The following is a 42650-nucleotide window of genomic DNA, read 5'->3' as shown; positions in this document are numbered from 1 at the left end:
AACTCCTCGGCCGACCTCCAGCTCTGGGAGCTCGCCCGCGCCGGTCTTCACGTGCGTCCGGTCACTGGGCGCCGGGACGCACCAGCCCGCTCTCGTACGCGTAGACGGCGGCCTGTACCCGGTCGCGCAGGCCCAGCTTCGTCAGTACATGGCCCACATGCGTCTTGACCGTCGTCTCGCTCACGAACAGGTCGGCCGCGATCTCCGCGTTGGACAGCCCGCGTGCCACCAGCTTCAGCACCTCCACCTCACGCTCGGTGAGGGTGTGCAGGGCGTCCGGAACGGGGTCCTCGCCGGACGGCAGATGGTCGGCGTACTTGTCGAGCAGCCGGCGCGTGATGCTCGGCGCCAGCATCGCCTCTCCCGCGGCCACCACCCGGATGGCCTGCACCAGCTCGTTGGCCGGCGCGTCCTTCAGCAGGAAGCCGCTGGCGCCCGCGCGCAGCGCCTCCACCACGTACTCGTCGAGGTCGAACGTGGTCAGCACCAGGACCTTTGCCGGACCGTCCCGCCCGGGGCCGGTGATCTGGCGGGTCGCCTCCACCCCGTCCATCCGCGGCATCCGGATGTCCATGAGCACGACATCGGGCTGAAGCGCCCGCACCTGCTCGATGGCCTGCAGGCCGTCACCGGCCTCACCGACCACCGCCAGATCGCCCTCCGCCTCCAGGATCATCCGGAAACCGGTGCGCAGCAGTGGTTGATCATCGACGAGCAGGACGCGGATGGCCACGTAATCTCCTTAAGGGCCTTCGAGGGCCACGGGCTGACCGGCCTCGGACCGGGCCGGCTCCATTCTGCCCTGCACAGCCTCCACCGATTCGGGCGGGCGCACGGACAGCGGATAAACCGGGGGAGTCCCGCCGAATTCCGGGCAGACCGCCCGGTGGTCGCACCAGCCGCACAGCTTCGTCGGCCGCGGCCGCCACTCGCCCGTCTCCGTGGCCAGCCGGATCGCCTCCCACAGCGCCAGCAGCTTGCGCTCCACCCGCTCGAGGTCGGCCGGAACGGGGTCGTACGTCAGGACGTCACCGCTGCCGAGATAGACCAGCTGGAGCCGGCGCGGCACCACGTTCTTCAGGCGCCACACCACCAGGGCGTAGAACTTCATCTGGAAGAGCGCGCCCTCCGCGTACTCCGGCCGCGGCGCCTTGCCCGTCTTGTAGTCCACGATGCGCACGTCACCCGTCGGGGCCACGTCGACGCGGTCGATCACGCCCCGCAGCCTCAGCCCCGACTCCAGCTCCGTCTCGACGAACACCTCCCGCTCGGCCGGCTCCAGACGGGTCGGGTCCTCCAGCGAGAACCACCGCTCCACGAGCCGCTCCGCCTCACCGAGCCACCCCGCGAGCCGCTCCCCGTCGGGATCCCCCTCGAAGAGCTCCGTCAGCTCGGGCTTGGACTCCAGCAGCCGGTCCCACTGCCCCGGGATCAGGGCCTTTGCCCTCGGCGCCGTACGGTCCGCCGCCGGGGCGTCGAACAGACGCTCAAGCACCGCATGCACCAGCGTGCCCCGGGTAGCAGACTCACTGGGCTTCTCGGGGAGCTTGTCGATGACCCGGAAGCGGTACAGCAGGGGGCACTGCATGAAATCGTTCGCGCGCGACGGCGACAGGGACGAGGGTGGCTGAGGCGGGCGCGGTACGGACGTCATGTCGCAGACCCTACGGCCCGCCACCGACATCCAGCGGCATACCATCGACGACAGAGCTCGCAACCAGCATGATCGTGGCAGAAGCCACCGACCGAAGGGACCCCGTGGACGAGAGCGGCGACAGCGGGCGCCCGCAGCCCGGCGCAGGGGGCACGGACCCCGGCACCGGACCGGACAAGGGAAAACCGCGACGCACGGCCGAGCCGGGCGGCGGCCTTCTCATGGGGCGTCCCTTCGGTGTGCCCGTGTACGTGGCCCCCAGCTGGTTCGTCGTCGCGGCCCTGATCACCTGGGTCTTCGGCGGACAGCTCGACCGCGTCCTGCCCGACCTGGGCGGGCTCCGCTACCTGGTCGCGCTCTTCTTCGCCATCGCCTTCTACGCCTCCGTGCTCGTCCACGAGCTCGCCCACACCGTCGCCGCCCTGCGCTACAAGCTGCCGGTGCGCCGCATCCAGCTCCAGTTCTTCGGCGGCGTCTCGGAGATCGAGAAGGAGTCCGAGACCCCCGGCCGCGAGTTCGTCCTCGCCTTCGTGGGCCCGCTGCTCTCCCTCGTCCTCGGCGGCCTCTTCTACATCCCGCTCCAGTTCGTCGAGGCGGGCACCGTCCCGGGCGTGCTCCTCGCCGGGCTGATGATCTCCAACCTCATCGTCGCCGCCTTCAACCTGCTGCCCGGACTGCCCCTGGACGGAGGGCGCATGCTCCGCGCCGTCGTCTGGAAGATCACGGGCAAGCCGATGAGCGGCACCGTCGCCGCCGCCTGGGTCGGCCGGGGCCTGGCGGTCACCGTCCTGATCGGGCTGCCCCTCCTCACCCACACGGGCGCGCTCGGCAACGACACCAGCGAGATCAGCGGCGTCGAGACCGTCACCGACGCACTGCTCGCCGCGATCCTCTGCGCCATCATCTGGACCGGCGCCGGCAACAGCCTGCGCATGGCCCGCCTGCGCGAACACCTCCCCGACCTGCGGGCCCGCACCCTCACCCGGCGGGCCGTGCCCGTGGAATCCGCCACCCCGCTCTCCGAGGCGCTCCGCCGCGCCAACGAGGCGGGCGCCCGCGCCCTGGTCGTCGTCGACGGACAGGGCAGCCCCAAGGGCGTCGTCCGGGAGGCCGCCATCGTCGGCGTCCCCGAGCACCGCCGGCCCTGGGTCGCCGTCAGCGGCCTCGCCCAGGACATCACCGACGGGATGAAGGTCCCCGCCGAGCTCGCGGGCGAAGCCCTCCTGGACCGGCTGAAGGCCACCCCGGCCACCGAGTACCTCGTGGTCGAGGAGACCGGCGAGATCTACGGCGTCCTGTCCACCGCCGACGTCGAGCGCGCCTTCGTCAAGGCCATGGCCCGCCCCTCCGCCTGACGCCCCGGAAAGCGGCCCCCGAAATACCGGTAGGCTGGCCACATGTCCGAACCGACCGGTGCCGCCCGCCGTCGCGGCCCATTCAAAGTCGGGGACCAGGTCCAGCTCACCGACCCCAAGGGACGCCACTACACCTTCACGCTCGAAGCCGGAAAGAACTTCCACACCCACAAGGGTTCTTTCCCGCACGACGAGCTGATCGGTGCTCCCGAGGGCAGTGTTGTCCGTACCACGGGAAACGTCGCCTACCTCGCGCTGCGCCCCCTGCTCCCCGACTACGTCCTGTCCATGCCCCGCGGTGCCGCCGTGGTCTACCCGAAGGACGCGGGCCAGATCCTCGCCTTCGGCGACATCTTCCCCGGCGCCCGCGTCGTCGAAGCCGGCGTCGGCTCGGGTGCGCTCAGCACCTTCCTGCTGCGCGCCATCGGCGAGCAGGGCATGCTGCACTCCTACGAGCGCCGCGAGGACTTCGCCGAGATCGCCCAGCAGAACGTCGAGCGCTACTTCGGCTCGCCGCACCCCGCCTGGACGCTGACCGTCGGCGACCTCCAGGACAACCTCTCGGACACCGAGGTCGACCGTGTCGTCCTCGACATGCTCGCCCCCTGGGAGTGCCTGGAGGCCGTGTCCAAGGCCCTGGTGCCCGGCGGCATCCTCTGCGCCTACGTCGCGACCACGACCCAGCTCTCGCGGACCGTCGAGTCCATCCGCGAGATCGGCTGCTTCGCGGAACCGCAGCCCTGGGAGTCCATGATCCGCAACTGGCACGTCGAGGGCCTGGCCGTCCGCCCCGACCACCGGATGATCGGCCACACCGGCTTCCTCGTCACCGCCCGCCGCCTCGCGGACGGCGTTGAACCGCCGCTGCGCCGCCGCCGCCCCTCCAAGGGCGCCTACGGCGAGGACTACGACGGACCCGGCAGCCGGAGCGGCTCCGCCACCCGCGACTGACCGAACACCACGCGCCGGCGCCGCCGCCGAGTTCCCGGACCGACCCGGGAGCCCGGCGGCGGCGCCTTTTCACAGGCCGTGACGACCCCGCCGTTCCCCTCCGGTGTGAGGTGTGGCACGATGCTGGCCACCCCCCGCCCGCCGACGACACCTCGGCACCGCCTACCCAGGCCCCCCAGGAACCACAGGAGACATACCGCGTGCAGACCTCCGCGCTCCCGGACCTCGCGCACACCGACGCCAAGCCGGTGCACTGGCTCGCCACGGCGACCGCGATGGCCGCGGTCGTCGCCCTCGCGGGTCTGCTCCAGCCCGACGCGGCCACCGCCACGGCCTCCGCGTCCGAGCACGGCGGCGTCACCACGCAGCACGGGAGCGCGTCCTCCGCGACGGCGCCCGACCCGAAGGGCGTGGCCTTCCCCCTCGACTGCGGCCCCGCGGGACACACCGTGGCCGACAGCGCCCCGGGAGACCTCGACGGCGACGGCGGTCCCGAGACGGTCGCCGTCGTGCACTGCGCCGCGGGATCGGGCACCCCGCCCAGCGGCATCTACGTCGTGACACAGCCGAGCGGGGCCGCACCCCGGGTCGTAGCGACCCTGGTGGACCCCGCTCAGAAACTGAACGTCACCGACTTCACCGTCCGTGACGGCCGGGTGTCGGCGACCCTGCTCGGCTACTCCTCCACCGACGTACCGCGCTGCTGCCCGGACGAGCTGGAGAACGCCTCCTGGCAGTGGAAGGGCAACGCGTTCATCAAGTCCACCGGCCCCGCCGGCAGCACCGCGCAGGGCGTCTGAGCCGTACGCCGCGCCGCCGGCCGCGCCCTCACTCGGCGTCGGGCCCGAAGACTTCCACGTTGTCCGAAACGCGACGTACATGAATACAGTCGCCCGGGCATTCCTTCGCCGAGTCCACGACGTCCTGGAGGAGCGGCAGCGGCACCGGTGTGGTGGCGCCCTTGTCCTGGAGGAGCTCGTCCTCGTCGCTCTTGACGTACGCCAGACCGTCGATGTCCAGCTCGAACACCTCGGGTGCGTACTGCACGCAGATGCCGTCGCCCGTACAGAGATCCTGGTCGATCCAGACCTCGAGGTCCTGCGTGTCGCTGTCGCCCGGAGCGTCCTGCTGCACGGTCATGTGTCCTGCCGTTCCCTGCGTATCTGCACCAATTGAAGCCAGCCCTGACGGGTGTTGAACGCTTCGACGATACAACCGGCTGCTTTCCGGTGCCGAAGGGTGGGTATTCCCTTGGCGTGAGGGAGAGCGCAAGGGTGAAGATCGGACAGACTCCCGGGTCTTTGTGATCTAGGGGTTTCAATCATCACCCACCCAGGTAGGGTCAGGAAGCGTCCAGCTCCCCTTGGAGGAGGTGAGGACCGTGGCAGCCCACGACGACGACATCAACCGCGGCATCCGGCCCGGGCGGGGGTCAGAAGACCCAGCCGGCCAGGTCGCCTATCTCGAGCAGGAAATCGCCGTCCTGCGACGTAAGCTCGCCGACTCTCCGCGTCATACGAGGATTCTCGAAGAGCGGATCGTCGAGTTGCAGACCAACCTGGCGGGCGTGTCCGCGCAGAACGAGCGGCTCGCCAACACGCTCCGGGAGGCCCGCGACCAGATCGTGGCCCTCAAGGAGGAGGTCGACCGGCTCGCACAGCCGCCGGCCGGTTTCGGTGTCTTCCTGCAGGCGAACGAGGACGACACCTGCGACATCTTCACCGGGGGCCGCAAGCTCCGGGTGAACGTCAGCCCCAGCGTCGAGCTCGAAGGCCTCCGTCGAGGCCAGGAAGTGATGCTCAACGAGGCGCTCAACGTGGTCGAGGCCATGGAATTCGAGCGGGCCGGGGACATCGTCACCCTCAAGGAGATCCTCGAGGACGGCGAGCGCGCCCTGGTCATCGGGCACACCGACGAGGAACGGGTGGTGAGGCTCGCCGAGCCCCTCCTGGACATCACCATCCGCCCCGGCGACGCCCTCCTGCTCGAACCCAGGTCCGGCTACGTCTACGAAGTGGTCCCCAAGAGCGAGGTCGAGGAGCTCGTTCTCGAAGAGGTCCCGGACATCGACTACAACAAGATCGGCGGTCTGGGCGACCAGATCGAACTGATCCGCGACGCGGTCGAGCTCCCGTACCTCCACCCGGACCTCTTCAAGGAGCACGAACTCCGTCCGCCGAAGGGCATCCTGCTCTACGGCCCTCCCGGCTGCGGCAAGACACTCATCGCCAAGGCCGTCGCCAACTCGCTGGCCAAGAAGGTCGCCGAGGTCACCGGTCAGCCCGCGGGGAAGAGCTACTTCCTCAATATCAAGGGCCCCGAGCTCCTCAACAAGTACGTCGGTGAGACCGAGCGGCACATCCGCCTCGTCTTCCAGCGTGCCCGGGAGAAGGCGAGCGAGGGTACCCCCGTCATCGTCTTCTTCGACGAGATGGAATCCCTCTTCCGCACCCGTGGTTCCGGTGTCAGCTCGGACGTGGAGAACACCATCGTCCCCCAGCTGCTCGCCGAGATCGACGGTGTGGAGGGCCTGGAGAACGTCATCGTCATCGGTGCCTCCAACCGTGAGGACATGATCGACCCCGCGATCCTGCGGCCCGGCCGGCTCGATGTGAAGATCAAGATCGAGCGTCCGGACGCGGAGGCCGCGAAGGACATCTTCGCGAAGTACCTCACGCCTTCGCTGCCGCTGCACTCGGACGACCTGGCCGAGCACACGGGCTCCAAGGAGGCCGCCGCCCACGCGATGATCCAGTCCGTCGTGGAGCGGATGTACACGGAATCCGAGGAGAACCGCTTCCTCGAGGTCACCTATGCGAACGGCGACAAGGAAGTCCTGTACTTCAAGGACTTCAACTCCGGAGCGATGATTCAGAACATCGTGGACCGGGCAAAGAAAATGGCCATCAAGGCATTCCTCGAGCAGGGCCAGAAGGGCCTGCGCGTCTCCCATCTCCTCCAGGCATGCGTGGACGAGTTCAAGGAGAACGAGGACCTGCCCAACACCACCAACCCGGACGACTGGGCCAGGATTTCCGGAAAGAAGGGCGAGCGGATCGTGTTCATCCGCACACTCGTCACCGGAAAGCAGGGCGCAGACACCGGTCGCTCCATCGACACGGTGGCAAATACCGGACAGTACCTGTAAAACGCAGACCGGCTGCGGATGCCCGGCAGGGTATCCGCAGCCGGGCCGTTTTCCCGGCAGCTCCGGCCACACCCGAACAATGACGCAATTGATCTCCCCACCGGCGCAGAGGCGCTCTAGGCTCTGCCGTACCGCCGAGTCGCGCAGTGCGGGGACGGGCACCGCGGACCAGCAGCGGTACTTGAGCGCCGCTCCCGGACGGGAGCGACGCCGGGCAAGGAGGGCCGCATGACCGTACGGCGAGTGATGGGCATCGAGACGGAGTACGGGATCTCCGTTCCCGGTCAACCCAACGCCAATGCCATGCTCACCTCGTCCCAGATCGTCAACGCCTACGCGGCGGCGATGCACCGGGCGCGGCGCGCCCGCTGGGACTTCGAGGAGGAGAACCCGCTGCGCGACGCGCGAGGCTTCGACCTCGCCCGTGAGACCGCCGACTCCAGCCAGCTCACCGACGAGGACATCGGCCTGGCCAATGTCATCCTCACCAACGGTGCACGGCTGTACGTCGACCACGCGCACCCCGAGTACAGCTCACCCGAGATCACCAATCCGCTGGACGCGGTGCTCTGGGACAAGGCCGGCGAGCGGGTGATGGCGGAAGCGGCCGAGCGGGCCGCCGCGATCCCCGGGGCCCAGCCGATCCACCTGTACAAGAACAACACCGACAACAAGGGCGCGTCCTACGGCACGCACGAGAACTACCTGATGAAGCGGGAGACCCCCTTCTCGGACATCGTGCGCCATCTGACCCCGTTCTTCGTCTCCCGCCAGGTGGTCACCGGCGCCGGCCGCGTCGGCATCGGCCAGGACGGCCACGAGCACGGATTCCAGATCAGTCAGCGCGCGGACTACTTCGAGGTCGAGGTCGGTCTGGAGACCACCCTCAAGCGCCCCATCATCAACACCCGCGACGAACCGCACTCCGACGCCGAGAAGTACCGCAGGCTGCACGTCATCATCGGCGACGCGAACCTCTCCGAGATCTCGACCTATCTGAAGCTCGGCACCACCTCACTGGTCCTGGCCATGATCGAGGACGGCTTCATCAACGTCGACCTGGCCGTCGACCAGCCGGTCCGTACGCTCCACCAGGTCTCGCACGACCCGACCCTGAAGCAGCTGGTCACCCTCCGTAGCGGCCGGACACTCACCGCGGTACAGCTCCAGATGGAGTACTTCGAGCTGGGCCGCAAGTACGTCGAGGAGCGGTACGGCGCGGACGCGGACGAGCAGACCAAGGATGTCCTGGCCCGCTGGGAGGACACCCTGAACCGCCTGGAGAACGACCCCATGAGCCTCTCGGGCGAGCTGGACTGGATCGCCAAGCGGGAGCTCATGGAGGGCTACCGGCGCCGTGACGGCCTGGACTGGGACGCCCCGCGCCTGCACCTGGTGGACCTCCAGTACGCCGACGTACGGGCCGACAAGGGCCTGTACAACCGTCTGGCGGCCCGCGGGAAGATCAAGCGCCTGCTCGACGAGAGCGACGTCGAGCGGGCCCGTACGAAGCCGCCCGAGGACACCAGGGCCTATTTCCGGGGCCGCTGCCTGGAGCAGTACGCGGACGACGTCGCCGCGGCCTCCTGGGACTCGGTCATCTTCGACCTGCCCGACCGTGACTCGCTGCAACGGGTCCCCACGATGGAACCGCTGCGGGGTACACGCGCCCACGTCAAGGACCTCCTGGACCGCTGCCGCACCGCGGATGAGCTGGTCCGGACGCTGACGGGGGGCTGAAAGGCGTCCCGGCTGGGAATCAATCAGATGACCTCCGGACGTTGAGGAAAGTACCGGGCCAATGTCGGACCCCGTAGGTAGGGTCTGATCAAGTGCTTCGAACCGAGCGGGGTGAGCTAGATGGCGACCAAGGACACCGGCGGCGGACAGCAGAAGGCGACACGTTCCACCGAGGAGACCGAGGAGCAGACTCAGGACGCACAGGCGTCCGAGGACCTCAAGGAACGGCAGGAGAAGCTGGGCGAGGACGTCGACGACGTCCTGGACGAGATCGACGACGTACTTGAGTCCAATGCCGAGGATTTCGTCAGGTCATTTGTTCAAAAAGGCGGGGAATAGGGCTTAATGTCCGACGTCTCTGCCGGTAGGAAATGCTCTCGTTGCCGAAGGACTCTGCCGACGGAGTCCTTCGCGAGTAACAGGGCGATGCGTGACGGCCTCCAGGCGTACTGCCGGGAATGCTCTGCTGAGTACTACCGGCAACGCCAGGAGGCCAAGGGCAGGTCCGTCCGGGCCAAGGTGCCGGTGCCACGCGGACACAAACGGTGCCCTCGGTGCGGCGAGGTGAAACCGCACGATCAGTGGGAGCGCAACAGATCGGCATACGACGGCTGGTCAAGTTACTGCCGCCCCTGCCGGGCCGAGCGGAATCGGATCAGCTACTTCCAGCGGAAGTACGGTCTCAGCCCGGTGGAGTTGGACGAGTTGATCGCCGCTCAGCAGGGTGTTTGCTGTATCTGTCTGACTGCTCCGGCGGAGCATGTGGATCACTGTCATGGGACGGGTAGGGTCCGTGGCGTACTGTGCTTCAGCTGCAACGCAGCCCTGGGGCAGCTCAAAGATCGGCCGGATGCCGTAAGGCGTGCAGCCGCATACCTGGAGGGAAACGCGTGGAAGCCAACACTCGTAGCACCGGGCGTCTACCAGCTGCCTTCCTGACGCCGGGTTCGTCCTCGTTCATGGACTTCCTGTCCGACCACTCACCCGAGATCCTTCCCGGCAACCGCAGCCTGCCGCCGTTGCAGGGCGCCGTCGAGGCGCCGCACGGCACCACGATCGTCGCGGCCTCGTTCCCCGGCGGAGTGGTCCTCGCCGGTGACCGGCGGGCGACCATGGGGAACATGATCGCGCAGCGCGACATCGAGAAGGTGTTCCCGGCCGACGAGTACTCCGCGGTGGGGATCGCCGGCACGGCCGGTCTCGCCGTGGAGATGGTCAAGCTGTTCCAGCTGGAGCTGGAGCACTTCGAGAAGGTCGAGGGTGCCACGCTCTCGCTGGAGGGCAAGGCCAACCGGCTCTCCACCATGATCCGCAGCAATCTGGCGATGGCCATGCAGGGCCTGGCGGTCGTCCCGCTGTTCGCCGGGTACGACGTCGACCGCGAGAAGGGCCGGATCTTCTCGTACGACGTGACCGGCGGGCGTTCCGAGGAGCGGGGTTACGCGGCCACCGGCTCCGGCTCCGTCTTCGCACGCGGGTCGATGAAGAAGCTGTACCGCGACGACCTGACGGAGGAGCAGACGCTCACCCTGGTCGTGCAGGCGCTGTACGACGCGGCCGACGACGACTCGGCGACCGGTGGCCCGGACGTGGCCCGCCGGATCTATCCGATCGTCACCGTCATCACCGACGAGGGCTTCCGCAGGCTGGACGACACGGAATCCTCGGAGATCGCGCGCGCGATCCTGGAGCGCCGGCTCGAGCAGCCCGATGGCCCCCGCGCCGCGCTGCTCTGACCGGCCCGATGCTTCTCCGATGCACTCGTCACTGACAGAAAGGGACGGATAGCCGGTGTCGACGCCGTTCTATGTCTCACCTCAGCAGGCCATGGCCGACCGGGCGGAATACGCCCGGAAGGGCATCGCCCGTGGTCGCAGCCTGGTTGTGCTGCAGTACGCCGACGGCATTGTGTTCGTCGGCGAGAACCCGTCCCGCGCGCTGCACAAGTTCAGCGAGATCTACGACCGGATCGGCTTCGCCGCCGCCGGCAAGTACAACGAGTACGAGAACCTCCGCATCGGCGGCGTCCGCTACGCCGATCTGCGGGGATACACCTACGACCGCGACGACGTGACGGCCCGTGGGCTGGCCAACGTCTACGCGCAGACGCTCGGCACCATCTTCTCCAGCGCGGCCGAGAAGCCGTACGAGGTGGAGCTGGTGGTCGCCGAGGTCGGCGCCGGGCCCGAGGGCGACCAGATCTACCGGCTGCCGCACGACGGTTCGATCGTGGACGAGCACGGCTCGGTCGCGGTCGGCGGGAACGCCGAGCAGATCAGCAGCTTCCTCGACCAGCGCCACCGCGACGGGATGTCGCTCGCCGAGGCGCTGAAGCTGGCCGTGCAGGCGTTGTCCCGCGAGGCCAACGGCAACGAGCGGGAGATCCCCGCCGAGCGGCTGGAGGTCGCGGTCCTGGACCGCACGAGGCCGCAGCAGCGCAAGTTCAAGCGGATCGTCGGCCGGCAGCTGACCAGGCTGCTGGACGCGGACGGCGCCGGGGCCACCCCAACGGATGCCCCGTCCGACACGGAGGAGCCCGAAGGCGGCAGCACCCCGGCCGCCGGCACCCCGCCGAAGGACACCGGCACGCCCGCGAAGGGCACCGGCGCCCAGGCCGACTCGACGGATGAGGACCCGAAGGAGTAGCCGGCTCCAGGAATTCCGGACGGAGCCCTCCGGCCACCGCACGCGCGGCGGCCGGAGGGCTCCGTCATGCGGTGGGCGGGGGCGCGGTCGAGCCCCGGACCACCAGGTGGACGGGGAGGTCGTGGTGGACCGCGGGGCGGCCCTCCAGGACGGCCAGCAGCGCGCCCATGCCCCGCTCGCCCACCTGCTCGGCCGGCAGGCGCACGGTGGTGAGCTCCGGCTCCACCGCGGTGGCGAGCGCCAGGTCGTCGTACCCGGTCACCGAGATGTCGTCGGGCACCCGGAGACCCCGTCTGCGCACCGCCTTGCAGGCGCCGGCGGCCAGGATGTCGTCGTCGCAGACGATGGCCGTGGGCAGGGGGCCGGGGGAGGCCAGGACGGCCTCGGCGGCCTCACGTCCGGCCCGTACGTCCAGGGGGGCCGTCACCGTGCGCAGGGCGGCGCCCGGAACCTGGCGTACGGCTTTCTCCAGTGCCCGGGCGCGCACCGCGAAGGTCCAGGTGTCCACGGCCGAGGCCAGGTGCACGATCCGGCGGTGGCCGAGGCCCAGCAGGTGGTCCGTCACCTGGCGCATGCCGTCCGCGATGGCGAGGTTCACGTGCGCCGCGGCGCCCTGGTCCCCGGGGTCGCTGTCCAGCATCACCAGTGGCAGGTCGGCGCCCCGCAGCGCCCCCAGCGCGTCCGCCGCCATCGAGGAGGCGATCACCCCGTCCAGCGCCGCGCGTGCCGGGTCGAACGGGTCCCGGGCGGGGCCGGTGCCGTCGGGGGACGGGTAGAGGACCACCCCGAAGTCGTGCTCGGCGGCGACGGCCGCGGCGCCCGTGTAGACGCGGGCGAAGAACTCGTTGGTGAGCGCGGGGACGACGAGGAGGGCGGTGCGGGTGTGGCCCAGCCGGAGGCTGCGGGCCGCGAGATTCGGCCGGTAGCCCAGGTCCCGGGCGCTGTCGCGGACCCGCTCGGCGGTCGCCGCCGACACCCGGCCCCGCCATTTGTCACCGAGCACGAGCGAGACCGTCGCCTGCGAGACACCCGCGGCCCGCGCCACGTCACGGCTGGTGGGCCGGGGTGGGGCGGGCTGCCGCGTGCTGCTCACTCGTGCCTCCGTGCTCGGCCCGTCACCGGGTGCCGTGGGGTCGCGGCGGGATGGACTCCCGGGCTGCCCACATGGTACGTATGAGCGTCGACGTTATACGTAAAACCCCGAGGTGTGGCACCGCCGGGGGAGAGGGGCGGACATGGCCGCGGGCTATCTGGACATCCTCCGGACGCGGCACGCCGCCCGGCTGCTGGCGGGGACCCTGGTGGGGCGGCTGCCGAACGGCACCGCCCACATCGCGATCGTCCTGTTCACCCGCGCGGAGGGCGGCAGCTACACGCTGGCCGGCGCCCTCGCCGCGGCGTACGGACTGGCCACGGCGGTGGGACAGCCCCTGCTCGGCCGTGCCGTGGACCTGTACGGCCAGCCGCGCGTCCAGCTCCCGGCGGCGGTCGTCTCCGCGCTCGGCATGGCCGTGCTCGCCCTGATCGGCCTCGGCTCGCTCCCGGCGGCGTACGCGGCGGTCGTCGTGGCCGGGGTGTCCACGCCCCCGCTGGAAGGCGGCCTGAGGGCGCTGTGGCCGTCGGTCCTGGGCCGGGAGGACCGGGTGCACCGCGCGTACGCCATGGACGCGGTGGCCCAGGAGGTCATGTTCACCGTGGGGCCGCTCCTCGTGACGGTCCTGGTGTCCCTCTGGTCGCCGGCCGCCGCACTCCTGGTCATCAACGCCATCGGCGTCCTGGGCGCACTGTCCGTCGTCCTGTCCGAGCCCTCCAGGCTGTGGCGCTCCGCGCCCCGCGAGGCGCACTGGCTCGGTGCCCTGCGCTCACCGGGGCTGCTCGCCCTGCTGGGCGCCTTCTTCTTCGTGGGGCTCGCGCTGGGCTCGATCACGGTGGCCGGGGTCGCGTACGCCGACGACCACGGCCGGGAGTCCGTGTACGGCTGGCTGATGGCCGCGCTCGGCCTGGGCGCGCTGATCGGCGGCGCGGCGTACGGGGCACGGCAGTGGGCCGGGGCGCCCGAACGGCGGCTGCGGGTCATCGTGGCCCTGCTCGCGCTGGGCTATCTGCCGCTGATGCTGACGCCCGGGGTGCCCGCCATGACCGCGCTGGCGGCGGTCGCCGGCGTCTTCCTCGCCCCGGCCATCGCCTGCTCGTTCATCGTCGTCGACCGGCACGCGCCGCAGGGCACCGTGACCGAGGCGTTCTCCTGGCTGGTGACGACCTTCGGGGTGGGCGCGGCGGCCGGAACGGCGGTCGCGGGACCGGCCGTCGAGCTCGGCGGGACGGCCTGGAGTTTCGCCGTCGCCGGGGCCGGTGGAGTGGCGGCGCTGCTGGTGCTGCTGGCCACCGGAAAGGTCCTCGCAGCTCCCGGGCGTACGCCCGCAGTTGTGGCCGGTTCGGAAAATGATCGAAACGGTGCTGCCGAACCCGGTTTCAGCTCAGGCCGTAAGGCGTAATGTTCAGTCATGGACCGCCGCATTTTCGGGCTGGAGAACGAGTACGGCGTCACGTGCACGTTCAGGGGACAGCGCCGACTGTCACCTGACGAAGTGGCGCGCTACCTCTTCCGCCGTGTTGTGTCATGGGGCCGCAGCAGCAATGTCTTCCTGCGGAACGGCGCCCGCCTCTACCTCGACGTGGGATCGCATCCGGAATACGCGACACCCGAATGCGACAACGTGACCGAACTGGTCACGCACGACAAGGCGGGCGAGCGCATTCTCGAAGGACTGCTCGTCGACGCCGAACGCCGCCTGCACGAGGAGGGAATCGCGGGCGACGTCTATCTCTTCAAGAACAACACCGACTCGGCTGGAAACTCCTACGGCTGCCACGAGAACTACCTCGTGGCCCGGCACGGAGAATTCTCCCGGCTCGCGGACATCCTCATTCCGTTCCTCGTCACCCGTCAGCTGATCTGCGGTGCCGGCAAGGTGCTGCAGACGCCGCGCGGCGCCGTCTACTGCGTGAGCCAGCGGGCCGAGCACATCTGGGAGGGCGTCAGCTCCGCGACGACGCGCTCCCGCCCGATCATCAACACCCGGGACGAACCGCACGCCGACGCCGAGCGGTACCGCCGCCTCCACGTCATCGTCGGTGACTCCAACATGTCCGAGACGACCATGCTGCTCAAGGTCGGTGCCACCGACCTCGTGCTGCGCATGATCGAGGCGGGCACCGTGATGCGCGACCTGACCCTGGAGAACCCGATCCGGGCCATCCGCGAGGTCAGCCACGACATCACGGGACAGCGCAAGGTGCGCCTGGCCAGCGGCCGCGAGGCATCCGCCATCGAGGTCCAGCGCGAGTACTACGAGAAGGCCGTGGACTTCGTCGAGCGCCGGGGCATCCGCACCGGCACGGTCGACCAGGTCCTCGAGCTGTGGGGCCGCACCCTGGACGCCATCGAGGCCGAGGACCTCGACCGGATCGGCACCGAGATCGACTGGGTCATGAAGTACAAGCTCATCGAGCGGTACCGGGCCAAGAACAACATGACCATGTCGAATCCGCGGGTCGCCCAGATAGACCTCGCCTACCACGACATCCACCGGCGGCGCGGGCTCTACTACCTCCTGGAGCGCAAGGGCCAGGCCGCCCGCATCTGCAACGACCTGAAGATCTTCGAGGGCAAGTCGGTGCCCCCGCAGACCACCAGGGCGCGGCTGCGCGGTGACTTCATCCGCCGGGCCCAGGAACAGCGGCGGGACTTCACCGTCGACTGGGTCCACCTCAAGCTCAACGACCAGGCGCAGCGCACCGTGCTGTGCAAGGACCCCTTCCGTTCCGTCGACGACCGGGTGGAGAAGCTGATCGCGGGCATGTGACCCGGGACAGGAATGTCCCGCCCCGTAGGCGACCGGGCCCCGTACGTTCCTCGTACGGGGCCCTTCCGTGCCCTTCCGTCCGCCTAGAGTGTCGGGGGACCATTCACGTGCCGTCTGAGATCTGAGGAACCAGTGCGCCGACTTGCCGGCCTTCTCGTCGTCCCCCTACTGCTGCTGTCCACCGCGGCATGCGGCGACGACAAGGCCTCCGACTCCGTCTCCAAGAGCGGATTTCCCGCGATCACCGCGGGATCGAAGTTCGGGGAGAAGCCCACTCTGGCGAAGGGTGAGGGCGATCCACCCAAGGAGCTGAAGACCGACGTCATCAGTGAGGGTGACGGCGCGACGCTCAAGAACGGCGACGCGATCCAGGTCAACTACCTGGGACAGGCCTGGGACTCGACCAAGCCGTTCGACAACAGCTTCGACCGCAAGCAGCCCTTCGACCTGACGCTCGGTGCGGGCATGGTCATCCAGGGCTGGGACAAGGGGCTCGTCGGCAAGAAGGTCGGCAGCCGCGTCGAGCTGGTCATCCCGCCGGACCTCGGGTACGGGGCGCAGGGCCAGGGCGACATCAAGCCCAACGCCACCCTCGTCTTCGTCGTCGACATCGTGAAGGCGACCAAGATCCCGGCCTCCGCCGAGGGCACCGCGGTCGCCCAGGACAACATCGACCTGCCGAAGGTCGGTACGAAGACCGACGGCAAGGCGCCGACCGTCACGATCCCCAAGAGCGACCCGCCGAAGAAGCTGGTCTCCAACTACGTGCTGGAGTCCAAGGGTGACGTCGTCAAGGAGACCGACAGCGTCGTCGTGAACTACGTGGGTCTGCTCTGGAAGGGCAGCAAGGCCTTCGACAGCACTTACCAGACCGGCAAGACCCAGACGTTCCCGCTGGCCCAGGTCACCCTCAAGGGTCTCAAGAACGGCCTCGTCGGCAAGAAGGTCGGCAGCCGTGTGCTGCTCGTCATCCCGCCGGACCAGGGCTTCGGCGACGAGGCCCAGCAGTCCATCCCCGCGAAGTCCACGCTCGTGTTCGCCGTGGACATCCTGGCGAAGATGTAAGACTGTCCCGGTTGACCAGTTCATCAGTAAGAGGAGCAGTTCAGTGAGCATCGACAAGCCCGAGATCGACTTCCCGGGTGGCGAGCCGCCGGCCGACCTGGAGATCAAGGAAATCTGGGAAGGCGACGGACCGGTGGCCCAGGCGGGCCAGACCGTCTCCGTGCACTACGTCGGTGTGGCCTTCTCCACCGGCGAGGAGTTCGACGCCTCCTGGAACCGCGGCACCCCGTTGCAGTTCCAGCTCGGTGCCGGCCAGGTCATCGCGGGCTGGGACCAGGGTGTCCAGGGCATGAAGGTCGGCGGCCGTCGTCAGCTGACCATCCCCGCGCACCTCGCCTACGGCGACCGTGGCGCGGGCGGCGGCGCCATCGCCCCCGGCGAGACGCTGATCTTCGTCTGCGACCTCGTCGGCGTCTGATCCGTCCGTCTACAGCAGTGAGGGCCCGTGCCGCAAGGCACGGGCCCTCACTTTGGTCCGGACACCCCGGGGCGGTACGGTCGACGGTCGGAGAGCACGTCGAGAAAGGGCGTCGATGGCGATTGCCAAGGCCGAACGGCTGATGAACCTGGCGCTGTGTCTGCTGGGTACCCGGCGCCCGCTCAGCAAGCGTGAGCTCCGCGGGTCCATCGAGGCCTACCTGGAGGCGGGCTCCGACGAGTCCTTCAACCGGATGTTCGAGCGCGACAAGGACGATCTGCGTGAACTCGGCCTGATCATCGAGACCGTGGAGAACCTGGACGGCGACACCGGATACCTGGCGCGCCGCGACAGCAACCGGCTGCCCCCCATCACCCTGGACGCCGAGGAGGCCGCGGCCCTCGGGCTCGCCGCCAAGGTCTGGCAGCAGGCGCGGCTCGCCGGCGCCGCCAGCGGCGCCCTGCAGAAGCTGCGGGCCGCCGGCATGCCGGAGGCCGAGGACGCCTACGAGGTGCACAGTGCCCTCGAACCCCGTATCCCGGTCCACGAGGCCGCCTTCGAGCCGCTGATGCTCGCCTGCCGGGACCGCCGCCCGGTCACCTTCGACTACCGCAAGGGCAATGCCGCCCGCCCCGAGCAGCGCCAGGTCGAGCCGTGGACGCTGGAGTGCTGGCGCGGCCACTGGTACCTCGCCGGCTGGGACCGCGACCGGGGGGCCGAGCGGGTCTTCCGGCTGTCCCGGATCTCGGGCCGGGTCCGCTCCCGCGCCGGTGCCTTCACGGCCCCGGTCCCCGACGCCGTGACCGTCCGGGAGACCGTGGAGAGCTGGGCGGGGGAGACCGCCACCAGGACCGCCCGCATCAGGCTGCGCGCCGGCGCCGGCTACCCGCTGCGCTCCCGCGCGATATCCGTACGGGAACGGGGCGACGGCTGGGACGAGTTGGAGATCCCGTACGGGCACGGGCTGGACGCCTGGCTCGTGGAGTTCGGGCCCGACGTGATCGTGAGCGAACCCGCCGATCTGCGGGCCGACGTGATGGACCGGCTGCGCGCCGTGGCCAAGGACTGAGGGGGACCCGTACTCGTGGCCACGAACGCGATCGACCAGACCCGGCGGATGCTCTCCCTCGTGACGTACCTGCGGGAGCGCCCCGGCGCGCACGTCCAGGACGTCGCCCGTGCCTTCGGGATCACCGAGGACGAGCTGATCTCCGACCTCGATGTGCTCCCCATGTGCGGGACCAGCTTCCGCGGCGGTGACCTGCTCGACATCGACACCGACGGCGACCGGATCTGGTGGCACAACCCGGACGACGTCGCGGAGCCGCTGCGGCTCGCCGCCGACGAGGCGACCGCGCTGCTCGTCGCGGCCCGCGCCGTCGCCACGCTGCCGGGCCTGCGGGAGAGCGACCGGCAGGCGCTGGTGCGGGCCACCGCGAAGCTGGAGACCGCGGCCGGTGAGGTGGGCGCCGCCAGCTCGCGGCTCTCGGTCACCTTCGAGGCCGAGGGCGGTGTCTTCGCCGACGTCGACCGGGCGATCTCCGAGCGGCGCCGTCTCTGGCTGCGCTACTACTCGCCCGCGCGCGACGAGCTGACCGAGCGCGAGGTGGACCCGATCCGGCTGTTCGCCGTCGGCCACACCTATATGGAGGGCTGGTGCCGGCTCACCGAGGCGCGGCGGACGTTCCGGCTCGACCGGGTCGCCGAGATCCGTATCCTCGACGCCCCGTCCGCCCCGCCGGAGCTGGAGCTGCGTGATCTCTCGGAGGGGCTGGTCCAGCCCGCGGCCGAGGACCCGGAGGTCGTGATCGAGGTCGGACCCGGCGGCCGCTGGGTCGCCGAGTACTACCCGCACGACAGCGCGGAGGAACTGCCCGACGGCGGCCTGCGGATCACGCTGCGCACCCCCGATCCGGCCTCCCTGCGCCGGCTCGCCCTGCGGCTGGGCGGTGAGGGACGCATCACCTCGCCCCCCGACCTGGCCGAGAGCGCCCGGCTGGCGGCGCGTGACGCACTGGCCGCCTACGACGGCGCGCTCTGAGCGGCGGCCACCCGTGCACCGAGGAGACGAAGGCCGTATGACCGTGATATCGAGCACGCAGACCGGGCCGGTTCCGGTCCCGGTGGCCGACGCCGTACGCTTCCGGGCCGCCTGCCCGGACTGCCGTGAGCGGTTCGAGCTCATGGCGGGCGCGCTGCGGCTGGCCATAGGCGCCAGCCGCCGTACGACCTTCTACTCCTTCACGTGTCCCGCCTGCGGGTCCGCGGTCCGCAAGCCGGCCGGGGAGCGCATCGTCGAGCTCCTCAGCGGCGGCGGGGTGCGGACCCTGCGCCTGCACACCGCCCTGCGGTGACGAGAGACATCGAGGACCCGTCCATGTTCTGGCCCATGCTCGCCATCGCCCTGGGATTCGCCGGCCTCGCCGTGCTCGGCGTGCTGGCCGTCAAGGTCTTCGTCGAGGCCCAGCGGCTCGCCGGACAGGTGGCCGCGACCACGCGGCGGATCAACCGAGCGGCCGAGGATCTCGAACGAGCGGCCACCACCCTCGCCGACACCGGAGAGGCCCTGCGATAGCCGGGCGCGGCCTCCTGATTCACCGGTTCGGGGGGTACGCTTCTGGAGCGGCCCAGGCAGGGAGGTGTGGGCCGCAAGCGGGAGTACGCACGGGCATTGCCTCACGTTTACCCCTGCGGGTTACGATCGCTGCCAGCGCGAAGGTCGGACAACTGTCCGGTCGAACGGGTAGCGAGCCCACCCCCCGGACGCCTCAGTGAGAAGGAAGTCGCACATGATCGGCAATCTGAAGCCCCTCGAGATCGTTCTGATCATCGTTGTCATCCTGCTGCTCTTCGGTGCCAAGAAGCTTCCCGACATGGCGCGTTCGCTCGGCAAGTCGGCCCGCATCCTCAAGAGCGAGGCCAAGGCCATGAAGAAGGACGACGCGGATCCCGCGGCGCCCACCACGGAGACCGTGGCCGACACCACCCCGCCCGCGGCGACCGCCCGCACCATCCAGGCCGCCCCGGGAGACGTCACCAGCTCCCGCCCGGTCAACGAGGCCAAGCCCACCACCCAGAGCTGACGGCTGATCCGCACCACCGGACGCTGTTGTACGAGACGAGGGAAGTGGGTTGCTCAAGTCTGCCCGCAAGCAGGAGAAGGACGACGAGGGGCGGATGCCCCTCCTCGATCACCTGCGTGAGCTGCGCAACCGCCTGCTGAAGTCGGTCCTGGCGATCGTCATCGCCGTGATCGTGGCGGCGTTCTTCCAGAAGGAAATCTTCGAGTTCCTGATGAAGCCGATCCTGGACTCGGTCGGCTGCAAGAACGGCGCCGTGACCATGATCAACGGCCGGCCCTGCGCGGAGATGACCACCAACGGTCTGCTGTCGCCGTTCACCATCGCGCTGAAGGTGTCCCTGATGGCCGGCGTGCTGGTGGCCACCCCGGTGTGGCTGTACCAGCTGTGGGGATTCGTCGCCCCCGGCCTGCACAAGCAGGAGAAGCGCTACTCGATCGCGTTCGTCGCGGCCGGGGTGCCGCTCTTCGTCGCCGGCGCCTACCTGGCGTACGCCATCCTGCCGCAGACCGCGCAGATCATGCTCGGCTTCACCCCCGACAACGTGAAGAACCTGCTGCCGCTGGACGACTTCCTGGACCTGATCACCCGCATGGTGATCGTCTTCGGGCTCGCCTTCGAGCTGCCGCTCCTGCTCATCCTGCTCAATCTGACCGGTGTCCTGACCGGCGCCCGCATGCTGCGCTGGTGGCGCGGGATGATCGTCGGCCTGACGGCGTTCGCCGCCATCGCCACACCGGGCGGCGAGCCCATCTCGATGCTGCTGCTGGCGGGCCCGCTCGCGGTGCTCTACTTCGTGGCCGTCGGCTTCTCGCTGCTCAACGACAAGCGCAAGCGCCGGGGCGACCCCGACGCCGAGCTCGACGACGACGAGGCGTCCAGCCTGGACCTCACACCCGAGACGGTCGGCGCCGTGGAACCGGTGGCCTCCCGGCCCGCACTGCCCGAGCAGGCGAGCGGCGAGGCGGACGGCGGACGGACGCACGGGATCAACGGTTACGACGACATCACCTGACCTTGTAAGGTCCCGCGGGTGACCAGCGAGATCACCCTCTTCGTCAATCCCACCGCGGGGAGCGGCCGGGGCGCGCGTGCCGCGCAGCCGGCCGCTTCCGCGTTGCGGGACGCCGGCTTCTCCGTACGGACGGTCCTCGGCGAGGACGCCGACGACGCGCTGCGACGCGCCCGGGAGGCCGTGGCGTACAGCACCGGGGCGCTGATAGTCGTGGGCGGGGACGGCATGATGTCCCTCGCCCTCCAGGCCGTCGCCGGGACCTCGACGCCGCTCGGCGCCGTGGCCGTCGGCACGGGCAACGACTTCGCCCGCGCCCTCGGGCTGCCGATCCGTGATCCGGCCGCCGCGGGGCGGCTGGCCGCCGAGGCGCTCAAGGCCGGCACGGCGCGCGCGATCGACCTGGGCCGGACGGAGAAGCGCTGGTTCGGCTCCGTGCTGGCCTCCGGCTTCGACTCCCGGGTCAACGACCGGGGCAACCGGATGCGCTGGGTCGGCGGCCGCTTCAAGTACGACCTGGCGATCCTGGCCGAACTGGCCGCCTTCAGGCCCATCCCGTACCGGCTCCGGCTGGACGGCGGCCCGGTCACCGAGATCGAGGCGACGCTGATCGCCGTGGGCAACGGCACCACCTACGGCGGGGGCATGCGGATCTGCGCCGACGCGGTCATGGACGACGGGCTCTTCGACGTGACCGTGGTCGGCGACTGCAGCCGGGCCACCCTGCTCAAGGTCTTCCCGAAGGTGTACAAGGGCACGCACCTGGGGCACCCCGCGGTCACCGTGCACCGGGTGTCCTCGATAGAGCTGGCCGCGGCCGGCGTCACGGCGTACGCGGACGGCGAACCGCTGGGCGCGCTGCCGCTCACCGCCACCTGCGTACCCGGCGCGGTCAGGGTCCTTGCACCGTGAAATAAAGATCGGGCTGACTGTCATACGGGGCGGGTAGGCTCGTATCAAGATGACAGAGGACCTCTCACCAGCTGAGCGATACCAGGCTTCTCGGGTCCGTGCGGCCGAGCAGGCCACGGCCCTCGGGCCCTTCCGCGAGATGTACGAATTCGGACTGGACCCGTTCCAGATCGAGGCCTGCCAGGCACTGGAGGCCGGCAAGGGGGTGCTGGTCGCGGCCCCCACCGGGTCGGGCAAGACCATCGTCGGTGAATTCGCCGTACACCTGGCCCTGCAGCAGGGGCGCAAGTGTTTCTACACCACGCCCATCAAGGCCCTGTCCAACCAGAAGTTCACCGATCTCGTCCGGCGCTACGGCGCGGACAAGGTCGGTCTGCTGACCGGTGACAACAGCGTCAACGCGGACGCGCCCGTGGTCGTCATGACCACCGAGGTCCTGCGCAACATGCTGTACGCGGGCTCCCAGGCGCTCACCGGTCTCGGCTACGTGGTCATGGACGAGGTGCACTACCTCTCCGACCGCTTCCGGGGCGCCGTGTGGGAGGAAGTGATCATCCACCTGCCGGAGTCCGTGACCCTGGTGTCGCTGTCGGCGACCGTGTCCAACGCCGAGGAGTTCGGCGACTGGCTGGACACCGTCCGTGGTGACACCCAGGTGATCGTCTCCGAGCACCGTCCGGTGCCGCTGTGGCAGCACGTCATGGCCGGACGCCGGATGTACGACCTCTTCGAGGAGGAGAGCGACCACGGCGGCCGGGGCACCGGCCGGCGCGAGGTCAACCCGGATCTCGTCCGGCTCGCCCGGATGGAGAACCAGCGCGGGTACAACCCGCGCGAGCGCCGGCGCGGGAAGATGGTGCGCGAGGCGGACCGCGAGCGCGAGCGGCGCCAGCGCAGCCGGATCTGGACGCCGGCCAGGCCCGAGGTCATCGACCGGCTGGACGCCGAGGGGCTCCTGCCTGCCATCACGTTCATCTTCAGCCGGGCCGGCTGCGAGGCGGCCGTCCAGCAGTGCCTCCAGGCCGGTCTGCGGCTCAACGACGAGGACAAGCGCCAGCTGGTGCGGGAGATCGTCGAGGAGCGGACGGCGTCCATTCCCCCCGAGGACCTCCATGTCCTCGGGTACTACGAGTGGCTCGAGGGCCTGGAGCGGGGCATCGCGGCCCACCACGCCGGGATGCTGCCGACCTTCAAGGAGGTCGTGGAGGAGCTGTTCGTCCGCGGCCTGGTCAAGGCGGTCTTCGCGACGGAGACGCTGGCGCTCGGCATCAACATGCCCGCGCGTTCCGTGGTGCTGGAGAAGCTCGTCAAGTGGAACGGCGAGCAGCACGCCGACATCACCCCCGGTGAGTACACCCAGCTGACCGGGCGGGCCGGGCGCCGCGGCATCGACGTCGAGGGCCATGCGGTCGTCCTGTGGCAGCGGGGCATGGACCCCGGCGCGCTCGCCGGACTCGCCGGGACGCGTACGTATCCGCTGCGCTCCAGCTTCCGGCCCTCGTACAACATGGCCGTCAACCTCGTCCAGCAGTTCGGCCGGCACCGCTCGCGCGAGCTGCTGGAGACCTCCTTCGCGCAGTTCCAGGCGGACCGGTCCGTCGTCGGGATCTCCCGGCAGGTCCAGCGCAACGAGGAGGGCCTCGCGGGCTACAAGGAGGGCATGACCTGCCACCTCGGGGACTTCGAGGAGTACGCGCGGCTGCGCCGCGACCTCAAGGACCGCGAGACGGAGCTGGCCAAGCAGGGCGCGGCCCAGCGGCGGGCCGCCGCCGCCTCGTCCCTGGAGAAGCTGAAGCCCGGTGACGTCATCCACGTCCCCACCGGCAAGTTCGCCGGCCTCGCCCTGGTGCTCGACCCGGGGCTGCCCGCCGGGCGCACCAACGGCCATCGCGGGCTGGAGTACCACGACGGGCCGCGTCCTCTGGTGCTGACCGCCGAGCGTCAGGTCAAGCGGCTGGCGCAGATCGACTTCCCGGTGCCGGTCGAGGCGCTGGAGCGGATGCGGGTGCCCAAGTCGTTCAACCCGCGCTCACCGCAGTCCCGCCGCGACCTGGCCTCCGCGCTGCGGAGCAAGGCGGGGCACATCGACCCGGGGCGCCACCGCAAGCAGCGGTCCGCCGCGGCCGACGACCGGGAGATCGCCCGGCTGCGCACCGAGCTGCGCGCGCATCCCTGCCACGGGTGCGACGAGCGTGAGGACCACGCACGCTGGGCCGAGCGGTATCACCGGCTGCAGCGCGACACCCGGCAGCTGGAGAACCGCATCGAGGGCCGGACGACCACCATCGCCCGTACCTTCGACCGCATCGTCGCGCTGCTGACCGAGATGGACTACCTGCGGGGCGACGAGGTCACCGAGAACGGCCGGCGACTGGCCCGGCTCTACGGGGAGCTCGACCTGCTGGCCAGCGAGTGTCTGCGGGACGGTGTCTGGGAGGGGCTCAACCCCGCCGAACTCGCCGCGTGCGTCTCGGCGCTGGTCTACGAGGCGCGCCAGGCGGACGACGCGGTCGCGCCCAAGCTGCCCTCGGGGCCCGCGAAGGCCGCGATGGGCGAGATGATCCGCATCTGGGGCCGTCTCGACGCCCTGGAGGAGGACTTCAAGATCAGCCAGACGGAAGGGGTCGGCCAGCGCGAGCCCGATCTCGGCTTCGCCTGGGCGGTCTACATGTGGGCCTCCGGGCGCACGCTGGACGAGGTCCTCCGCGAGGCGGAGATGCCGGCCGGCGACTTCGTACGGTGGTGCAAGCAGGTCATCGACGTGCTCGGCCAGATCGCGGCCGCCGCGCCCCGGGACGGGAGTTCGGTCGCGAAGAACGCCCACAAGGCGGTGGACGCGGTGCTGCGGGGTGTGGTGGCGTACAGCTCCGTGGGGTGAGCGGTTCCTCGCTCCACGGGTGAGGGTGGACGGACGAGTGGCCACGGGCGGCTGTACGCGCCGGTGGCCACTCCTGTGCGTTCTCCCGTCAGGTCTTCTTCCTGTTCTTCATCGAAAGTCCCGCACAGGCTGCCCCCAGCACAACCGCCAGACCACCGACGATCACGTTGTTGAGGATGACGCCCATGTCAGGGCTCTGGCCCACGACCCACGTCGACACGATGAGCCAGGCGCCCAGTGCGACGATGGCGATGCTCATCCCGGTCATCCGCTCCGGCATGGCGGTGAAGCAGAGCGCCAGCACGGCTATCGCGAGTCCGATGACGAGGTTGTGCGTCACCAGTGAGGGCTGGTTCGCGGTGAAGTGGAGCACCCAGGGCGAGACGGCGCAGTACAGACCGAGCAGGAAGACCGGTGCGTCCGCACCGGCCGTGGTGCGGCGTGCGCCGCCTCCCATCACGCGGTCGTGGCGCGCTCGCATTTCTTCAGCGTCAGGGTGTTCGGAGAGGTCCCTTCCGGTGTGACCGGAAACGTCCCTGGTTTTTCCGGACACGTCCCTTCCGGTGTGCGAGATGTTACTCATGAGGATGTTCTCCTTCGCACTTGTCGGAGCGACCGCGGGTTGGGGGTGCGGTCATCAGCTCTCCACACCAGTGTGCTCTTACATGTCCCTTATGTGTAGTTTTTCCGCAGGTCGGATCCTGCGGTTCCGTCGAGCCGGTACGGACGCGCTGCCGACGCGGCGCGAGCCCCGCGGTCCGCGCCGCTCCGAGGGGAGGGCGCGGACCACGGGGCTCGCGTGGTCAGGCCGGCTGCGGGCCGGCGGACCGTCGGATCAGGCGGCCGGCATCAGGACGGTGTCCACGATGTAGACCGTCGCGTTGGCCGTCGGGACGTTGCCGCAGACGACCTTCGAGGAGTCGTTCACGGTGTAGGACATCTCCGAACCCGACGTCGTCAGCTTGGTCTTGGCCAGCGTGTCGAAGGAGCCCTCCTCCAGCTGCTTCGGGGTCAGCTTCTCGCCCACGACGTGCGCGGTGAGCACCTTGGTGAGCTCGGCCTTGTTCGCGAGCAGCTTGTCCAGGTCGGCCTTCGGGATCTTGGCGAAGGCGTCGTTGGTCGGGGCGAACACCGTGATGTTCTGGGCGCTGTTCAGGGTGTCGACGAGACCGGCCTGCTTGACGGCCGCCACCAGCGTGGACAGCGCCGGGTTGTTCGACGCGGCCGTGGCGACCGGGTCCTGCGCCATGCCGTCGAACGAGCCGGCGCCCTCCTTCGGGACCGACGCACAGCCCGGGCCGAACGGCTCGTCCATGGGCTGGGTCTCCTTGGACGGCGTGCTCGACGCGGACTTGTCCGCACCGGAGCCGGACGCGGAGGTGTCGTCGGAGTCGCTGGAGCAGGCGGTCAGGGCGAGCGGCAGCATGGCCGCGGCGGAGACGGTGACGGCGATACGGCGGAAGTGACGGCTGTTCATGAGGTTCTCCTGAGTGGTTCGTTGATTCATCGGTTCGTCAGTACGTAGGCAGGTCGGAACGTCGGTTCAAGGGATGAGGTGTGCGGTCCGGTCGTCAGGTCACGTCGACCACCACCGAGTGCCACCCGGTCGCACCGTCGGGCACGGTGCCGACCCGCTTGTCGGTCTGTGTGGCGCCGGTACGGTCCGTCGCGCGGACCTCGAGGGTGTGGTGGCCGGTCGTGGCCGGCCACTCCCACACCCACTGGCGCCAGGTGTCACGGCCCGCCTCGGCGGCCAGCCGCGCGGTGTGCCACTCGCCGCCGTCGACCCGGACCTCGACCCGGGAGATGCCCCGGTGCTGGGCCCAGGCGACACCGGCGACCGGCACGGTCCCCGGCTTCGGGGCGGCGAAGGGGCGGGGCGTGTCGATGCGTGACTGCGTCTTGATCGGAGCCTCGCGCGACCAGTCGCGCTTGACCCAGTACGCGTCGTACGCGTCGAACGTGGTGAGTTCGATGTCCTGGATCCACTTGCACGCCGACACATAGCCGTACAGGCCGGGGACGACCATGCGGACCGGGAAGCCGTGGTCGAACGGCAGGGGTTCGCCGTTCATGCCCACCGCGAGCAGGGCGTCGCGGCCGTCCATGACCTCCTCGACCGGAGTGCCGATCGTCATCCCGTCCACGGAACGCGCCACGATCTGGTCCGCGGGCCCGCCCTTCGACGGGGGCTTCACCCCGGCCTCGGCCAGCAGCGTCGCCAGGCTTACGCCGATCCACCGGGCCGTGCCCACATAGGGGCCGCCCACCTGGTTGGAGACGCAGGTCAGCGTGATGTCGCGCTCGACGAGCTCGCGCCCCAGGAGGTCCTGGAAGCTGAGGGTGACGGGTCGCGACACCCCTTTGCCGTGGATCCGCAGCCGCCACCGGTCGGCGTCGACGCGCGGGACCACCAGAGCGGTGTCCACCCGGTAGAAGTCCTTGTTCGGTGTGGTGAACGAACTCAGACCCCGGATGCCCAGATCCGCTCCGCCGGGTATCGCGGGTGCGGGGGAGGCGGGTGCCGGCAGGGTGATGTCACCGCGTGCGGCGGAGACCCCGGCCAGCTGGGACGCCTGGAGCCGACGGCCCAGGAGCCCCGCACCGGCCGAGGCCGCCGCCGCGGCGGTCGCCGCGATCACGAATCCGCGGCGGTCGAAGGCGCCCTGCTCGTCGTCGGCCGGTTCCCCGCCGGCCGTCTCCTCGTCGTCCGTCTCTCCAGCCGCGGGAGGCGGACCGGTGACGGGAGACAGCCGGCCGGCCAGGAGATACAGCACTCCCGCGGCCACCAGCGCGCCCACGGCCGACGGCAGCGCGTCGGTCGGACGGCCCTCGGGCCGCCCGCCCGCCGCCACCGAGCCGACCACCCCGAAGACCAGGACGGCCGCAGCGCCGGTCCACCGGTACCGCAGCGCGAGGACCCCCACCGCCATGGCGAAGACCGCCAGGAGGACGAGGATCCCGAGCTGGAGCACCAGCTTGTCGTCCGTACCGAAGTTCCGTACGGCGAAGTCCTTCACGGCCGGGGGAGTGCGGTCGATGACCGCCCCGCCCACAGCCGTGACCGGACCCGCCTCGGGACGTACGGCGGCGGCGACCAGCTCGGCGACGCACAGAGCCGTGAACCCGGCGATCAGACCACCGAGCGCGGCGAACACGGCGCGCGCCCGGTGGGAGCGCCGGGCCCCTGAGGCCCCTTGCTTCTGCGAAACGTCTCGGTCTGTTCTCACACCGGGGGTTCGGTGCTGATCGCCCGGCGGATTGGTCGTTCACCCGATCGAAGGAATTCCGATCATCGGCCAATCCGCGGTGCCCGCTGCCACGAATGACCTCTGAGGGGCGCTCCCGCAGGCCCCGGCCAGGCATGCGACACCGGAAGGAACCCGAATGACAGGGGAGCGGCGGCGAACAGCCGTAGTGGGCAGCGGGGTGGCGGGACTGACCGCCGCGCACGTCCTGGGAAAAGCGCACGACGTGACGCTCCTGGAGGCGGACGAGCGCGTCGGCGGTCACGCGCACACCCACGACCTGAGCGCGTCGGACGGCCGGACACACCGTGTCGACTCCGGGTTCATCGTGCACAACCGGCGGACGTATCCGCACCTCCTGCGGCTCTTCGACGAACTTGAGGTGGACACCCAGGAGTCGGAGATGAGCATGTCCGTGCGGTGCGAGGGGTGCGGTCTCGAGTACGCGGGCGCCCGGGGCGCCGCCGGACTGTTCGCCCGCCCCGGCTCCGTACTCCGCGGCCCCTACCTGCGGATGCTGACCGAGGTGCCCCGGTTCCACCGGGCCGCCAGGGCGTTGCTCGCCCTGCCCGAGGGCGCGGCGGAGATGACCCTGGGCGAGTTCGCCTCGCGCGGCCGGTTCTCCCCGTACTTCTCCGCGCACTTCCTGACGCCGATGGTCTCCGCCGTGTGGTCCTGCGACCCGGTGACCGCGCTGCGCTACCCGGCGCGCTACCTCTTCAGGTTCCTGGAGCACCACGGGATGCTCACGATCGGCGACTCGCCGGTCTGGCGGACCGTCACCGGCGGTTCGCGCGCGTACGTCGACCGCGTCGTGAAGCAGGTGCACTCCGTGCGTACGGGCACCCCGGTGCGCGCGGTGCGGCGGCACAGCTCCGGCGTGGAGGTCGTCACCGAGGACGGGACGACGCGGGAGTACGACGCGGTGGTCGTCGCCACCCACCCCGATCAGGCGCTCCGGCTGCTCGCCGACCCCACCGACGAGGAGCGGCGCACCCTCGGCGCCTTCCGTTACTCCCGCAACCCCACGCTGCTGCACACGGACACCACGCTGCTGCCGCGCAGCCGGGGCGCCGCGGCGTCCTGGAACTATCTGATGCCGTCCTGCGCCGCCGACGCCGACCGGGTCACCGTCAGCTACGACATGAACCGCCTCCAGCGCCTGGACGCCCCCGAGCGCTTCGTCGTCACCCTGAACGGCGCCGACCGTGTCGCCCCGGACAGCGTCCGCGCCCGCATGGTCTACGAGCATCCCGTCTTCACCCCGGAGTCCGTCGCCGCGCAGGCCCGGCTGCCCGCCCTGTCGGGACCGGTCACCGCCTTCGCGGGGGCTTACCACGGCTGGGGCTTCCACGAGGACGGCTGCCGCTCGGGCGTGCGGGCCGCCGAAGCACTGGGGGTGACCTGGTGAACGCCCTCTACCCGTGCGCCATCACCCACGTACGGACCGCGCCCCGAAAGTACGCCCTGCGCCACCGCACCTATCTGTGGCTCGTCGACCCGGACCACCCGCCCCGGCTGCCGGCACTCCTGCGCCCGCTGGCCGGGTTCGACGCCCGCGACCACTTCGGGGGCACGGCCCCCACCGTCCGGGCCGGGCTCGAACGGTTCCTCCGGGCCCGGGGCGTCGACCTCGCCGACGGGACCGTCACCATGCTCACCCAGGCCCGGGTCCTCGGCCATGTGTTCAACCCGCTGACCGTCTACTGGTGCCACCGCCCCGACGGCACCCCGCTCTGTGTGGTCGCCGAGGTGCACAACACGTACGGGGAGCGCCACTGCTATCTGCTGCACCCCGACGAGGCGGGCCGTGCGGCGACGAGCAAGGACTTCTACGTGTCGCCGTTCTTCCCGGTGGACGGCGGCTACCGGATGCGGCTGCCCGAACCGGGCCCGCGCCTGGACCTGACGGTCCATCTGGAGCGCGAGGGCGCACGCCCGTTCACCGCGACCGTACGCGGCACCCGGCGCCCCGGCACGCCCGCCCAGCTCCTCCGGCTTTTCCTGCGCCACCCCTTCTCCACCGTGGTGGTGTCCGCCGCCATCCGGCTGCACGGCATCCGGCTGCTCCTCCGCCGGCTCCCCGTACAGCCACGTCCCCGTCATCGCACCCAGGAAGGCATGCAGTGAAGGTGCCCACCTCCCCCGTCCCCTCCCGTTCCGCCGCCACCGAGGCCCCCGCCGGCATCGGCATCCCGGCCCAGGCCGGACCCGCGAACGCCCCCCGGGCCACCGTCGATCCCGGGCGCTGGCCCGACGTCGCCGCCCTGCCACGGGCCTCCCGGGCGAGGACCGCCCTGGCCGAACGGCTCGTACGGCGCGCGCTCGCCCGGCTCCCGCTGCGGGCCCGGATCGCCGGCCGCGACAGCGTCGGCCTGGGCGGCCCGCTCATGGAGATCCGTGAACCGGACGCCTTCTTCCGGCGGATCGGCGCGAGCGGACTCATCGGCTTCGGCGAGTCGTACATGGCGGGCGAGTGGGACTCGCCCGACCTCGTCGGCGTCCTCACCGTCCTCGCGGGCAACGCCGCCGGCCTCGTACCGGCCCCGCTGCAGAAGCTGCGCAGCCTGTGGGCCCTGCGGCAGCCCGCCGCGCAGACCAACACCCCCGAGGGCGCCCGCGACAACATCAGCCACCACTACGACCTGTCGAACGACCTCTTCGCGCTCTTCCTCGACGACACACTCACGTACTCCTCCGCCGTCTTCCGCGGATTCCCGGCCGAGCAGGAGCTGCTGTCCGCCGCCCAGCACCGCAAGATCGACCGGCTGCTGGACCTGGCCGGCGTGGGCCGCGGCACCGAGCTGCTGGAGATCGGCACCGGCTGGGGCGAACTCGCCGTACGGGCCGCCGCCCGGGGCGCCAGGGTCACCACCCTCACGCTCTCCCGGGAACAGCAGGAGCTGGCCCGGGGCCGGATCCGCGAGGCGGGCCTCCAGGATCGGGTCGACGTGCGGCTCTGCGACTACCGGGACGTCACCGGGGAGTACGACGCGATCGTCAGCGTCGAGATGATCGAGGCGGTCGGGGAGGAGTTCTGGCCGGAGTACTTCCGGACCCTGGAGCGCTGCCTGGCCCCCGGCGGGAGGATCGCGCTCCAGGCGATCACGATGCCGGACGACCGGATGCTGGCCAGCCGTCACACCTACACCTGGATCCAGAAGTACGTCTTCCCCGGCGGACTGCTGCCCTCCACCGAGGCGATGGACCGGGTGACGGCCGGTCACACCTCCCTGCGGACGGTGCGGCGCGACGGCTTCGGCGCGCACTACGCCGAGACCCTCAGGCTGTGGCGTGAACGCTTCACCGAACGGGCCGCCGAGGTCGACGCACTCGGCTTCGACGCGGTCTTCCGCCGCATGTGGACCTTCTACCTCGCCTACTCCGAGGCCGGTTTCCGGTCCGGCTACCTCGATGTGCAGCAGATTCTCCTGACCCGTGAGGACACCGCGTGAACACCACGACCGACACAGACACGGGCACCGGCATTCCGGCGACCGGGGCGGCGCAGCGGATCGCGCCGGTCATCGAGCGGTTCCTCGGCGGCCCCCCGCCGGTCCGGATCAGGATGTGGGACGGCAGCGAGACCGGGCCCGAGAACGCCCCCACGGTGCACGTCCGCTCCCGCCGGGCCCTGCGCAGGCTCCTGTGGCAGCCCGGCGAACTCGGCCTCGCCGAGGCCTACATCACCGGTGACATCGACGTCGTCGGCGATCTCGGCGACGGCCTGCGCGCACTGCGCGGGACCCCGGGGGACCAGGAGCCGCGGCTGCCCCGGCCCAGGGTCTCCGACCGCCTCCGGGCCGCCGGCACCGCGCTGCGCCTCGGGGCGATCGGGCCCCGCCCGCCGACTCCCGAGGCCCGCGCCGGGCTCCGGGGCGCCCTGCACAGCAAGGCCCGCGACCGGGCCGCCATCAGCCACCACTACGACCTCTCCAACGCCTTCTACTCCCTGCTGCTCGACGAGACGATGGCCTACTCGTGCGGCTACTGGACCGGCACTGCCCCCGGTTACGGACCCGCCGACGCACAGCGCGACAAGCTGGAGCTGATCTGCCGCAAGCTCGGTCTGACGGCCGGCGCACGGCTGCTCGACATCGGCTGCGGCTGGGGATCCCTGACCCTCCACGCGGCGGCCCGGCACGGCGTCCGGGTCACCGCCGTCACGCTCGCCGCGGAACAAGCCGCGTACGTACGCGGGCAGGTGGAGGCGCGCGGCCTGGAGGACCTCGTCGAGGTGCACCGCTGCGACTACCGGGACGTCGCCGGCCTGCCCGGCTTCCGGGGCGGGTACGACGCCGTGTCCACCGTCGAGATGGGGGAGCACGTCGGCGACGCCCAGTACCCGGCCTTCACCGCGCTGCTCCACTCCGTGCTGCGGCCGCAGGGGCGCGCCCTGGTGCAGCAGATGTCCCGGGGGTCGACCGCGCCCGGGGGCGGGGCGTTCATCGAGTCGTACATCGCCCCCGACATGCACATGCGTCCGCTCGGCGAGACCGTGGGCCTGCTGGAGGGCGCCGGGCTGGAGGTCCGTGACGTCGAGTCGATGCGCGAGCACTACGTCCTGACCGTCCGGGCCTGGCACCGCACGCTGGAGGAGCGCTGGCCGGAGTTCACTGCCCTCGTGGGTGAGGAGACCGCCCGGGTGTGGCGCCTCTACCTGGTGGGCGGCGCCCTCGCCTTCGAGGAGCGGCGCATGGGCGTCGACCAGATCCTCTCGGTGCGTCCCGACGCGGCCGGTACGGCGGGTCTGCCGGCCACCCGGCACGGCTGGTACGCGGACACCGGCCGGGTACCTCTCCAGGCCACCGCGCCGGAGCGGGAGGACGCCCCGTGAGCGGTTTCGGGTGGGCCGAGTTCGCCCGGGACCTGCCGGTGGCGCTCGGGGCCGCCCTCGGCGTCATGCTCGTGACGTTCCTGATCGCCCTGCGCAAGGGTGTGCACCGGATCGTCGACGTCGCCTGGGGTCTCGGCTTCGCGGCCGTCGCCCTCGTGTCGTACGCGATGTCGGGCGGCGACGGGGACGACGGGCGCCGGATCCTGGTGACCGTGCTCACCGGCGTCTGGGGGCTGCGGCTGGCCGTGCACATCGGCCGGCGGGGCCGGGGGCACGGGGAGGACCCCCGCTACGAGGCCATGCTCGCCAAGGCGCCCGGCAACCCCGCTCTGTACGCGCTGCGCACGGTGTACCTCCTCCAGGGAGCGCTCGTATGGCTGATCTCCCTGCCGGTGCAGGCGGCCTTCCACCTCACGGGCCCGCTCGACGGGTGGGCCTGGGCGGGGACCGCGCTGTGGGCGGTGGGGCTCGGCTTCGAGGCGCTGGGGGACAGCCAATTGGCACGGTTCAAGGCCGACCCCGCGAACAAGGGGCGGATCATGGACCGGGGCCTGTGGTCCTGGACCCGGCACCCCAACTACTTCGGCGACTTCTGCGTCTGGTGGGGGCTGTTCCTCGTCGTCTGTGCGGACCCGGCGGTCGCCGCGGCCACGCTCGTCTCGCCCCTCGTGATGAGCTTCCTGCTGACCAGGGGCAGCGGAAAGGCCCTGCTGGAGCGGCACATGGCCGGACGGCCGGGGTACGCGGAGTACCGGGCCCGCACCAGCGGCTTCTTCCCGCGGCCGCCCCGCCGGAGCTGAGAGCCGGGGGCGGGGAGCTGGAGTCGAGAGCCGGAGCCGAGCCCGGAGCCGGGAGCCGGGTCCGGAGCTGAGGTCCGCCCCGGTGGCGCCGGGAAGGCCGCGCCCGAAAAGGCGTTGCCGTGGTGCCGCCGGGGTCGGCATGCTCCGGGACGTGACCACTCAGAGCGACACCACCGCCACCGAAGCCACCGTCAGCATCCCCGTCCAGGTGCGCGATCTGCTGCCGCAGGACCTGCCGGCGTGCACCTGGTCGGGCTCGGCCACCCATCTGCGCCACGTGGAGCGGGAGCTCGCACGCGCCGCCGCGGGAGAGGTGGACTACCTGGCCGTCTGCACCCCCGTGGGTGTGCCGGTGGCGATCGGCGGTGTGGACTACCAGGTCTCCGAGGGCGCCGGAACGCTGTGGCAGCTCGCCGTGCTCCCGGCTCTGCAGTCCAGCGGCCTGGGAACGCTGCTCGTCCGGGCCGCCGAAGGGCGGATCCGGGACCGGGGGCTGCACCGGGCGGAACTCGCCGTCGAGGAGGACAACCCCCGGGCCCGCGCCCTGTACGAGCGCCTCGGCTATGTCGCGTACGGCCGCGAGCCGGACGCCTGGGACGAGGAAGGGCCCGACGGATCGGTCCGCCGGCACGAGACGATGTGCGTCCTCATGGGCAAGAACCTCTGAGGCGCGGGCCGTGACACGCGTGTGGGCGCGCCCCCGGGAAGGGGCGCGCCCACCACCGCTCAGGCGTCCTGGAACTCCATCAGGGCCACCGGGTCCGAGGTCGGCTGTTCGGAGCCGCCCGCCGGTTCGACCGTGATGCCCATGCCGGACGCGCGGTCCACGGGCCCGTCGAGCAGCACAGCGTCGTCCGTGGCGGACGGGTCCATCAGACCGGCCGACCGCATGGTGCCGCCGTCGTCGAACCACAGCTGGTACACCTTGCCGCCGGGCGGCCGCGCCATGTCCGAGGCGAGGAACACGGCCCGGTTCACGCTCTGCGAGACCACCACCGTGCCCCGCGCGCCGTTCCCGAGATCCGCGGCGCTGGTCGCCGCGTCCGGCGCGGTCAGCACCCGCGCCACCTGCTCGTTGTGCTGCGCGGCCCGGGCGGCCTCCTGCCGGGCGTCCTGCGCGACCTGGTTCTGCCACACCGCGACCCCGCCGAAGGCGGCAGCGGCGGCGACACAGGCGGCGAGGGCGTACGTCGACCAGCGGCCGGCCCGGCCCGGGGAGCCCCCGGCGCGAGCGCTCCGGCCCGAGGCCGGCGCCTCCTGCCGTACGGTCGTGATGTCACGCAGCACCCGTTCCCTGAGGGCGGGCGGCGGAGCGACGGACACGGCCAGCCCGAGCCGGGCGGCGGTGGCCGACAGCTCCCGTACCTCCTGGGCACACGCCTCGCAGGCCCCCAGATGCCGTTCGAACGCGAGACGCTCGTCCTCCGGCAGCGCGTGCAGCGCGTAGGCGCCGGTCAGTGTGTGCAGCTCGGCCGTACTCATGCGTTCACCCCCAGGCAGTCGCGCAGCCGGATGAGCCCGTCGCGCAGCCGCGTCTTGATGGTCCCCAGTGGTACGGACAGCAGCTCGCCCACCTCGCGGTAGGTCAGCCCGCGGTAGTACGCCAGCGTCACCGACTCCCGCTGGAGCTCGGAGAGCGTCCGCAGACAGCGTCTGACCTGCTCCCGCTCCAGCCGGCTCTCGACCTGCTCGGACACCTCGTCGAAGTCCGGGGTCCGGTCGAGCAGCGCGGCCTTGTGCTCCCGCGCCGCGGTCGCCTCGGCCGAGCGGACCCGGTCCACCGCGCGGTGGTGGGCGAGCGTCAGCACCCAGTTCATGGCGCCGCCCCGGGAGGGCTGGTAGCGGGGTGCGGTGCGCCACACCTCGACCAGGACCTCCTGGGCCACCTCCTCGGACTGGGCCGGGTCGCGCAGCACACTCCGCACGAGACCCAGCACCGGCCCGCTGACCTGGTCGTACACCTGCGTGAACGCCTCCTGGTCGCCACGGGCGACCTGGACGAGCAAATCCTGCAGGCCGGGGCCCGACGAGGGGACCCCACTGATGTGTACGGCTTCTCTCACGCGGACGGTCCTCCCGGAGCACGCATCGGTTTCCTGGATGATTCGGAGCCGGCGTGCCGAAGGATTGGTCGGACGCCTCAGGGATTCGCCGGTCCGCCCACCCTCTCGTACGCACCCCCGGCCGGCCGCGACCGGGTCCTCATGACCGCGCGGAGGACGAGGAAGACCAGCAGGCCGAGCGGCGACAGCAGAATCGTCAGCACCAGGAGCGGGCCCATGACCAGGGGCGACACCCCCAGCCGGCGCGACTCCAGGAACATCCACTGGCCGAGCAGCAGGTCCCAGGCGATGATCTGCGCCCAGACCGCCCCCGCGCCGTTCGCGAGGGCCACCAGGTCGCGGAAGGTGTCGATGTCCGGGCTGCTCACGGCGGCCCACAGCTCCGGGAACACCGGCGCGGCCATCACCGCCCAGAGCGTGAGCACCGGCAGGACGGTCAGCGGGGAGGCGGCCACGCGGGCGGTGAGGGACAGGCGCGGCGCGAAGATCATGAGCAGCCAGAAGGGAGCGGCGGCCATGAACGTGATCTCGAAGAGGGCTCCGGTCATGACACGGACTCCGTTTCCGGCGCACCGGCCGACGAGGTGAGGGCGGCCGGGCGGAGCGCGAGGAGGGCGCCTGCGGCCGTTACGGCGGCGATCAGTCCGGCGGCGGCGAGCGTCGCGCCGTCGGGGTGGACCAGCGGCTGTCCGCGCAGCGCCTGCCAGGTCACCAGGGCGACGACCGCCGCGTACGTACCGGAGGCGGTCCGCACGAGTCGCAGCCGCACCCGCGGATCGCGCAGCGGGCCGAAGCGCGGCGCGAGGAGGACCAGGGCGATCAGGAACAGGGGGAGGACCTGCAGGGCGTGCATGCCGATGAAGTGCGGGACGCGCAGGTCTCCGCCCGTCGTCGACCAGCCCGTCAGCGGCATCGAGGGCCCGCCGTCCGGGACGCCGACCGCGTGGGCGCCGACCACGTCCGCCGTGTCGAGGCCGCCGGCCGCCCGCTGCCCGGCGGAGGGCTGCGACATCAGGAAGCCCATGGCCGCGCCGGCCAGGGCGATCAGCACACCGGAGCGCACGGCCCAGCCGGAGGCGCGGTCCGCGATCCGTGACCGGAGCAGCAGGATCGCGATGACGAGCGTGCCGGTCCACAGGACGACGACGGTGACGGCCATCGCGTCGTACAGCATCGAGTCGAACGGTGTGGCGTGGTTGAAGTGGCTGCGCTTCCCCCTGATCACCTGACCGGTGATGATCACCATCTCCCCGGCGCAGGCCAGGGCGACCACGGTGCCGGCCCACCGGCCGAGGCGTCGGCCCCGGGTCAGGAGCGTCAGCAGCCAGGCCAGCGCCAGTGCGTACACCACGAACGAGAGGGCGAACTTGAACGGCTTGGCCCAGATCGGCGCGCTCGCCAGGACCCGGTCGTCCACCAGGATCCCCACCGCCGCGACGACGGCCATCACGGCCATCGACGCGGCGAAGAGGACTAAGGGCCGGTGCCATGTACGCCAGGACTGCATGAGAACCCCCCCAGAATTATGGATAGTGGGACTGTCCGCTATCCGATAGGAGAACTATCTATGATGGAGGTCGGTCAGGCAAGCTCTTGGAGGGTGGACGCACGGTGCGCATCGGTGAACTGAGCCGGAGGTCCGGGGTCCCGGTACCGACGATCAAGTACTACGTACGGGAAGGGGTGCTGCCCGCCGGCACGCTCACCAGCCCGAACCAGGCGCGCTACGACGACGGGCACGAGCGCAGGCTGCGGCTGATCCGGGCGCTCCTGGACGTCGGAGGGCTGTCGCTGTCCGCCATCGCGGAGGTGCTGGAGGCGGTCGACGATCCCGGACAGCCGGTGCACAAGGTGCTCGGAGTGGCGGCGGGGCGCATCATTCCCGAGGAGTCCGGGAAGCCCGAGGAGTCCGGGGAGTCCGGGGAGACGGACGAGGCCGAGGAGGTGGAGGCGGCCGAGGGGGCGGGGCCCGAATCGGCCGACGCCCGCGAGGAGGTCGCCGCGCTGCTGGCCCGGCGCGGCTGGTACGTGGACGCGGACAACGCGGCGGCGCGGTCCCTGGCGGGGGTGCTGGCCGCCCTGCACCGGGTGGGGCACGGCGCGTTCGTCGAACTGCTCGACGTCTACGCCGACGCGGCCGAGCCGGTCGCGCGCGCCGACCTCGACTACGTCCGGAGGCGGGTCGCACGCGAGGACCTGGTGGAGAGCGTGGTCGTCGGCACGGTGCTCGGGGAGGCCATGTTCGGCGCCCTGCGCAGGCTCGCCCATGTGGACGCCTCCGCCCGCGCCTACGGGGACCCGGAGGAGGCCGGGCGGTGGGCCGGGGCGTGAGGCGCACGCGGAAACCCGGCCGCCGTCCAGGACGGTGACCGGGTTTCAGGTGTGCGCGTTCCAGGTGTACGGGTCCAGGCGTGCGGCCCGGACGCGCGGGGTTCGGGCGGACCGGTCGCGCGTACGCCCGGGAGGTGCGCTACGCGGCGTTCTCCTGCTCGCGCTCCACCTGCTCGTTCCACTCGCGCTTGACCGCGCGCCACGCGTCGTCGTTCTGGCCGAGGCGCCAGTAGCCCGAGATCGACAGCTGCGGAAGGGGGATGCCCCGCTCCAGGCGGAGGTGGCGCCGGATCTCCTTCACGAAGCCCGCCTCGCCGTGGACGAAGGCCTGCACCTGGCCCTCGGGGAACTCCAGCTCCCGCACCGCGGTGACGAGCGCCTCGCCGACCGGGCGGTCGCCGCGGTGCAGCCAGGTCACCGACACGCCGTCCGGGGCCACGAGCTTCTGCTCCTCCGACGGGTCCGGCACCTCCACGAAGGCGTGCACGAGCGCGCCCTCCGGCAGGTGCTCCAGCGACGCGGCGATCGCGGGCAGGGCGCTCTCGTCGCCCACCAGCAGGTGCCAGTCGGCCGAGGCCTCCGGCGCGTAACCGCCGCCGGGGCCCAGGAACGTCACCTGGTCACCGCGCTGCGCCCGCGCCGCCCAGGGGCCCGCCAGGCCCTCGTCGCCGTGCACCACGAAGTCGACGGCGAGCTCACGGGAGTCGGGGTCCCAGGAACGCACGGTGTACGTCCGGGTGGTGGGCCACAGCTCGCGCGGGTACTCCTCGCGGATCCGGGCCATGTCGAAGGGGTGGCTGTAGTCCGCGCCCTCCGGGGCGAAGCACAGCTTGATGTAGTGGTCCGTGTACTCACCGAGGGTGAAGTCGGCCAGGCCCTCGCCACCGAGGATCACGCGCACCATGTGCGGGGTGATCTGCTCGGTGCGCAGAACCTGCGCCCCCTGCGCCTTCGGTGTCCGGCGTTGCGGCCGCTCTGCCACGAGGTTCTCCCTGCTCTGGACATATGCGAGGTACTACAAACTTAGGTTTACCTAAGCTAGCACCTCATGCCTGGAGTGTGACGAGCAGGCGCTGGAGCGCGTTCCCCAGACCCCAGCGCGCCGCGAGGGCTTCCAGGGCCGCCGGATCGCGCGGTTCGCGGGGGAGAGCGGGGTTGAAGTCGGGCAGGGGCACGTCGTCGGCGACCCGGACGACCTTCGGGGCCACCGCCACGTAGTCCCGGGCCTCGTCCAGCCGCTTGCGCTGGGACGGGGTGAGCCGGGCGGCGGGATCGTCCACCGCGGCCATGATCCCGGCCAGGTCGCCGAAGGCGTCCAGCAGCTTCGCCGCCGTCTTCTCGCCGATACCGGGCACTCCCGGCAGCCCGTCGCTCGGATCGCCGCGCAGCAGGGCCAGATCGACGTATCCGCCGCCGTCCACGCCGTACTTCTCGCGCAGCCACGTCTCGTCCGTCACCTGGAGCGTGCCCACGCCCTTGAGGGGGTAGAGCACCCGCACCCCGCGGGCGTCGTCGACCAGCTGGTAGAGATCGCGGTCCCCGGTCACGATGTCGACCGGCCCCGTGGCCCGCCCGGCCAGGGTGCCGATCACGTCGTCCGCCTCGTACGGGGCGACGCCCACCCGGGCGATCCCGAGCGCGTCCAGCACGGCCTCGATCACCGGGACCTGCGGGGAGAGGGTGTCGGGGACCTCCTCCTCGTCGGGGACGCCCTCGGCGGTCTCCGTGGCCACCCGGTGCGCCTTGTAGGTCGGGATCAGATCGACCCGCCACTGCGGGCGCCAGTCCGCGTCCATGCAGGCGACCAGGTCGTCCGGCCGGTGGTCCTGCACCAGCCGGGCGATGAAGTCGAGCAGCCCGCGCACGGCGTTGACCGGGGTGCCGTCCGGTGCGCGCACCGAATCCGGGACGCCGAAGTAGGCGCGGAAGTAGAGGGAGGCGGTGTCGAGGAGCATCAGGCGTCGCGTCACACCCCGATGATGCCGTAACCGGTCCCGGGGGTGGGCGGCGGTGACGCGCGAGGCGCGCGGTTCCCGTGACAGCGGTTTCCCCGGAGTGATCTGAATCACACATGTGTTTGGTCGGCGTAAGCGGGGGCAGGCGCGGCACCGGAGCGGACCACGTCCATTTTTCAACGAAGTGCGCGTGCTCTGCGGACCGAATCCGCACCGCTCCACGGTCTGCCGAAGGGGGTGGCAGACCGTTTTCGGTTCAACGCGTGAGGTGTATGTGTCAAGGCTGCAAGCTGAGCACTTGTACAAAGTGTTCGGCAGACGACCCGATCAAGCCGTGCAGAAGCTCGAGAGCGGTACCCACCGCGACGAGCTGCGCGCCGACGGAACGACCGCAGCGGTGATCGACGCCTCGTTCACCGTGGAACCGGGCCAGATCTTCGTCGTCATGGGACTCTCCGGTTCGGGGAAGTCCACATTGCTGCGGATGCTCAACGGGCTGCTGGAGCCCACTGCCGGACGGGTGCTGTTCGACGGGGAGGACCTGACCGCCCTGAGCCCCCGTGAACTGCGCAACGTGCGCTCAACCAAGATCAGCATGGTCTTCCAGCACTTCGCGCTCTTCCCCCACAGGAGCGTGCTGGAGAACGCGGCGTACGGCCTGGAGGTCCAGGGCGTCCCGCGGGTCGCGCGGGAGGAACGCGCCGCCCAGGCACTGGAGATGACCGGCCTCGCCGGCTGGGAGAAGTCCTGGCCCGACGAGCTGTCCGGCGGCATGCAGCAGCGTGTGGGCCTGGCCCGCGCGCTCGCCACCGACGCCGACCTGCTCCTGATGGACGAGTCCTTCAGCGCGCTCGACCCGCTGATCCGGCGCGACATGCAGGACCAGCTCCTCGAACTGCAGAAGCGCCTGAAGAAGACGATCGTCTTCATCACCCACGACCTCAACGAGGCCATGCGCCTCGGCGACCGCATCGCCGTGATGCGGGACGGCGAGATCGTGCAGCAGGGCACCGCCGAGGACATCCTCGTCCGGCCGTCCAACGACTACGTCGCCTCCTTCATCCAGGACGTCGACCGCTCCCGGGTGCTCACCGCCGGCTCGATCATGGAGGCGCCCGCCAAGGGCAGCTCCGACGCCGAGCTGAAGGCCGAGGCGCCCGCCACGGTGTCGGCCGAGACACCCATCGCCGAGCTCTTCACCCCCTGCTCCACCAGCGGGTCGGCCGTCGCCGTCACCGGTGAGGGCGGCAAGGTCATAGGGATCGTCCCGCGCGCCAGGCTGCTCGCCGCGCTCGGTGAGGAACCGCAGGTCGACAACAGTGCCGACGGCCAGGTTCCGGCCCCGCGCGAGGTCAAGAAGGTGATCGCCGGTGCCTAGGTTCACCTTCGGCGCATGGGTCGAGGACGCGGTCGACTGGCTCCAGTCGAACCTCACCTGGATCTTCGACTTCATCAAGACCGTCCTCGGCGGGATGTACGACGGCGTCAACGCCGTGCTCGGCGGCGGCGAGCCGCTGCTGATGGCCGGGATCTTCGCGGTCATCGCGTTCTGGCTGCGCGGGGTGATCCCCGCCGTGCTCACCTTCGTGGGCTTCGCGCTCATCGACTCCCTCGCCCTCTGGGACGAGGCGATGGCGACCCTCTCGCTGGTCGTCGTGGCCGCGGTCATCACCATCGTGATCGCCGTGCCCATGGGTGTCTGGGCGGCGCGCAACAACCGGGTCAGTGCCACGCTGCGTCCGGTGCTCGACGTCATGCAGACGATGCCGGCCTTCGTCTACCTGATCCCCGGCGTCATGTTCTTCGGCGTCGGCGTCACCCCCGGTGTGATCGCCACCATCGTCTTCGCGATGCCGCCCGGCGTCCGGATGACCGAGCTCGGCATCCGCCAGGTCGACGGCGAACTGGTCGAGGCCGCCGAGGCCTTCGGTACCACGCCCAAGCACACCCTCACCCGGGTGCAGCTGCCGCTCGCCCTGCCGACGATCATGGCCGGGATCAACCAGGTCATCATGCTGGCCCTGTCGATGGTCGTCATCGGCGGCATGGCCGGCGCCGGCGGCCTCGGCGAGAAGGTGTACGCCGCGATCACCCAGCTCCAGGTCGGCCTCGCCGCCGAGAGCGGGATCGCCGTCGTCATCCTCGCCATGTACCTGGACCGGATGACCGGCGCGCTCAACGAGCGGGTCTCCCCGCTCGGCCGCCGTGCCGCCGCCAAGGTCGCCGCCGGTGCGCGGAGGCTCAAGTTCACGCACTACAAGCCGGGTACCGCCGTCGCCATGATCGGTGTCGTCGTCCTCGCGCTCGTCGCGGGCGGCCTCAACATCGCCGGTTCCGACGACTCGAAGGCCGACCAGGCCGACAGCTCGAACGTCGGCCAGGGCCAGAAGATCAACATGGGGTACATCCCCTGGGACGAGGGCATCGCCTCCACGTACCTGTGGAAGGAGATCCTGGAGCAGCGCGGCTTCGAGACCGGGATGACCCAGCTCGACGCCGGACCGCTCTACTCCGGTGTCGCCCGCGGCGACATCGACTTCCAGACGGACTCCTGGCTGCCGACCACGCACAAGGACTACTGGGACAAGTACAGCGACCAGCTGGACGACCTCGGTTCCTGGTACGGCCCCACGTCGCTTGAGCTGACGGTTCCCTCGTACGTCAAGGGCATCGACTCGCTCGAGGACCTCA

The 42650-nt window shown here is 70.8% G+C and carries 43 protein-coding genes; 30 read left to right on the top strand and 13 right to left on the bottom strand.

Translation table 11 applies throughout. From position 1 onward, the window contains the following. Positions 1 to 61 precede the first annotated feature (61 nt). Positions 62 to 733: a response regulator gene (locus tag JKV81_RS03130; protein ID WP_099178019.1), complete on the bottom strand. Its 672-nt coding sequence runs from the start codon at positions 731 to 733 to the stop codon at positions 62 to 64. Positions 734 to 742: 9 nt separating this feature from the next. Then, complete coding sequence (locus JKV81_RS03125; protein WP_236055111.1) at positions 743 to 1588, bottom strand: RecB family exonuclease; 846 nt, start codon at positions 1586 to 1588, stop codon at positions 743 to 745. Positions 1589 to 1758: 170 nt separating this feature from the next. On the opposite strand from JKV81_RS03125, the gene JKV81_RS03120 reads away from it, so the two are divergent. The 3 genes from JKV81_RS03120 to JKV81_RS03110 all read left to right on the top strand — a co-directional run bounded on the left by JKV81_RS03120 (position 1759) and on the right by JKV81_RS03110 (position 4760). Continuing rightward, complete coding sequence (locus JKV81_RS03120) at positions 1759 to 3009, top strand: site-2 protease family protein (RefSeq protein WP_129266885.1); 1251 nt, start codon at positions 1759 to 1761, stop codon at positions 3007 to 3009. A 42-nt stretch (positions 3010 to 3051) separates the two neighbouring features. After that, positions 3052 to 3960, top strand: coding sequence for a tRNA (adenine-N1)-methyltransferase (locus JKV81_RS03115; RefSeq protein WP_124279609.1), 909 nt, complete (start codon positions 3052 to 3054; stop codon positions 3958 to 3960). Positions 3961 to 4160: 200 nt separating this feature from the next. Next, positions 4161 to 4760 carry a hypothetical protein gene (locus JKV81_RS03110; protein WP_124279610.1) on the top strand — a complete coding sequence of 200 codons (600 nt, stop codon included), beginning with the start codon at positions 4161 to 4163 and terminating at the stop codon, positions 4758 to 4760. 28 nt (positions 4761 to 4788) lie between these two features. Here the strand turns inward: JKV81_RS03110 and JKV81_RS03105 are convergent, their stop codons facing one another. Next, the gene (locus tag JKV81_RS03105) at positions 4789 to 5100 is read right to left on the bottom strand and encodes a ferredoxin (protein ID WP_104790263.1); all 312 of its coding nucleotides are present in this window, start codon (positions 5098 to 5100) and stop codon (positions 4789 to 4791) included. Positions 5101 to 5341: 241 nt separating this feature from the next. Between JKV81_RS03105 and arc the strand changes: the two genes are divergently transcribed. The 6 genes from arc to prcA all read left to right on the top strand — a co-directional run bounded on the left by arc (position 5342) and on the right by prcA (position 11494). Next, positions 5342 to 7108, top strand: coding sequence for a proteasome ATPase (gene arc / locus JKV81_RS03100; RefSeq protein WP_099178025.1), 1767 nt, complete (start codon positions 5342 to 5344; stop codon positions 7106 to 7108). Between the two features lie 228 nt (positions 7109 to 7336). Further along, positions 7337 to 8848 carry a depupylase/deamidase Dop gene (dop, locus tag JKV81_RS03095; RefSeq protein WP_124279612.1) on the top strand — a complete coding sequence of 504 codons (1512 nt, stop codon included), beginning with the start codon at positions 7337 to 7339 and terminating at the stop codon, positions 8846 to 8848. Positions 8849 to 8968: 120 nt separating this feature from the next. Further along, a complete protein-coding gene (locus JKV81_RS03090) occupies positions 8969 to 9187 on the top strand; it encodes a ubiquitin-like protein Pup (protein WP_124279613.1) in 219 nt (72 codons plus the stop codon). A 6-nt stretch (positions 9188 to 9193) separates the two neighbouring features. Continuing rightward, positions 9194 to 9787 carry an endonuclease VII domain-containing protein gene (locus tag JKV81_RS03085; protein WP_202074862.1) on the top strand — a complete coding sequence of 198 codons (594 nt, stop codon included), beginning with the start codon at positions 9194 to 9196 and terminating at the stop codon, positions 9785 to 9787. Beyond that, positions 9739 to 10584, top strand: a complete 846-nt coding sequence (gene prcB / locus JKV81_RS03080; RefSeq protein ID WP_099178028.1) for a proteasome subunit beta — start codon at positions 9739 to 9741, stop codon at positions 10582 to 10584. The genes JKV81_RS03085 and prcB overlap by 49 nt, the downstream gene beginning before the upstream one ends. Positions 10585 to 10639: 55 nt before the next feature. Continuing rightward, a complete protein-coding gene (prcA, locus tag JKV81_RS03075; protein ID WP_129261546.1) occupies positions 10640 to 11494 on the top strand; it encodes a proteasome subunit alpha in 855 nt (284 codons plus the stop codon). A 64-nt stretch (positions 11495 to 11558) separates the two neighbouring features. Here prcA and JKV81_RS03070 read toward each other — a convergent pair whose 3' ends face one another. Next, positions 11559 to 12587 carry a LacI family DNA-binding transcriptional regulator gene (locus JKV81_RS03070; RefSeq protein ID WP_202074861.1) on the bottom strand — a complete coding sequence of 343 codons (1029 nt, stop codon included), beginning with the start codon at positions 12585 to 12587 and terminating at the stop codon, positions 11559 to 11561. Between the two features lie 142 nt (positions 12588 to 12729). Here JKV81_RS03070 and JKV81_RS03065 point away from each other — a divergent pair, with 142 nt between their 5' ends. From JKV81_RS03065 to JKV81_RS03010, 12 genes are all read left to right on the top strand, one after another. Further along, positions 12730 to 13989: an MFS transporter gene (locus JKV81_RS03065; RefSeq protein WP_129261542.1), complete on the top strand. Its 1260-nt coding sequence runs from the start codon at positions 12730 to 12732 to the stop codon at positions 13987 to 13989. Positions 13990 to 13998: 9 nt separating this feature from the next. Next, entirely contained in the window at positions 13999 to 15360 is a 1362-nt protein-coding gene (gene pafA, locus JKV81_RS03060) for a Pup--protein ligase (protein WP_099178033.1), read from the top strand. Between the two features lie 132 nt (positions 15361 to 15492). Then, complete coding sequence (locus JKV81_RS03055; protein ID WP_202074860.1) at positions 15493 to 16425, top strand: FKBP-type peptidyl-prolyl cis-trans isomerase; 933 nt, start codon at positions 15493 to 15495, stop codon at positions 16423 to 16425. A gap of 43 nt (positions 16426 to 16468) precedes the next feature. Continuing rightward, the gene (locus JKV81_RS03050) at positions 16469 to 16843 is read left to right on the top strand and encodes an FKBP-type peptidyl-prolyl cis-trans isomerase (protein WP_124279619.1); all 375 of its coding nucleotides are present in this window, start codon (positions 16469 to 16471) and stop codon (positions 16841 to 16843) included. Positions 16844 to 16958: 115 nt separating this feature from the next. Further along, positions 16959 to 17912, top strand: a complete 954-nt coding sequence (locus JKV81_RS03045; protein ID WP_099178039.1) for a helix-turn-helix transcriptional regulator — start codon at positions 16959 to 16961, stop codon at positions 17910 to 17912. Between the two features lie 15 nt (positions 17913 to 17927). Continuing rightward, positions 17928 to 18884, top strand: a complete 957-nt coding sequence (locus JKV81_RS03040) for a helix-turn-helix transcriptional regulator (RefSeq protein ID WP_099178041.1) — start codon at positions 17928 to 17930, stop codon at positions 18882 to 18884. A gap of 37 nt (positions 18885 to 18921) precedes the next feature. After that, positions 18922 to 19197, top strand: coding sequence for a hypothetical protein (locus tag JKV81_RS03035; RefSeq protein WP_129261538.1), 276 nt, complete (start codon positions 18922 to 18924; stop codon positions 19195 to 19197). Positions 19198 to 19220: 23 nt separating this feature from the next. After that, positions 19221 to 19418, top strand: coding sequence for a hypothetical protein (locus JKV81_RS03030; protein ID WP_129261536.1), 198 nt, complete (start codon positions 19221 to 19223; stop codon positions 19416 to 19418). A 214-nt stretch (positions 19419 to 19632) separates the two neighbouring features. Beyond that, positions 19633 to 19926, top strand: a complete 294-nt coding sequence (tatA, locus tag JKV81_RS03025) for a Sec-independent protein translocase subunit TatA (protein ID WP_099178047.1) — start codon at positions 19633 to 19635, stop codon at positions 19924 to 19926. Positions 19927 to 19975: 49 nt separating this feature from the next. Beyond that, positions 19976 to 20938: a twin-arginine translocase subunit TatC gene (gene tatC, locus JKV81_RS03020; protein WP_124279623.1), complete on the top strand. Its 963-nt coding sequence runs from the start codon at positions 19976 to 19978 to the stop codon at positions 20936 to 20938. 18 nt (positions 20939 to 20956) lie between these two features. Then, the gene (locus tag JKV81_RS03015; RefSeq protein ID WP_202074859.1) at positions 20957 to 21847 is read left to right on the top strand and encodes a diacylglycerol kinase; all 891 of its coding nucleotides are present in this window, start codon (positions 20957 to 20959) and stop codon (positions 21845 to 21847) included. Positions 21848 to 21896: 49 nt separating this feature from the next. Next, positions 21897 to 24725, top strand: coding sequence for a DEAD/DEAH box helicase (locus tag JKV81_RS03010; protein WP_202074858.1), 2829 nt, complete (start codon positions 21897 to 21899; stop codon positions 24723 to 24725). An 88-nt stretch (positions 24726 to 24813) separates the two neighbouring features. On the opposite strand, the gene JKV81_RS03005 is transcribed toward JKV81_RS03010, so the two are convergent. From JKV81_RS03005 to JKV81_RS02995, 3 genes are all read right to left on the bottom strand, one after another. Continuing rightward, positions 24814 to 25308, bottom strand: a complete 495-nt coding sequence (locus JKV81_RS03005; protein ID WP_129261528.1) for an SPW repeat protein — start codon at positions 25306 to 25308, stop codon at positions 24814 to 24816. A 252-nt stretch (positions 25309 to 25560) separates the two neighbouring features. Beyond that, the gene (locus JKV81_RS03000; RefSeq protein ID WP_202074857.1) at positions 25561 to 26202 is read right to left on the bottom strand and encodes a fasciclin domain-containing protein; all 642 of its coding nucleotides are present in this window, start codon (positions 26200 to 26202) and stop codon (positions 25561 to 25563) included. 94 nt (positions 26203 to 26296) lie between these two features. Then, positions 26297 to 27883: a molybdopterin-dependent oxidoreductase gene (locus JKV81_RS02995; RefSeq protein ID WP_202074856.1), complete on the bottom strand. Its 1587-nt coding sequence runs from the start codon at positions 27881 to 27883 to the stop codon at positions 26297 to 26299. A gap of 229 nt (positions 27884 to 28112) precedes the next feature. On the opposite strand from JKV81_RS02995, the gene JKV81_RS02990 reads away from it, so the two are divergent. From JKV81_RS02990 to JKV81_RS02965, 6 genes are all read left to right on the top strand, one after another. Next, positions 28113 to 29384, top strand: coding sequence for an NAD(P)/FAD-dependent oxidoreductase (locus tag JKV81_RS02990; protein WP_129261524.1), 1272 nt, complete (start codon positions 28113 to 28115; stop codon positions 29382 to 29384). After that, a complete protein-coding gene (locus JKV81_RS02985) occupies positions 29378 to 30103 on the top strand; it encodes a DUF1365 domain-containing protein (RefSeq protein ID WP_202074865.1) in 726 nt (241 codons plus the stop codon). Before JKV81_RS02990 ends, JKV81_RS02985 begins: the two co-directional genes overlap by 7 nt. 56 nt (positions 30104 to 30159) lie before the next feature. Then, positions 30160 to 31428, top strand: a complete 1269-nt coding sequence (locus tag JKV81_RS02980; protein WP_307820483.1) for a class I SAM-dependent methyltransferase — start codon at positions 30160 to 30162, stop codon at positions 31426 to 31428. Beyond that, positions 31425 to 32810 (top strand): class I SAM-dependent methyltransferase, encoded by a 1386-nt coding sequence (locus JKV81_RS02975; RefSeq protein WP_307820482.1) that lies wholly within the window; start codon positions 31425 to 31427, stop codon positions 32808 to 32810. Before JKV81_RS02980 ends, JKV81_RS02975 begins: the two co-directional genes overlap by 4 nt. After that, positions 32807 to 33610, top strand: a complete 804-nt coding sequence (locus tag JKV81_RS02970) for a DUF1295 domain-containing protein (RefSeq protein WP_202074855.1) — start codon at positions 32807 to 32809, stop codon at positions 33608 to 33610. Before JKV81_RS02975 ends, JKV81_RS02970 begins: the two co-directional genes overlap by 4 nt. Positions 33611 to 33749: 139 nt before the next feature. Beyond that, positions 33750 to 34277 (top strand): GNAT family N-acetyltransferase, encoded by a 528-nt coding sequence (locus JKV81_RS02965; protein ID WP_129261520.1) that lies wholly within the window; start codon positions 33750 to 33752, stop codon positions 34275 to 34277. Between the two features lie 59 nt (positions 34278 to 34336). Here the strand turns inward: JKV81_RS02965 and JKV81_RS02960 are convergent, their stop codons facing one another. The 4 genes from JKV81_RS02960 to JKV81_RS02945 form a co-directional block, all read right to left on the bottom strand. Beyond that, positions 34337 to 35092 carry an anti-sigma factor gene (locus tag JKV81_RS02960; RefSeq protein ID WP_202074854.1) on the bottom strand — a complete coding sequence of 252 codons (756 nt, stop codon included), beginning with the start codon at positions 35090 to 35092 and terminating at the stop codon, positions 34337 to 34339. After that, positions 35089 to 35673: a sigma-70 family RNA polymerase sigma factor gene (locus JKV81_RS02955; RefSeq protein ID WP_129261516.1), complete on the bottom strand. Its 585-nt coding sequence runs from the start codon at positions 35671 to 35673 to the stop codon at positions 35089 to 35091. Before JKV81_RS02955 ends, JKV81_RS02960 begins: the two co-directional genes overlap by 4 nt. 77 nt (positions 35674 to 35750) lie before the next feature. Further along, a complete protein-coding gene (locus JKV81_RS02950) occupies positions 35751 to 36221 on the bottom strand; it encodes an ABA4-like family protein (protein ID WP_129261514.1) in 471 nt (156 codons plus the stop codon). After that, positions 36218 to 37129: a hypothetical protein gene (locus JKV81_RS02945; protein WP_202074853.1), complete on the bottom strand. Its 912-nt coding sequence runs from the start codon at positions 37127 to 37129 to the stop codon at positions 36218 to 36220. Before JKV81_RS02945 ends, JKV81_RS02950 begins: the two co-directional genes overlap by 4 nt. Before the next feature lie 155 nt (positions 37130 to 37284). Between JKV81_RS02945 and JKV81_RS02940 the strand changes: the two genes are divergently transcribed. Next, complete coding sequence (locus JKV81_RS02940; RefSeq protein ID WP_202074852.1) at positions 37285 to 38004, top strand: MerR family transcriptional regulator; 720 nt, start codon at positions 37285 to 37287, stop codon at positions 38002 to 38004. 139 nt (positions 38005 to 38143) lie between these two features. Here JKV81_RS02940 and JKV81_RS02935 read toward each other — a convergent pair whose 3' ends face one another. Further along, complete coding sequence (locus JKV81_RS02935) at positions 38144 to 38986, bottom strand: siderophore-interacting protein (protein ID WP_129261508.1); 843 nt, start codon at positions 38984 to 38986, stop codon at positions 38144 to 38146. Positions 38987 to 39050: 64 nt separating this feature from the next. Continuing rightward, on the bottom strand, positions 39051 to 39959 hold the full coding sequence (locus JKV81_RS02930) for a 5'-3' exonuclease (protein ID WP_129266879.1): 909 nt from the start codon (positions 39957 to 39959) through the stop codon (positions 39051 to 39053). A gap of 274 nt (positions 39960 to 40233) precedes the next feature. On the opposite strand from JKV81_RS02930, the gene JKV81_RS02925 reads away from it, so the two are divergent. Together JKV81_RS02925 and JKV81_RS02920 are read left to right on the top strand one after the other, a co-directional pair. Then, positions 40234 to 41337, top strand: coding sequence for a quaternary amine ABC transporter ATP-binding protein (locus tag JKV81_RS02925; protein ID WP_129261506.1), 1104 nt, complete (start codon positions 40234 to 40236; stop codon positions 41335 to 41337). Continuing rightward, on the top strand, positions 41330 to 42650 hold a 1321-nt coding region (locus tag JKV81_RS02920), incomplete at its 3' end, for an ABC transporter permease subunit (protein ID WP_202074851.1). The genes JKV81_RS02925 and JKV81_RS02920, both read left to right, overlap by 8 nt.

The sequence above is a fragment of the Streptomyces silvae genome (genome assembly GCF_016745505.1).
Classification (GTDB): Bacteria; Actinomycetota; Actinomycetes; order Streptomycetales; family Streptomycetaceae; genus Streptomyces; species Streptomyces silvae.
This window is presented reverse-complemented; position numbering and strand designations above follow the sequence as displayed.

Coding starts and splice junctions, on each gene's coding strand:
- JKV81_RS02960 (WP_202074854.1), bottom strand. CDS start 35,092: ATGAGTACGGCCGAGCTGCACACACTGACCGGCGCCTACGCGCTGCAC.
- JKV81_RS02950 (WP_129261514.1), bottom strand. CDS start 36,221: ATGACCGGAGCCCTCTTCGAGATCACGTTCATGGCCGCCGCTCCCTTC.
- JKV81_RS02965 (WP_129261520.1), top strand. CDS start 33,750: ATGCTCCGGGACGTGACCACTCAGAGCGACACCACCGCCACCGAAGCC.
- JKV81_RS03005 (WP_129261528.1), bottom strand. CDS start 25,308: ATGAGTAACATCTCGCACACCGGAAGGGACGTGTCCGGAAAAACCAGG.
- dop (WP_124279612.1), top strand. CDS start 7,337: ATGACCGTACGGCGAGTGATGGGCATCGAGACGGAGTACGGGATCTCC.
- JKV81_RS03030 (WP_129261536.1), top strand. CDS start 19,221: ATGTTCTGGCCCATGCTCGCCATCGCCCTGGGATTCGCCGGCCTCGCC.
- JKV81_RS03045 (WP_099178039.1), top strand. CDS start 16,959: ATGGCGATTGCCAAGGCCGAACGGCTGATGAACCTGGCGCTGTGTCTG.
- tatA (WP_099178047.1), top strand. CDS start 19,633: ATGATCGGCAATCTGAAGCCCCTCGAGATCGTTCTGATCATCGTTGTC.
- pafA (WP_099178033.1), top strand. CDS start 13,999: ATGGACCGCCGCATTTTCGGGCTGGAGAACGAGTACGGCGTCACGTGC.
- JKV81_RS02945 (WP_202074853.1), bottom strand. CDS start 37,129: ATGGCCGTGATGGCCGTCGTCGCGGCGGTGGGGATCCTGGTGGACGAC.
- JKV81_RS03035 (WP_129261538.1), top strand. CDS start 18,922: ATGACCGTGATATCGAGCACGCAGACCGGGCCGGTTCCGGTCCCGGTG.
- JKV81_RS02990 (WP_129261524.1), top strand. CDS start 28,113: ATGACAGGGGAGCGGCGGCGAACAGCCGTAGTGGGCAGCGGGGTGGCG.
- JKV81_RS03085 (WP_202074862.1), top strand. CDS start 9,194: ATGTCCGACGTCTCTGCCGGTAGGAAATGCTCTCGTTGCCGAAGGACT.
- JKV81_RS03090 (WP_124279613.1), top strand. CDS start 8,969: ATGGCGACCAAGGACACCGGCGGCGGACAGCAGAAGGCGACACGTTCC.
- JKV81_RS03125 (WP_236055111.1), bottom strand. CDS start 1,588: ATGCAGTGCCCCCTGCTGTACCGCTTCCGGGTCATCGACAAGCTCCCC.
- JKV81_RS03105 (WP_104790263.1), bottom strand. CDS start 5,100: ATGACCGTGCAGCAGGACGCTCCGGGCGACAGCGACACGCAGGACCTC.
- JKV81_RS03115 (WP_124279609.1), top strand. CDS start 3,052: ATGTCCGAACCGACCGGTGCCGCCCGCCGTCGCGGCCCATTCAAAGTC.
- JKV81_RS03065 (WP_129261542.1), top strand. CDS start 12,730: ATGGCCGCGGGCTATCTGGACATCCTCCGGACGCGGCACGCCGCCCGG.
- JKV81_RS03010 (WP_202074858.1), top strand. CDS start 21,897: ATGACAGAGGACCTCTCACCAGCTGAGCGATACCAGGCTTCTCGGGTC.
- JKV81_RS02930 (WP_129266879.1), bottom strand. CDS start 39,959: ATGCTCCTCGACACCGCCTCCCTCTACTTCCGCGCCTACTTCGGCGTC.
- JKV81_RS03000 (WP_202074857.1), bottom strand. CDS start 26,202: ATGAACAGCCGTCACTTCCGCCGTATCGCCGTCACCGTCTCCGCCGCG.